The sequence below is a fragment of the Lysinibacillus sp. FJAT-14745 genome (assembly GCF_001275675.1).
Lineage (GTDB): Bacteria > Bacillota > Bacilli > Bacillales_A > Planococcaceae > Lysinibacillus.
The window spans coordinates 48,522-104,289 of the sequence record NZ_LITM01000013.1; the positions used below are offsets into that span (position 1 = coordinate 48,522).

Consider the following 55,768-nt stretch of genomic DNA (forward strand, 5'->3'; position numbering starts at 1 on the left):
TCGCTTTTCTTCTATAGTAAAATGTAAAATTATTGAATTGATAGAAAATCAACCACAAGTTATGGTGATGAGCCATTATTTTTCCTTTAAAGGTAACTAATCAGCAAACATCTTTATATTTTTTTCAAGTAATGTCTCAATTCCTTTTTTAAGCATGTTTCATTTATAATGAGTCACATAAAGTAATAATGAAGAACCTTTTTTGAGATAGTAATGAAAGGTTTATCGCGCTACTGCTAAACCGTTTAACTAAACGCTATTCTTAAAATGAAGATTTACAATAATAAAGAGGAAAGGACGTGTGAACTATGCAAGAACCAACTATTCTAGTGGTGGATGATGAGGCTGATTTAGCAAACCTTCTAAAAGTCAGCCTACAAAAAGAAGGTTATAAGCAAATTCATACAGCTGGCTCTGTTCAAGAAGCATGGACGAGCTTTCAACAGACACAACCTGATATTGTACTTCTTGATGTGATGCTTCCAGATGGCGAGGGCTATGATTTATGTCGTCGTATTCGAGAGGTGTCGCATGTGCCAGTGCTTTTCATGTCAGCGAAAAATGAGGAAATTGATAAAATTTTAGGACTTGCGATCGGAGGAGACGATTATATTACGAAACCTTTTAGTCCTAAAGAGGTTGCCTATCGTGTGAAGGCACAGCTTCGCAGAGCTGGCTACCAGACGCAGGAAGCAGCGTCAGTAGCTTCCGTGAAGTCGATTCAAGTTGGTCCATTCTTGCTTAATGGGGATGAAACGGAGGTACATAAGGACAGCGTTTTATTGGAGCTAACAGCGAAAGAGATCGGCTTGATGGCTTGCTTTTTGAATAATCCTAATCGAATTTTAAGTAAAGAAACTCTATTTGAGCGTGTATGGGGTGAGGACTTTTTCGGCTCAGACAATACCGTAATGGTGCATATTCGACGGCTGCGTGAAAAGGTTGAAAAAGATGCTTCAAAGCCTGTATATATTACAACTGTAAAAGGGCTTGGCTATAAATTTGTCGTTCCAAAAGAGGCGCAAGGATGAAATGGAAACTAACTGCCCGCTTTCTACTTTCTGTGCTTTCCATAGTTATCATTGTTATTTTTGTGAATACAGCCATTTTAATTGGTTTTTTTATTTTCCAGCAGAGAAATAATTACGACGATACAACTACGTATGCGGAACAAAATTTTGTGCGCGAGTTCCAACAGTATATTGATATAAGTAACGGAACACCTTCTATAAGTGAGGATGGGCTTCAACAATTGCACAAGCGAAATGCTTGGATTCAATTGCTCGATGCTAATGGACAAGTCATTGATGCCCATTTCGCTCCAGAGAAAGCTCCTGCACACTATGCGCCAATTGACTTAATTCAAGTTTATAAATATAAAGAATTCGATGGTGATACAACCGTTTATATGGGAAGTAAAGAAAGCATTAGTTATCTTATTGGCGTCAAGGGAAGTGGTATTTCTAGATATGTATTTCATATTTCTGGAACATCAGCATTACAATTTATCGGCAAGTTTGGGCTTCTCATTGTCATTGCTGATTTATTAGTAGCTGCACTCGTTGGCTGGCTTTTCGGCCGAACGTTGACTAAGCCTCTATATGCAATGATTGAACGTATTCGTCATTTAAAGAATCGTGAGCATATGCCTATTAAAATGCCAGGTGGCGTGTACAAACCAGTTTTTGAGAATTTAAATGAGGTATCAAGAGAGTTAGCTGCACATGAGCAGGAGCGTAAACGATTAGAGGTAATGCGCGAGGAATGGATCAGTAATGTCTCACACGATATGAAAACGCCTCTTGCCTCGATTCGTGGTTATGCGGAGCTACTGAATGATGGGAAATTAACTCCTCATGAACAAACAGAATACGCTCAAATTATCGAAAAACAATCATTGCATATGCAAGATTTACTAGATGATTTAAATTTAACTATGCGATTAAGACATCAACAGCTTCCGCTCAGTTTAACCGAGGTAAATATGGTGCAATTTATTCGCGAAATCGTTATCGATACACTCAATACACCACAATATGAGCTGGCCGATATTGAATTTAATGCAACTAAAGATGTTATCAAGCATCACATTGACGAGCACTTTATGCGACGAGCGGTAATGAATTTTTTACACAATGCATTGCTTCATAATCCTTCTGATGTTTCAGTTAATATTCTTGTTGATGATCATTCTATTACGATTTCTGATAACGGTAAAGGCATTGCTGCAGAAGATCTTGAACATATTTTTGAGCGCTATTACCGAGGTACAAATACTGAACGAACACATGGTACCGGGTTAGGTACTGCTATTGCTAGAGATATTATTGAAGCGCACGGTGGAACTGTAACGATTACCTCTGAAGAACAACAAGGTACAACTGTCAGCATTCAATTACAAGAAGAAAAAAAGGAGTAGCCCGATATGGGACTACTCCTTTTTCTTATTTCTTCATTAGCTCCTGTACTTTTTTAGGTAGCTCATGGAATTTTACTTCATCATATGATGTAACTTCCGTTTCGTTTTTTACATAAAGCTTCATGTATGCATCATGGCGTAAATTTTTCTGAGCTGAAAACTTTAATGTTTGCTCTTTACCGTTTTCGTCATAAGCAGGTAGCTCGTACCAATACATTTTCGTAATTTCTCCACTATCTAGCTTATATTCCTCTACTTCACCATCAGTAGTGATATGAACATAGTATGCTTCTTTATTTAAACGGTTAAAATCTACGGTCATCAGAACAACAAGGCCTGCTACGAACAATAAGAACAATGCTCCAATACCTAAGAAAACCTTTTTCATATTAATTCCCCTGTCTCACAATTTTATAGAATGAACGAACTGTAAAGATATAATATATGCCGTAAATTGCTGAATAAGCAATCATCCACAGTATTACTGGTTTAGTTATATCCATACCAAATAGCTGTGAAAAGGCTAGCAGCGCAAATGCACTATGGACGATTCCGACAACGAGCGGTGCACTAAAGATAACGGCAACCTGCCCTGCAACTGTTTTTAATATTTGTTTTTTATTAACACCGATTTTATTTAAAATTGCATATTTAGACTGATCTTCCTCTGCCTCTGTTAAAACTTTGAAGTAAATAATACTGCCTGTCGCTGCTAAAAATACTAGTCCTAAAAAGCTTCCTACAAACAATAGTGATCCTACAGTAGCTAAACTATCCTCATAACTTTGCGGAACACTTGAAAACCCTTCCTGCTGTTCAGTAGCTAGTTGATTGTAAATTTCCTTTGAAATAGCCTGTTGCTTCAAGTCATTATCCATACCAACTACTTGCATTTTAATACTTTCTGCATTTGTTGCAGCGAACACTTTATCATTAACAACGAGGACTGTACCAGCTGGATTAAAGTTTAATACACTCTCTGTATACATTTTATCAACATGGAATGATTCACCGTTCTCCAATTTAAACTCTTCACTCGTAAAATCATGTGAAAAACGTTCATCGAAGCTTGCATCAAGTAAAACTGTTGAACCATTTGCAATGTGCAGTTCTTCATCTTTCCCCTGCAATTTTGCTAGACGATTATAGTCGGATTCCTTTAATAATGTATATTCAAAAAACGAAAATTCATTATCCACGCGTAAATTTTTCACAGAAAGCGATTCGTTGTACAAGACATTTTCTTGGGAAAATTTCACCGCATCACCCTTCCACATAAATGTGTTAGGTAGCATATGACGTACACTGGCTTCAGCATTGTAATACATTCCGAAAACGCCGCCACCTGCTGTGATTGTTGTCGCACTTAAAATAGCAATGATCGAAAGAGATTTAGCATTTGCTCGAATACGGTACAATAATTGTGATACACCGATTAAATTCAAGCCTTTCCATGACCAAGAAGTTGCTTTTTTCAACGCCGTTAACACAAATACGCTCACACTATGGAATAACAGATATGTCCCTGCAATCGTTACACCTATAACCATTAGTGGAGTACCAAAAACTGTGAATAATTTCCAAATATTACTCGTAAAGATATCTGAAGACGCTGTATAATAACCAAATGCAAGTAGCGCTGCCCCAAGAATAGCTGCTAATAATGATGCACGCGGAATTTTCTCTCCTTGCTTCTCAGCGTGGAACAGGTCAATCAATTTAAATTGATAGATGACACGATAGCCCTGTAAAGATGTGAATAAAAATAGTAGCGCAAAAATTCCTGCTGTATTTACTAGAGCCTCCGCGGAAAATGTTAAACTCCCTACAACCTCATAGCCCATTAAACGTACTAAAATCATTAATAATCCTTGTGACATAAAGAATCCAAGAACAATTCCTAGTACTAGAGAAACAAAACCGATCACTAAATTCTCAAAAAAGAGCATTAAGCCGATTTTCTGCTTACGCACACCTAGTAGCGAGTAAAGTGCTACTTCCTTTTTTCGTTTTTTCATAAAAAACGAATTGGAATACGCCATAAAGATGACGATAAAGAATAATAACACAACGGATGATGCACTCATCAATCCTTTAATTTGCTGTGAAAATTGTTGTGAGGCTAAAAGATCATCATTATATTTTAATGTCACAAACGTAAAGTAGATGACGATACTAAAGACCATCGAAGCGATATATAAAAAGTAGTTCGACAAATTACGCTGAATATTTTTACGCGCTAAACTAAATAACGTCATTTACTCCACCTCCGATGCCAGCAAGCACCTGTAAAATCTCTTGGAAAAACTGCTTTCTTGTTTGAATACCACGATGAATTTCCTTGGAAAGCTGTCCATCCTGAATGAATAGAATACGCTGACAGAAGCTTGCTGCATATGCATCATGCGTAACCATCATAATTGTGGCTGCTTGAGAATTATTCAGATCACTTAAACTTTCAAGTAAGTCTGTTGCCGATTTTGAATCGAGAGCACCAGTCGGCTCATCCGCAAAAATTAATTTCGGCTCTGTCACTAATGCACGTGATGATGCGGTACGTTGTTTTTGCCCACCTGAAATTTGATATGGATATTTATCGAGTAACTCTTTTATCCCAAACAGTGTAGCTATGCGTTCTACCCTTGCGTTAATTGCCTTTGTTGGCACTTTTGCAATCGCAAGCGGCAGTACGATATTTTCACGAACTGTTAAAGAATCGAGTAAGTTATAGTCTTGGAAGATGAAGCCTAGATTGTCGCGACGAAAATCTGCTAACTCAGCATCCTTCATGTGCGCTAAGTTTGTATCTCCAATAATGATTTCACCAGTCGTTGGTGTGTCAATTGTCGCTAACACATTTAGTAGCGTCGATTTCCCGGCCCCTGAAGGCCCCATTACACCAACAAACTCTCCTTTTTCTACTTCAAATGATATATTCGATAGCGCTGTAAATGTATTTGCGCCTTTGCCGTAAGTTTTTTCTACGTTTTGTACCTTTAATAATGGCGTCATAAACGCTCACCTCTTCTTTCTGACTTCAGTATACGACCCCAAACTTACAGCAAATTTGACGCAAGCTTACAACAACCTTAAATCAACCTATCCACATGACATACGTTTTAACAAAATGCCATCCAACGTTTGAGTCTTATCGGAACACTTTTGGATTTATCACCCAACTTTTGAATTTTATCTACTAACTTTCACGTTTTATCGACCAACTTCTGAATTTTATCGACATCTACCTTTCAAAGCACACAAAAAAAGGATTCACACACGAAACTGTGCGTGAATCCCCCACTTTATTATGCTAATACTTTTTTAATATCATCCTCAAAGCTACTTGGCTTATCAGCTGATCCATAGCGTCCAACAACTTCACCATTACGATTCACAAGGAATTTTGTGAAATTCCATTTTACACTGTTGCCGAGAAAGCCTTTTGAATGTGATGTCACATACTCAAAAATAGAGTGTGCATCCTTCCCATTGACCTTCACAATTTCATGCATAGGGAACGTCACCCCATATGTCAAACGACATTGTGATGCCGCTTCCTCAGCAGTCGCTACCTCTTGCTTAAACTGATTTGATGGGAAGCCAAGAACGACAAGGCCTTCATCCTGATATTTTTTATAAAGACTTTCTAATTCTTCAAACTGCGGTGTAAAACCACATTTGGAAGCCGTATTAACAATTAACATTGCCTTGCCCTTATAACGATCTAAGCTATATTCAGTACCATCTTCTAAAGCAACCTGAATGTCGTATATGCTCATTTCTAATAACCCCCTATGTTATAAACGCGCATTGATTCTGGCAATCTGTTGTAAAGGATCCCAAACACCATTGAATGGAGGCGCGTAGGATAAATCTAAATCTAGTAAATCTGGTAACGTCATTTTATTGTATAAGGCTGTCGCAAACACATCGATCCGTTTATCAACACCCGCAGGTCCCACAATCTGTGCTCCTAATAGCTGCTGATCTCGTTTACGAACAACAATTTTCATATAAATCCGTTGTGCACCTGGATAATAACCTGCAATATGGCGAGCAGACAATTTGAATGCCTCATATTCAAAGCCTAGCTCTTTAGCCTTGAGCTCATTAATACCTGTCGTGGCGATCGTTAAATTGAAAAACTTTAAGATCGAAGTACCTACAATACCACGAAACGGCGCAAACTTGCCCGACATATTGAGTCCCGCTAAACGACCTTGCTTATTAGCTGTCGTGCCAAGAGGTATATAATCTAAGCGTTCTTTCACAATATTAAAATGCGTTGCACAATCTCCCGCAGCATAAATATTTTCAACAGAAGTCTCTAAATGTCTATTAACGATGATCGCACCATTTTTTGCTAATGCTATGCCTGTTCCCTCTAAAAACTGGGTATTCGGTTTAATCCCCACAGCCATAATGACTAAGTCTGTATCAAAGGCGCCATTGTCCGTCATAACACGCTCAACACGGTGATTGCCCTCAAACGCCTCTACTTTTGTGTTTAGCACAAGCTCAATGTCGTTCTTTTTTGCTTCCTCATGAACATGTTGCGCAAACTCTTCGTCTAGGATTTTTGCAACATAACTACCTCGTTGAATCAATCTTACTTTTTTGCCGCAAGCATGTATCGTCTCGGCCATCTCTAGCCCGATATAGCCTGCGCCTATAATTGTTACATTTTCTATATCTGGCGTTAAATCGGCTAGTAAATCCTCTAGCTGAGGTATTGTTTTCACCGTGTGTATACCCGTTAAATCCGAACCCTTCTCCACTGGCATAATAGGATCTGCGCCTGTTGCAATAAGCAGCTTATCGTAGGGAATTTCAAATGATTCCCCAGATGACTGTGTTCCAAAAACAAGTTTTTTGTCTACGTCAATTCCGTTCACCTCATGTCCAACACGGGCATCAATACGATACTTATCACGAAACGTTTCAACATCTCTTGCTATCAGACGCTTTGTCGATGAAATACGCCCATCTACAACATAGGGCAAGCCACACTGCCCATATGAATAAATAAAGCCACGTTCTACAGATGTAATCTCTGCTCCTGGTACATTTCGATAAATTTCCATTGCTGCGGACATGCCGGCAGCATCTCCTCCGACGATTACATATTTCATCCAACAATCCCCCTTATTTTTTTCTCGTTGCTAGTAAGCCTGCATAATAGTCCATATAAAAACGGCGTTTACCTCCACTTACAATGACTCGTATTACATGCATAGCAATAACCATCGTTAAAACAAAGTTCGCTATAAAGGCTAACAATGTAATGACAATTTGTAGTATATAAAATGGTGAATCCATATCTAATTTTATATGGCCTATAATCGTTATAATCTCCGAAGTACAGACTACTACGAGAATAGCAACACAACGGCGCCATGATTGACTTACAATACTTTTGCCGTTTTCACTTACCATTGTAAAGCGCATAAACTTCATCCCTAACGTTGCGCCATTTGAAAAGCTTGGAACAACACCAAATAGCAACATATACAAAGCAATTTTTACTAAAAATTCGAAAACGCCACTATAGCCTGTTACAGCACCAATGATGAACAAAATGAACTGTGCGATAATTAAATCCATTGCTAGTGCTAACAAAATAGATAATGGCTTGACGATATCTTTTTCGACCATCTCTGCTGCTTTAGCCGCCACCTCTTCATGAGAAGGAAACAGCGCCCACACAACAGGAGCTAAAAAGAACCCTAATAGTGCGCCAACACTGTTAAGCATTAAATCATCCATATCAAAAATTCGATACGCACAATTAAAGATGCCATAAATCCCCGTAAATTGGGTTACCTCATAAAACAATGTTAGCAAAAAGCTAAATAGAAATGCACGCTTCCAGTACTCTCTTTTTTTAAGAAAATAACGCAAGTATACGCCAAAAGGCATGAGCAGTAAGAAATTATAGAATGCCTGATAAAAAGCAGGCTGCTTTGGGATATAAATCCAAGTTGATGGATTCGTCAGAACAATCTCACTATCCTTTAAAATATCAGTGACAAATTGAAAAGGATGTAAATTATAATGGACTGTATCTGGGGCTTGCAGAGAGCAAGTATCACGTGTTTCCGGGAAAGGCAATAAAACTAAGCATAATGCCGATAAAAAGTAAAAAATAAATGAGAACGTAATAATGGTTTTAGATACAGATAAGTAGCCATATTTCCGATACGTATAAATTAGCCAAGGTACAAATAGTACAAAGGATGAAAAAATGGTTATTAAAAAAGCTACCATAATAGAATGTGTATAAACTGGCATAGAGCACCTCTTCGTTTAAAAATCCCCGTTTTTTTATATCTTAAACTTAGTTTAGCTCATAAACACAACACGAATATTTCACCAATCTTAAATAATCCTTAACTTAAAAATAAGGCAGTCAAAAGATATTTTTGGACATAAAGTTAAAATTCCGCATAGACTCCCAGGAGACAAACAAGAGTACGCCAATGTACCTCGTGCCTGTCCATGGAAAGAAAAGCGGAATTTTATCAAATAAGAATATTAATTTTTGTTTGGGGATTTTTACACGAGCGTACTATGCTTTGGCAATTTCCTCTTTGCAGAAAGCTAAAATTTCCTCTAGCTCTTCATCCTCTAATGCAAAATCTAAATACTCACCTTTAGCTTTTTCCATGATGAAGTAATTTAAAATAAATGGCTCTTCACCTTTTTCAGCAATTAGTACACGAAGCTCAATTCCTGCTTCGTGATAAAGCTCATCTTCTTCATCAATATCTACATCTAAAATAAATTCATAACGCTTACCTTCAATAATGTTTGTTGGATCTAAAATTTCTTCCATTGAGAATTGTGTAATTTCCATTGTATTATCTCCTTTAAGTTAACCTGTTCTTTTATATATTAAATCAAATTCAGCATGGGTCAACTAGAAAACTCGTATACACTTGAAAGTAATTATGCCAAAATAAAATGGAACTAATTGAGAGACCTACTTCTCTTAAGAATACTCTACATAAAGGAGGCTTTTTTCTTGAAAGAGCTACTATATTATCAAGATGTTATGCTACGTGAATTTAAAGCAACAGTTATCAACAGTGGAACAGATAAAGATGGCCGTAACTACGTGGTGCTATCTAATACTGCATTTTATCCAACAGGAGGCGGACAACCTCATGATACAGGTACTTTAAATGATATCGAGGTCATTGATGTTGAGAAAATTAATGATGAAATTCGTCATTATATTCAAGATGACTCTTCAAGTTTAGCTGGCGAAGTGCATGGTATATTGAATTGGCAACGACGATTTGATCATATGCAGCAGCATGCAGGTCAACATATTTTAACAGCGGCCTTTGTCGAGCTTTTTGATGCACCAACCGTTAGCTTCCATTTAGGTAGTGAGCAGGTCACAATTGATATTGCCGTGGATGCCCTAACGGAAGATCAACTTGTGACCGCGGAAGCCCGCGCCAATGAAATTATTTTAGAGAATCGTCCAATTGAAACGAAATGGATTACAGAAAAAGAACTTGAAAACTATAGCCTACGTAAAGAGGTAGCCGTCACTGGAGATATTCGACTTGTTATTATTCCTGATTTTGATTACAACGGCTGTGGTGGTACCCATCCGACATCCACAGGACAAGTAAGTGCTTTAAAAATCCTTGGCACAGAAAAAATGAAGGGCAATATTCGTGTCTCCTTTGTTTGTGGCCACCGCGTTTTAGCGGAACTTGCAATGCGAAAGAAAGTACTAGCTGACGTTGCAAGACAATTAAGCGTGCCTGAAATTGAAGCAGCTACAGCACTTACAAAAATCTTAACAACACAGAAACATACAGAAAAAGCACTTGTGGCAGCAAAAGAGGAGCTACTAAATTATGAAGCAAAAGCGCTAGTTTCCAGTAAAAAACGTATTATTACTGCTGCCTTTACTCAACGTACTATGCAAGAGCTTCAAAAATTAGCTCGGACTGTTGTCGCTGAGCAGGCAGACGCTATCGTATTACTTGTTTCAGAAAATGAAGACAAGCTTCAGTTTGTCGCAGCACGTGGCGCAAAAATTGAGAAAAGTATGAAGGACATTGCTGCAAAAGCACTGCCACTCGTAAATGGAAAAGGCGGCGGCAGTGATCAGATGGTACAAGGCGGTGGCGAGCGTATTATTTCTACCGAGCAACTATTTGAAGCTATGCAAGAAGTACTTAAATAACTAACCTTTTCAATGATAGGAGCTCCCCATTACTTGGGAAGCTCCTTTATTTATTCATTTATGTACATCATCATTTGCTGAACATTCTATTGCCACTGTCTCCCCCATCGACGATTATCCACAGACATTTGCTCTGTTGTAGTAATCGATCTCTTAGTAGCTTGCATTTACCCACACATTATACACAATTAATGCACAACTTATCCACAACCTATCTCGATTACATCAAACTAATTCACTGATTGGATGAAATTAAAATTTTTTCCATATATACCTGATTATAATTTACTTTTTTTGCTGATTATAAAAAATAGAATAGTTTCTATACATTTTGAGGGGAGGATTTCTATGAGTCCTGAAAAAGATATTTCACGTCGTGATTTTTTAAAAACAACAGGGATCGCAGCAGGTACATTAGTCGGCGGTGGATTAATAGGTGGTCTTGTAGGCTATAAAATGCATGGTAAAGGAACTGCCACGCTAGAGCATGATCAGCATGGAACTGTTACTGAAGAGACTGGTTCGCCAAAAGCTAAAATGTTTTTTATGAATCAACGAGATTTTAATATTTTAGCAAATGCTACTGAACGTATTTTCCCTGAGGATGATTTAGGTCCAGGAGCAAAGGGCTTAGATGTGCCTTACTTTATCGATCATCAGCTAGCAGGGCAATATGGCAGTAATTCTAAAGAATATATGCATGGACCATTTGGTGAGGGTGCCCCAACACAGGGTTATCAGAGTCGTTTAACGCGCGCGGAAATTTTTAAACAAGGTGTTCAAAAGTTAGAGTCAGAAGCACAGAATCGCTATAAAAAGAGCTTTAATGATATAGATGGTAAGCAAATGGATGAAATTTTAACTGCCTTCCAGAAAGGTGACGTGCAAATGAGTGGTGTCACATCCGCTTTCTTCTTTACTTTATTACGTGCAGCAACATTAGAAGGTGCTTACTCTGACCCCATATATGGCGGTAATCGTAATATGGATGGCTGGCGTATGAAAGGCTTCCCTGGTCATCAAATGGCGTATATTACTCAAATCGAAGATCCGAAATTCCAAAAAATTGAGCCTAATTCATTAGGCAGCCACTAATATAAGGGGGTTAGAAAATGGCAACAACTTTACCAGGTGTAGACGTTGTTACAGTCGGGGTAGGTTGGACCGGCGGCATTGTCGCTGCAGAGTGCTCGAAGGCTGGTCTAAAGGTCGTTGGTTTAGAGCGCGGACAGAAACGCGGCACAGAAGATTATATGACGATCCATGACGAGTATCGTTATGCAATTCGTTATGATTTAATGCAAAATCTTTCAAAGGAAACTATAAGCTTCCGTAATAATCGGAATATGAAAGCATTGCCTATGCGTCAGCTCGGTTCCTTTTTACTCAGTGAAGGGCTTGGTGGCTCTGGTACACACTGGAACGGTATGACGTATCGCTTCTTACCATATGATTTTCAAATTAAAACATTAACAGACAAACATTATGGTCCGAAAAAGCTTGGACCTGATTATTTATTACAGGACTGGGGATTAACATACGACGAACTTGAGCCCTATTTTGACAAGTTCGAAAAAACGGCAGGTATTTCCGGAGATGATAAAAATCCATTTAGCGGAAAACGTTCAAATCCTTATCCGACGGGGCCTATGAAAATGACACCGATGCTTACGCAATTTGAAACAGCTGCAAAAAAATTAAAATTATCGCCTTACATGGTACCTTCTGCAAACTTATCAGCAGTTTATAAGAACCCTGACGGTGAAACGATTAATGCTTGTCAATATTGTGGCTTCTGTGAACGCTTTGGTTGTGAATATGGCGCCAAATCATCTGCAGAGATTACTGTTGTTCCTACTGCATTAAAAACAGGTATTTTTGACTTACGCTATAATGCCAATGTTGTTGAAATCTTAAAGAAGGGCAATAAAGTAACTGGTGTCCGATACATCGACACGATATCTGGTGAAGAATTTATTCAACCAGCAAACGCTGTTGTACTCACTAGTTATGTCTTTAATAATGCCAAGCTATTGATGGTCTCTAACATTGGAGAACGCTACGATCCGGCTACTGGAAAAGGGACACTTGGAAGAAACTATTGCTACCAAATATTACCTGGAGCAGCAGGATTCTTTGATGAGCAATATAACACATTCATGGGTGCAGGTTCACTCGGTATGAGCTTAGATGACTATAATGGCGATAATTTCGATCATAGTGACTTAGATTTTATTCACGGTGGAAATATAGCTCTTACACAAACAGGTGCACGCCCTATCGGCTCGAACCCAACACCTCCTGATACACCAACATGGGGGTCAGAATTTAAAAAACAATCTATTCATTACTATACACGCTCATTCGGGATTGGTGCACAAGGTGCTTCGATGCCACATAAAGAAAATTATTTGTCTCTTGATTCTACGTATAAGGACGCTTACGGCTTACCTCTAATACAGTTAACGTACAACTTTACAGATCAGGATCGCGCACTCCATAAATATATTTCAGCACGTGCAGCTGACATTATGAAAGAAATGGGCGCCAAAACTGTTGTCCCAAATGCTGAAATCACTGATTACAATATTGTACCGTATCAAACAACCCATAATACAGGCGGAACAGTTATGAGCTTAAAGCCTGAGGATGGCGTTGTGAATAACTACCTGCAGCATTGGAATGTAGAAAATCTTTTTGCTGTGAGTGCCGGAAACTTTGCACACAATAGTGGCTATAATCCAACTGGTACTTTAGGGGCACTAGCCTATCGCTGCGCAGAGGGTGTTGTGAAATATAGCAAATCTGGTGGATCTTTAGTCTAAAAAGGAAACGATATAGCTAGATATTTTATTCAAAGGAGGCAAGACTATGGGAGGTCTTGGAGCAATTGGAGTACCTGGGTTAATCATTATTTTGGTAATTGTTTTGATCGTGTTTGGTCCTAAAAAACTGCCAGAAATCGGCGGTGCAATCGGTAAAACATTTGCAGAGTTTAAAAAGTCCACGAAAGGGCTTATCGATGATGAGGATGATCCAGCGAAAAAAGAAGAAAAAAAACCTGACGTTTCGTAGGGGGTTGTCCTATGGATCCATATGAAGAAGGAAAAAGAAAATATTTAAGTCCACTTGATAAAGAAGCTGAGCCTCTCACACCTGTAGAGGCTTTTGTTGAAGTTCCAGTAGTCACAATTGAAGAGGATACGGAAGCTGATGAACCACTTTTTCCATTGGCATCACTGCTTGAACATCTTACTGAACTGCGAAAACAAATTATTAAAGGGCTTATCGTATTTATTCTATTTTTTATTATCGTATTCTCTACCATTAATATTTGGTTTCCTTATGTAACTCGAGGACATTCACTAATTATTTTAGGGCCGTTAGAGGTTGTCAAATTTTATATGACGATTTCCACAACACTAGCATTCGGGCTATCTATGCCATTTTTAGTTCATTTTCTGTGGAGCTTCGTTAAGCCCGGTTTAAAAGAAGAAGAAAGCCGTTTCCTCGGTCTTTATGCACCTGTCATGCTTGTACTCTTTTTATTAGGCGTAGCTTTCGGTTACTTTATTGTGAATCCACTCAGCTACTCATTTTTAGTGACTATAGGAGCAACTAATTTTGATGTTATGGTATCCGCAAATGAGTACATGCATTTTTTAGTGATGACAACCGTACCACTCGGACTACTCTTTGAATTACCAATCGTAGCCCTCTTTTTATCGTCCATTGGTGTACTAACGGCTGACTCCATGAAAAAAATACGAGGCTGGTCTTATATCGGGATGGGCGTTGGTTCTGCTGTAATTACACCACCCGATTTTATTAGTCAGCTACTCGTCTTAATTCCAATGATTATTTTATATGAAATAGGCATCTATCTCGTTAAACGTATAGAGCGTAAACAAATTGAAAGCACTGCGTAGCAAAGACGCAGTGCTTATTTTTTCTTTAATTCCATGACAAGAATCTCTGGTAGATTAAAAATTCGCATAGGTACTGTACTATTACCTAATCCTCGACTAACGGCCATAGTTGTGGTTCCTTCTTTATAAAGACCAGCCGTATATTTTGGGAATATTCCCTGTCCTCGTGCGAAAAGACCGCCAATACCAGGAATTCGAACTTGTCCACCATGTGCATGTCCTGAAAATACTAAATCAATTCCAAACTCTACGTACGTATTAAACACTTCTGGTCGATGCGCTAGTAAAATCGTTAGTACATTGGGTGGAACATTTTTTGTTGCTATCTCCAGCATTTCTTTCGTTGTTCTACCCGTTAACGGATCTTCTATGCCAACAATCGCCAAGCGCTCCCCGTCGCGCTCAATAACGGTCGATTCATTGGACAACACATGTACACCTAACGATGATAGCTTCTCATAAATTACATTCACTTTATTCGTCGCTACTTCATGGTTTCCTAGTACATAATAGACATCCGCTAATTTAACTAATCCTCTAACAGCCTGCAAGCTTCGCTCCAAATTATAACGATTACTATCAACTAAATCACCTGTAATAAAAATCAGGTCAGGATTTGTTGTTTTCACCTTTGCTATGAGTTTCTCTTGCTGCTCGCCAAAGATTGCATCCTGTAAATCTGATATTTGTGTAATGCGTAGCCCATCAAAGCTGGCAGGCACTTTTTCTGACTCGAATTCATACTTACTTACAACCAGCCAATGATTGTTTACGTACAAAAAAATGACTATAAAAACAAGAAAACAAGCTACATATAATAATTTTTTCAATCGCAATCGCTCACCCTAGGCTCTTTTTCAGAAAAACTCTGACCTTATTATTATAAGCATAAAACAAAGTAATTGTAAGCCTATGCTCTGAAAAACCACAGATTGCATAAAAAGAATAACTCAAAATCATTCTCATTAAGTCACTCTTTTATTCACGATTTGATGTTTCTCCATATTAATGTAAGATATCTCTCCACTACGTTTCGATGACTGCCTCTCCTTTTATGACGTTCTATCCGTCGCCTCGGATTTTCTTTCCGCCGACTAATTCGTATAGCTACCACAACAAATGAACCTAAAATAAACAAAAAACGCATCTAGACACTCCTTTCAGAAAGTCTAAATGCGTTTTCTCGTTTATAATACTTTTTCTAAAAAATCTTTCGCACGCTGTGTAGATGGTGCTGCGAAGAACTGTTCTGGTGATGCATCCTCAATTAGCTTTCCACCATCAAGGAATAGTATACGGTCAGCCACTTCACGTGCAAAGCCCATCTCATGCGTTACGATTAACATCGTCATCCCCGTATTAGCAAGATTTTTCATAACAGCTAATACCTCTTTTACCATTTCAGGGTCAAGCGCTGAAGTAGGCTCGTCAAATAAAATGACTTTTGGATCCATTGCAAGTGCTCGGGCAATAGCAACACGTTGCTTCTGCCCTCCTGATAGACGGTTTGGATATTCATTGCGCTTTTCAAATAGGCCGACCTTCGTTAATAAATCTTCAGCCTTTTTGATAGCTGCTGTCTTATCCATTCCTTTCACATTAATCGGTGCGTATGTTAAATTTTCAAGTACCGTTTTATGAGGGAAAAGATGAAAATGCTGAAATACCATACCGACTTCTTCACGGATCTTCATAATGTTTGTCCCTTTGTCCGTTAGAACGTCGCCAGCAATTGTAATCTTTCCGCTCGTTGGCTCTTCTAATAAATTTAAGCAGCGCAGGAATGTTGATTTACCAGATCCTGATGGTCCAATAATAGCAATTACTTCTTTTTCTTTAATTTCTGTTGAAATACCCTTCAGTACTTCGTTTTGTCCATATGATTTGTGTAACTCTTCAATTTTAATCACTTTTTCTCATTCCTTTCTCGATTCGTTTACCAAGGAACGTTAATACAAGCGTCATAATGTAGTAGATTACACCTGCAAATAGTAAAGGTTCAAGATAGCGATACGTTGAACCACCTACAATGTAAGCACGGCGCATAATATCAAGTGCACTAATAACTGTGACAACAGCTGTTTCTTTATTTAATGTAATAAACTCATTTACTAAAGATGGTAAAATATTTTTTACGGCTTGTGGGATAATAATATCTTTCATCATTTTTGCATATGGAATGCCTAGCGCTTGTGCCGCTTCCATCTGTCCTTTATCTACCGCATTAATACCAGCGCGAATAATTTCAGAAATATAAGCACCTGAGTTTAAACCGAATGCAATAATAGCCGTTGGAACTGGATCAATTTGAATATCTAATAACTGAGGCACTGCATAGTAAATAATCATTAATTGTAGTACGAGCGGTGTGCCACGGAAAATCGATGTATAAAAATCTGCAAACCAGCGCAAAACATTCACTTTACCAATTTTGCATAATGCTAGTAATATACCAACTATAAAACCGATGATTGATGCACCGATTGCTATTTGAAGTGTGACACCTATCCCTTTTAATATATAAGGAATAGAGGGAATGATAGCTGTAAAATCTAAATTCACAGCGCCCCCTCCTTTCTTGTTCTCTTTTAAGGAAATGAAAAGTATAAGCGATAGCTCGAAATAGAGCTATCGCAATTCAGCTTGCTTATTTAACTTTTAACCATTTATCTTCCAGCTCTTTAATTTTACCTTCAGCAGCTAATTCTTTTAATGCTTTGTTAATTTTATCTTTAAGATCGCTACCTTTTGGAACAGCGATTGCTTTAAAATCTTCAGGTTGCTCTTTAACTGGGAACGCTTCTAGTTGATCGTTCGTATCAAGATAACCTTTTGCTACGCCACTTTCTACAATCCCAGCATCTAAACGTTTAGACATCATGTCTTGAACAATTTCAGGAATTCGAGTACGTCCTTCAACGCTAGCATCTACTTCTTTTGCAATTTTATTACCTAAAGTTTCTTGGATAGAAGCGTTTTGAACACCAATTTTTTTACCAGCTAAATCAGCCTCTTTTTTAATTCCACTATCCTTTTTCACGATAAACACTTGCTCTGTTTGATTATATTTATCAGAGAAATCTACTACTTTTTCACGTTCTTCATTAGGTGACATACCAGAAATAACAACATCCACTTTTCCTGCTTGTAGGGCTGGCACTAGACTATTGAAGTCGATATCTTGAACTTGCATTTCTGCACCAATCTTGTCACCAACTAATTTAATTAGATCAATATCAAAACCAATAATATCTTCACCTTTTGCAGCATCAACATACTCAAATGGTGCATAATCAGATGAAGTACCTACTTTTAAAACTTGCTTTTGTTCTGTGCCTTCGCCTGCATTTGCATTTTTATCGCTTGCTTTATTATCTTTTGCGCCACATGCTGCTAATACACCAATTACTAGAACAAGCATTAGCATAAAAATTTTGTTTTTCATATTCATGATCTCCTTTTATTTATGTTTTATTGTCTATAAGAATCTATTTCTTGAAAATTTTCAAATGGATATTTATTCACTTTAGAGAATAAAAAATCTATCTGCTAATAAGATATACCCTTTTGAAGTAATAATCAAGCAAAACTAAAAATTTTCCGATAAAACATTATACCCATAATTTTCTGATAAATCAATATACTTAGATTCCCCCTATAAAAAATAAGCTCATCACCATAACATAGGGTATTTCCGTTCCGGTCGAGCGCTTTCTTGGGTGTATCCGATGAGCCGCTTTGGTCAAAAGGATGTTGATCACGAAGGCGTTATCACAAAACGTGATGCATTTTAGCCTTCGCTCCAGTCAACTTATATACATGGCTAGATTTTAATGATGAGCATGATTAAGCCGTTTTATTCAACAAAAGACCTCCAAAAATGGAGGTCCACCCGTATTTTGAATAGCAAGCTGAACCAAAATAGTATAATAACTTTGATTAAAATACTAAAAAGATCCAACCTAAATTATTCTCCCAAGACAAGCCTCAGCTTGGAGGAAAACTCTGTTTCGATGCTCCTCTTAAAAAATCACCATGCGTAATTTGGAGTAGCGTTTTTATCTTTCACTCTTACCTGAGCTTTACACCGCTGAAGCTGGTTTGTCTTTAGGTAAGAAAAATGCTACTAGTAATAATAATGGTAGCAAAGATACGACCATCATCGTAAAATCAATACCCCTATAATCCATTAATACACCAATGACCATCGCACCGATTGCACCCATTCCGAAAGCAAAACCAGTTGTTAAACCAGCCATTGTCCCAATTTTTGTTGGGACAAGCTCCTGTGCGTAAACAACGGTTACCGAGAAGCTAATCATGATGAGTGTACCGATAATTACTAAAAATATCATTGCTGCCCATAACGGTACATACGGCAACGCTAAACAAAATGGCATCGGTACAACAACGGACAGCAAAATAACATTTTTTCTACCAATTCGATCTGATAATGAACCTCCGAAAAATGTACCAACGACGCCAAATGCCATAAAGGTGAAAATTAAAATTTGTCCAAGGCGAAGATTAACTCCATAATGATCCATTAAATAAAACACATAAAAACTTGTAATATTAGTTGTATAAAATGATCTCGCAAAAATAATAGTAAATAGTAACGTCAACGCAATGCCTACTTGTTTCTTTGTTAACGGAGGCAGGTTAGAAACTAATACTCGTTTTTTCTTTGCCAAACGTTCTTGCTCCAACTGCTTTCTATACCACACTGCTATTTTACTCAATATAACAATACCTATTGCTGCTACTACTAAGACAATCGCAGCACCACGTTGTCCAAAAATATCAAAAATATAAGCACTAATTAGTGGTGCGAGTGCTTGCCCAGAGTTACCCCCAACTTGATAAACCGATTGAGCAAGTCCTCTTTTTGAGCCTGCCGCCATAAATGAAACACGTGAACCTTCGGGATGGAAAATAGCTGAGCCAAACCCTAAAAATAATACTGCAATAATAATTATCCAATATTGTGATGTGAACGCTATTATGGCAATGCCTATGAATGAACTTATCATACCAATTGGTAAAGCATAGGGCATCGGCTTTTTATCGCTAACAAAGCCAACAACAGGTTGCAAAGCTGAAGCAAACATATTTAATGCGAACGAAATAAGACCTATTTGTGTGAAGGTTAACCCTAAATCACTCTTCAATATCGGGAACATCGCTGGAATAACAGCCTGCATCGTATCATTAATAAGATGGGCAACAGCTATTGCAATCATAATTGGATAGATCGGATTGTTAAAATTCTCTATTTTCCTATTCATGCCACCACCTACTTTCCAATTTTATTCAATTTCATTTATAAGAGATCGTCGCATACTATTGACCTTTTTGCACAAGCTATTCATTGAAAATAGCAGTTTTAAGGGAGTTGATTTATGTATGAATATAGACGAATTTTTTAAAGCTGATTTTTGGGAAATGATACTTAGGGCAACACTTTCCTTCTTTGCATTACTTATCGTAACCCGATTACTAGGGAAAAAACAGCTTGGACAACTTACATTTTTCCACTATACAACAGGTATCACGTTTGGTTCTATTGCATCAGAAATAGCAGCACAGGCTGAAACACCCTTTTTAGATGGACTTATCGCTCTCATTTGGTGGAGTATCTTAACATATATAATGACCATCATTACCATTAAATCTAAAAAAGCTCGTGTTATTGTTGATGACAAACCAACAATCCTTATTCAAAATGGAATTATTTTAGAATCTGCTTTACGGAAGAATCGTTTGCATATGGATGAATTAGCGATGATGCTACGGGAACAAGCTATATTTTCTGTACAAGATGTACAATATGCATTACTTGAAACTACGGGTAAACTAAGTGTGTTACCAAGACCCGCTGAGCAACCGGCTACAAAACAAGATGTAAAAGCCGATGTTACACCACCAACCTATATACCAACAGAAGTACTTTCTGACGGCCAGGTTATTTATGAAAATTTAGTTGAACTTGAATTGACTGAAGATTGGCTTATGAAAAAGCTGAAAAAGCAAAATGTCCAATCTGTTGAAGATGTTTATTTTGCTCAAGTTCAAACAAACGGCTCCCTCTATATAAGCATGAAGGATAAAGCAAGACGATCAAGCTCTTAACAGCTTGTCTCGTCTTGCTTAATATTTTTACAATAGCTAATGGTGTAACGATGCCGATTAGTTTTTGATGTGGCTATTAATAAAGCTTCAAAACGGCGTCCCCACTCCACTCCTTGTTTAAAAATATCCCCTGAGTTATAGCTACATTATATTCCTAAGTTATGGATATACCAAGAACCGTTCTTATTATTCTTAGTTCCCCTCTTCTATTAGACTGCTCATCTCATAAGTAACTAGTTTAGATAAAAAAGCATCAACTCGGTAGGAATCTACCAAGCTGATGCTCTTGAATATGAGTAAGCCGTTTAAAAACAAAGTTACTTATGTGTAAAGGAATAGTACCTCAATAGACATGGAGTTCTTACTTTAACTATGTGGCTAAGTACACTATAGTTTTCTATTGGCAGACATACTTCCTTTAAATTTTCGTCATCGATGCATTTTTCTTCATTGTCAAAATTCCTATACTCATACAAATTATCGAGACAACTAATGTAAGAGATAGACTCCACCAATAATCCGACATCTCCATCGTGCCCCGCATTAATTGAACGCCATATAACGGTAATTTCCACGGTGATATTGTCCAAAATGCCCCAACTAAAGAATCCAATATTTGCCCAATAAATATGACAGCGAATGCACATGTTGTTGCTACTACTGTTTTAAATGTCGCGCTCATCATTAACGTCACTGCTATCACAAAGAGTAACCAAGAAAAATACGTGAAAAAACTTGCCACAAGTGGCCCTATCTCTAATGTTCCATAAAGTACGACCGTATAGTATATACTCGCAGCAAAACCAGCTAAAATACTAACAAAGCCTACTGCACTCATGACGATAAATTTGCTCATAAAATAAGCGCCGAACGATATAGGACGGATATACAATAATGTAGCCATCCCACTTGCTCTTTCTTTACTAATCGCACCTACGAAAGTAGCCATCAATACGAGTAAGCCTATCGTTTGAAATTGCCCAATGGAAGCTTGTAATAGGTCAACTGGCATTAATTCTGGCATCAACATTTCAAAGCCTTCTGGTACGTTTCCAACCGCATTTAAAATATCCATCATATAATAGTTTGTCAGTGGATCAGTCATACCGAGCAAAGCAAATACAAGAGGTATCCATAAAAACTTCCAGCTTCGCCAGGCTTCTCTGAATTCCTTTTGCAGAAGTACATTAAATCCTCTCATATTTTTCTCGCCACCTTCATGAAAATCTCTTCAAGTGATGCTGTTTGTCGCTCCACTTTTCGTATTTTATAAGGACAACTACTCAAATGTTGAAGCAACTCCTGCATACTCGGTTTTTCATCAATAATTTCTATATATACATGACTACCCTTTGCTTCTCCTATAAGTCCAGATTGACTAGCAAAAAGTTTTGCTTCTTTTTCAGTGCTAAATTCTACAACATAATTTTGTTCATCGAAACGTTGTCGAACTTCACGTAATGTTCCCTGCTCTACTAGCTTTCCATCGCGTAAAAACAATAATTGATCTGTCATCTCTTCTGCATCATTTAAAATATGTGTCGAATATAAAATAGTCGTTTCTTGTTGTAAGCCCTTCAATAAATCAAGAACTTCCCTACGACCAACAGGATCCAAAGCAGATACAGGTTCATCTAATAAGAGCAATTTCGGCTTATGCACAATTGCTTGGGAAATACCTAGTCGTTGCCTCATGCCACCAGAAAAAGTGGAAATTTTCTTATTTAAATCATTACCTAGACCTACGAACTCAAGTGTTTTTTGTGCTTCTACCTTTGCTTTTTTTGCAGGTACTCCATTTAATTTTGCCGCCATTTCAGTAAACTCTAACGCACTTAACCAAGGATGGAATTGCGGATATTGTGGCAAGAAACCAATGTTGGCTCTTACATCACCATCCAGCATTTTTACACTTCCAGAGGTCGGTTTTAATAAACCTGTTAGCATCGATAATGTCGTTGTTTTACCAGCACCATTAGGCCCAATTAAAGCTGTCGATGTATTTTTTTCTAATGAGAACTCGATTCCATCCACAACTACTTTCTCTGCAAATTGCTTTGTAAGTCCTGTTACCTGAAGTAATATTGTCATGATTGTTTTCTCCCAACTATAAAGTACGCAATCGATCCAATAATATTTGTAAAAATAATAAGAAACGCCCATAAAATTTTAGGCCCATTTGTTGCATGAATCTTACGCAAGTCGACTAGAGCAACAATCATTAAAATAAATTGAACTACAATTAGTGGTGCTATGACTGCCCATGGAACTTTCGCTAACTCCTCCATCATACAGATCACCTCATCTTTGTTATATTATTACTATAACAAAATTTGTTCTAATATGTATAGAACAAATTTATGTATCTTACCGTATGGGGCAATAAATTAATTTGAATCCAAGCCATTATGACCATCGACTGCTAACGCCATAGCTAAAGCGTAGAATGTGCGACGTGCTCCGGCACAGTTTGGAGTTTCTTTATCAGTAGTCGTAAGGTCTGTAGCAGAGCTAACAGTCCCATCTGTATTTGAAGCATCAGCTAATATATCTAAGCGGGCTAAATCCCAAAGGCCTGAACGACCGTGCGATGGGAAGGAACTTTGACCATGTAATGCTTGACCCACTGCAAGTTGAAGTTTAATAGCTTCTCCGATTTTATTGTTACTACTTGCAAATCTTTGACCTGTAAATCCTGGATAAACATTGAACAATCCTACCATGGCTTGATTAATCCCCTCACCCTTATTAGGTATTTGCCACGGATTTTTAATCAACTCGGATGAACCTAACATAGCATTTTCCGGAATGTACATACCCCAATATTTAGCTTGGCTAAACAATTTATTAATTAAAGTATTTTTGATAGTTGAATAGTTTGTAAATATTGCTTGGTAGGTATTAATCATCTGAGTTACCATAACGCCAGAATCAGAAGCAACATTTGGCACAAGCTTGTACCATGATGAAGCTGTTGGATTTTCGATTAAACTTGCAAAGATTTGTAAAAATGTTATGGCAAATGTATTATATGCTGGAGAATCGAATCGAGATCGTAGCATACTATTCGCCAATGTTACTTCGGTAAATCCATGAACGGGAAGAACCCTTTTAGCAGTTAATGAATTGTTAAAGGGCTCTTGTTGGAAACACCCTTTAGAAGTATTAGCAACTGAAGTATTGGAACCCCAATGGGTATAGCTAAGAACATCTCTAATTGCATTTTTCATGTTATAGGCAGGGTTTAATGAGGCTCCAGTCTCATTAACTTTTACATCATAAACATGTGCTGCCATCCATAAAGCAATTGCATTGAGCGAGGCATTAAGAATAAATCGCTCGTTTTTAGTGTTGAAAAAGGAATGATGATCTATATAATCTCTTCCACTTGTTCCTGGTTGAATACCCGCGAAAGTAACTTGTCCTGAACTATCCAGAACTGTTGGCATCTCTAAGTAATTTTTTTGAGGATCAGTAGATAAATCGGCGGTAGTTATCCAGTATCCGATTTGCCCCGAATATGGTCCAGTAGCAAAACGGTACGCTTTTTCTGAGTCATTGTATGTCCAAGCAGACGGAGTACGATGATACATTAAAGCATGGTATTCTTTAGAACTTAATACTTCATTAGCAAAATAATCTCGGTATCGCACTAACAACTCATCTACATTAGAAAGAGATACATCACTTTGCGATTCATCTAAGTTCTTAAGCATTGCTACACCAAGATAAATAAAGCCAGCTAACGGATTAATTGTCGAAAAATTATATGTTCTTTCCAAAAGTTTAGGAATAACAGTTTTAACCAGCTCCTTGTAAACTGCATCACGCTCGTCCGCTAGTGCCTTTTGTTGGGCGAACTGGGCACAGAACATCATTAATTGCCCAACACCTTGTTGATATGTGGACGCATCACTTGTACCATTTAATAGATGGTTTTGGAGAAATTTTCGCACTCGTGGATATCGTCCTTTATCCTTCTTATAAGGATGGTTTAAAGACACCTGCTCTGTAGACAATAGAAAAGCTTCAGCAAAGGCTTGAGCCTCTTGTAAGGGTGTAAATGTAGTCATTTGATTCACTCCTAAATTTGTATTTTTAACTTACAAAAATTAAAAGTGAATTATATTTAAAAAAATAAACCAATTTATTATTTTTTGATCACCTATCCACGTGACTACGTTTTAACATAATGTCATCCAACTTTTTAGTTTTATCGGAACACTTTCAGGAATTATCGCCAACTTATCAATTATGCCTCGGCATAATTGATTTTTTATCGACATCCACCTTTCAAAAAGCAAAAAAAGGTTAATTCACTAACTAAAAAAGAAGATGTACCAAGGTTGAAAAAACCTTTTGGTACATCTTCTCATTTATTTGTATAGCTTTTGCAATGCATCTGCCATTTTTGGACGAATTGTTACTTGTGGACGGGCGTTCTTTACGGCCTCTTCCGCTTCCTCTAGAGAATTGACCATGCCAAGTTCCATTAATACAGCAGTGGCTGCCACTCCTGCGCGACCTCCCCCGCTTCCGCAATGGAAATACACTTTCTGCCCATTCTCATAGGCAGAAACAATTTCTTTCGCAACCTTTTGAATAGATGGTGCAACTTCTATGTCCTCATCAGCAATCGGCATATGCTTGTACACATATGAAGCCTCTTCCTGCTCTTCATTAGATAAGCCATTTACTCGAACATCAATCACGATATCAACCGTTTCTTGTTCAAAAGCTAAATCTGCATCTTTCGCACCGCCAAAGAATAATCGATCCTTTACTAATACATCGTAATTTTTCTCCATTGTATGCACGCTCCAAACGATTATTTCAGTAAATGCTTAATATCATCATAATATGGAAGAGCTGTTAATGCCCCTGCTTTAGTAGCCGCCATAGCACCTAGCTTATTGCCAAAGCTTACACAACGAACAAGTTCCTCCTCCGTTGTAGGTAAACCATTATAATGAACATCGCGTAATACACCAGCCATGAATGCATCTCCAGCACCTGTAGTATCTACTGGCACAACCTTTTCTGTTGGTACATGGATAACTTCACCATTTAGTACCGCATATGTGCCATTTTCCCCTACTGTTACTAAAATAATAGGCACTAAATAACTGTTTAATTGCTCAATTCCTTCTTCCAAGCTAGTTGTTTCTGTTAGGAAAAATAATTCTTCATCAGTAACCTTTAAAATATCTACTTGCTCAAAAAATGACGTGATAGTTTCACGGCAAAACTGCTCACTGCTCCAGCGTAGAGGGCGAATATTCGCATCCATTGCGATAATTGCCCCTTTTTCCTTTGCCATCTCTACAGCAGCACGTGTTGTATCAAGGGCTGTAGGATGGAACATCGTACCTGAACATACAGTTAAAGCGGATGCATGTTTAAAAGCCGCTTCATTTAATTGTGTTGCTTCAACTTGTAAATCTGGCGTCTCATCGACATAATCCTTAAAAATTCGCTCACATGCTTCTGTTAAATGTACATAAACACCGCTAACACGTTTCGTAGGGTTAAATACTGCATAATCCAGGCTTACCCCTTCTTGTGCAAGGCCATCTCGAACAAACTGAGAACCTTCGTCGTCTCCTGTGATCGTAATTAATGCAGATGGAGCACCGATACGGCTAATTCCCGCAGCAACATTTACCGTCGCTCCACCCATATATTTAGTAAATGATGTGTTTGTTACATCATCTGCGATATAGTCAATAAAAGCATCTCCATAAACTAAAATATAATCCTTATCTTCCTTTGTCATTGTTGTCCTCCTGAAACTCTAGTCCTTATAGATTAACACGAAAATTGATGTGGTATAAAGTTTTAAACTTTCGGAAAAATAATATCAGAATATCACCATTTACCCAAAAACTTGAGTCATCCTCTATCTTTGTTATACTTGCCTATAGAAAGGTAGGGATTTTGACAATGAGTATTACAATTCGACAAGCGCAACCACAGGATGCCCACGATGTTGTACCATTAATTATTGATGCAATTGGTGATATTGCCAACCGTTTAACAGGTGAACAAACAGCGAAAGCCGTTGAACAAGAACTTACTGTACTATTCAAGCGTGAGGACAATCGACATTCCTATTTAAATACTTTTGTTGCTGTAGAGAATGAACAAATATTAGGAATTCTCGTTTACTATAATGGTGTTGAAGCCATTCACATGGATGTAAATCTTGTAAAATGGCTTGAAGAAAAAAATGCGCCATCCATCATCATCGATAAAGAAGCTCATGAAGATGAATATTATATTGATACTATTTGTGTAGCACCAGAAGCTCGTGGTAAAGGAATAGGAACATTATTACTACGATTTGCCATAGAGGAAACACAAAAACGAGGTTTTACAAAATTATCATTAAATGTTGAAACACAAAAAGAGGACGCTCGTCGCCTTTATGAACGTATGGGCTTTGTCGTTACAGAGCCATGGTCCATAATTGATGAGCCATTTCATCATATGGTGAAGCAATTTTAGGAAGTGAAACAAAAAAACATGAAGAAAAATTTATTTTACCCTCTTTTAATTGTCATTGCCTCTAGTAGCTACGGAATACTATCGACAATTGTCAAAGTAGCTATGCAGCATGGCTTTACAACAGGAGAGGCCGTATCGAGTCAATATATTATTGGCTTTATGCTTATTGCAACTATTTTTATAGTGACACAAAGGCAATTACCGAAGCTTTCTAAAAAGGGACTGCTTATTTTAGTGTGCGCCGGGATATTTACCGGCTCTACAGGGATTATATACGGAGAATCATTAAAGTATCTACCAGCTTCTCTTGCAGTAGTAATGCTCTTCCAATTTACTTGGATAGGCTTATTACTAGATTGCGCACTACATAAACGCTTACCAAGTCGGACTGAAGTGATATCCATCATTGTATTATTTGCTGGTACTATTTTAGCTGCTGGTGTACTAAATGTAGATTTAAGCGGTATTCCTATTCAAGGCTGGCTACTAGGTTTTGCTGCTGCCTTTACTTTTGCTTGCTTTATACAATTTAACTCTCGTCATGTGGAAGGTATTACAACTACATCACGCGTGTTGATTGTATCCTTTGTGGCTCTTATAATGATTAGTATTTTCCTAAACCCTGAAGTTCTTTGGAACGGCAAATTATTCGCCGGAGGGTTATGGAAATTCGGACTAGCACTAGGACTCTTCGGTATTATTTTGCCAATTTATTTATTCTCTATAGCTGTTCCGAAAGTAGGAGGCGCTCTTGCCTCTATTTTAAGTGCTATGGAGTTGCCCGTTGCCGTAACCGTTTCAGTTATTGTTCTCCATGAGCCATTAACTTCTTTACAAATAGCGGGTATTATTTTGGTTATTGTCGGTATGATGCTACCGACAATACTTTCGCAACGACGACAAAAGGAAAAATCTTTAGAGCCTATCAGTAAGTAAATACTTTAATCTAAATTAGAAAGGGAGATGTATCATATTTTTTTGATACATCTCCCTTGTTTCTGTATAAACTTTTATAAACCAAGCGCTCGGTACATAAACGCCGTAAATTGTGCGCGTGTTAAGTTTTCATTTGGTCTAAAATTGCCGTTTTCATCGCCTAGTACAATGTTATGGTCTGCTAGAGTGGCAATATATCCACTCGCCCAGTGTGATGGATCGACATCCTTGAACGTACTATTGCCTTCTGGCGTTAAGCCAAATGCAAGCACCATCATTTTTGCCATTTGGGCACGTGTTATATAAGCGTTTGGTCGAAACGCCCCATCTGAACCATCCACGATACCCGCTCGTTGCAGTCGTGTGATTTGTTCATAATATACATGACTTTTAGGTACATCCGAAAATGATGCAGCCTCTCGAATTGGTGTTGGTTGTAATGCACGGTCAATCATAAGTACCACATGTTGACGTTGAGCCAAATCATTTGGTCGGAAAGTGCCGTCAGGATAACCTTTAATAATGCAGCGACTAGCAACTTCTTTAATCATATCTTGTGCCCAGTTATGATTAATATCCTTGAAAGTAATGTCACAGCGCTTACTATCCTTCATCCATCGAGCAAATAATGTTAAGTCTTCTGTGACGACATCTTTTGCAAAATCCCATGCTTTAGTGAAGTCTTTATTTTTATACCAGCCGATAAATGTGTAGCCATCCTTCTTTGGATTAGAAGGGGCTTTCACTAAAGCTTTATACGCTACTGTTTGCGACGGGATTTTACTGCCTTCGTTTGAATCAAAAGTAACGATATAGCTACCTTCTGACACATTATCCTTTGTCCATTTCGCATACAACGTTATGTCCGCCGTTACTTTGTCTTTCGTAAAGTCCCATGCATTTTTAAGCTCTGAATCCTTATACCAGCCAGCAAATTGATAGCCTTCTTTCACTGGGATAGACGGGGCTTTCACGAGGTCGTTATAGCCAACCGTCTGTGACGGCACTTTACTTCCTCCATTAGAGTCAAAGATGACTTTATAGTTTGGCGAACCTCCGCCCGATCCTCCACCGGAACCTCCTCCAGATCCCCCACCCGACGTATGGTCTTTTGTCCATTTCGCATACAACGTAACATTTTTTGTCACTACGTCTTTTGCAAAATCCCACGATACTGCCAATTCTTTGTCTTTATGCCAGCCGTCGAATGTATAGCCTTCCTTCTTTGGAGCGACTGGTGCTTTTACTAATTCACCAACCCCTACTGATTGGGATGGAACTTCACTTCCGCCATTGGCATCAAAAGTAACGATATAGCATATTTTCGACCACTTGGCGTATAGCGTTATATCCTCTGTTACTACATCTTGATTGAAATTCCATGCTTCCGTAAGCCCTTTATCTTTATACCAACCCGCAAATGTGTATCCTGCTTTTACTGGATTAGATGGGACTTTTATAAATTCACCATATTCTACAGATTGGGATGGAACTTCGCTTCCGCCATTGGCATCAAAAGTAACGATGTAGTTTTCTTTCGACCATTTAGCGTATAGAGTGATATCTTTTTTCACTACATCCTGATCGAAATTCCATGCTTCTATCAGTCCTTTTCCTTTATACCAGCCCTCAAATGTGTATCCCGCTTTTACTGAAGAGGATGGTACTTTCACTAATTCACCATATTCTACTGTTTGGGATGGAACTTCGTTTCCGCCATCAGTATCAAACATGACAGCAAAGGGACTCCACTTAGAATAAATAGTCATTGGTTTGGATACAGTGTTACTCCAATTTATCGTATAATCTTCATCTTCAAACCATCCCAAAAAAGATTTTCCACTCTTAAATTGAAATTTAAAAGGAGTTGTAGCCCATTGGAATTCATGTGCCCCATGAAAGGTTATAAAATCTAATTGATTATAACTAAATGCTTCCGATTCTATTGTGGTCACACTTGCGGGGATTTCTACACTTGTCAACTGATTATAAGCAAATGCATAGTTTTCTATCGTTGTTACGCTTGCGGGGATCTCAATACTTGTTAATTGATTACTAAAAAATGCTCGCTCTCCTATCGTTGTTACGCCTGAGGATAGTTCTATACTTGTTAATTGATTATAAGCAAATGCACTGTTTCCTATCGTCGTTACGCTTGGGGGTAGTTCTATACTTGTTAATTGATTTTCAGAAAATGCACCGATTTCTATCGTTGTCACGCTTGTGGGGATTTTTATACTTGTTAATTGATTATAAGCAAATGCATATGGTTCTATCTTTTTCACCCCTGAGGGGATTTCTATACTTGTTAATTGATTTTTATAAAATGCATTGCTTCTTATCGTTGTCACGCTTGATGGTATTTCTACACTTGTTAATTGATTATAAGCAAATGCACTAATTCCTATCGTTGTCACGTTTGATGATATTTCTACACTTGTTAATTGATTATCAGAAAATGCACTCTCTCCTATCGTTGTCACGCTTGAGGGGATTTCTACACTTGTTAATTGATTATAAGCAAATGCACGATCTCCTATCGTTATTACGCTTGAGGGGATTTCTACACTTGTTAATTGATTTTGAGCAAATGCACCCTCTCCTATCGTTGTCACGCTTGACGGTATTGATACACCTGTGAGTCGTTTATTAGCAAATGCTCTGTATCCTATTTCTATAACTGGTTTACCATTGAATTCACTAGGAATTACGATATCTGATTTATCGCCTTGATAACCTATAATGGCAACACCATTGACTACATCATTTGTTAAATATTCATCTTGATTATCTCCCTCATTATTTTTCTCAAAATTGGTACTATCCTCACTACTGTCCGCCTCATCATTATTCTGCGCAACAATATTCTCACTATCTGAAGTTGTGGTTTCGTCTTCGTTGTTTGATACTTCGCTCTTACTTTCATGTTCACTCGGCAATACAATATCATTTTCGTCATTACTTATCGCATACACAGATAGACTACTCAATGTCAATTGAGAGAACACTAAAAGCATGATAACTAGTAATATAAAGGCTTTTTTCATCTTAGTAATCTCCTTTCAACTTCAAAATAAAAATTACCCATTAAATGGATACCCTTTATTAAGCAGTTATAAACTTTATTAATATATTAAAATCAATATTTACTTGTTTTAGAGCATTTGTTGATAATCGGATTCACACAAATTCAACCAAGCTTGATAAAATAAAGATATTTCCTTTTTGGCACAAAAAAATATAACATTAATTTCAAAAAAATTCGCTTCTAATCTAACGTTAGATAGACAGATAAAAATCATTAATCCAAGAACGATTAAAAGGCTTAAACCACTGGATACAGGGCTTAAGCCTTAAAGCATTTTTTAGTCTTTCCATTTTCTACTTGGTAGGGCAGATCACAATTGAACTAAGCCGTTTGCCTAGAATCATGGATACCACCTCTTCTTAAAGATTTTTGTAAAAAAAGTGAAGCCCTTTACACATAAAATATGCGAGGCTTCACTCTAGCAATATTCTTCAGTAATTAAAGTTGGTATACTAACGACTCCTATTAAAGAAACACTTTTTCTCCTAATTTATTATTTTTTATCATGTTGATCTTCTTGTATGTTACTTTTTATATTATCAATAATCGTTAACAAAATCGGTATGAAAATCAAAATAATAATCCCAATAGCTTGTACGATTAAAACCCAAGTTTGTTGCGAAATTCTATCTAATAATAAAAACAAAATGACTATGATTAAATACAAAATAACACGTTTGTTTTTAATTACTTTAATAGTTACCCACCCTATCTCAATTAAAGTGAAATAAACAAAATAACTGCTTACGCCATGTTATTGCTCATTCCAAATGCTTTACAACCTTCCTAAACAGCATTCTCTATTGTTTCAGTAAAGTGTTTGATTGTTAGATTATTACCATTTCAATTTTGGATATAGTTCAGTAATTTTCATACCGTCTATCGTGGCCTTTTCAAAGAGTTCTTCATATCCATTAAATTCTTGGGCGTAATGGTCTCTGGTTCTTGACAGAAACGATTTATCACCATTATGACTAATCCAATACTCATCATTTTTATAATCGAAATTGAATTCTTCCCCTATTGCAATGAGGCTTTTAAACTCTTTGAATTCTTCTTTTGTCATTTTAGCCTCCTCTAATATTCTCTATAGATTTTAATAGTCTTTAACTCTTTGGCCGTTTACCCAATCATGTATGTGGCACTTTGGGATGAGCCGATCGCATCATTAATCTAAACCTGGAGCCTACCAAAACCCCATAAACCCCTTTACTTAAATTAAAATTTTATAGATGTCCTTATTTTAAAGCGTACCATGCATTTCAAAATCACCAAAATCAACTTTTGTTCACTTTTGAACAAAAGTTGATAATCTATTCCGAAAAGCTTTAATTCTCGCTACTTTAAAGAGTTTTCGACTTTAGTGAAAGGCCATTGCTATCTAGTATTTACTTAGTTATGATGAATCTAATTATAATTTTTTAATTATTCTAACATTAATGTTGGACTTTAGGATTATACTGATAGTATGTAAGTTTTTCACTATTAGGAAGGGGGAAGATTATGCGGAAAACACGTATCTTCGGTTTTTTACTGGTGCTGATGGTTATTGTCTTAGCTGCTTGTAGTAGTGACAAGGCTTCTACAAAAGATGCAAAAGATAGCGACAAAACATCCAATTCTGAAAAGACCGATGTAGCGGCTAAACCATCTGGAAAGCTTGTGATCTATACGGGGCGCGATGAAGCAATGGTGCAAAAGGTAATCGATCAGTTTAATGAAAAGTACCCGGACATTAAAGTGGAATTTTTAACGATGGGTGCACAGCAAATTTTAGAACGCCTACGTGGTGAAAAAGCAAATCCTCAGGCTGATTTTTGGTGGGGCGGTACGCAATCTGCACTAACTGTCGGCGCCAACGAAGGTTTGCTTCACGCTTGGAAGCCTAGCTTTAACGACTCCATTGATGCGGCTTATAAAGATGCAGATGGTCGTTGGTTTGGTGAAATGTTACTGCCAGAAGTCATCATGATTAACAAGGATGTATTAACGAAAGAAACGGGTCCACAAGATTGGGATGATTTATTAGATCCAAAGTGGAAGGATAAAATTTTAATTCGTGGTGTGTTAGCATCTGGGACGATGCGTACTATTTATTCATCTATGATTTTACGTCAAGGTGCAGATTCGCCTGAGAAGGGCTACGATTGGTTATTAAAATTAGATGCCAACACGAAGGAATATACACAAGATCCAAATGCACTTTATTTAAAGATGACACGACAAGAAGGCAGTGTTTCTTTATGGAATTTGCAAGATATTTTATTAAAGAAATATACGACTGATTATCCGTTTGATTATATTTATCCGAAAAGTGGTGCACCGATTTTAGTTGATGGTGTTGCAGTTGTCAACAATGCTAAAAACTTAGAAAATGCAAAGCTCTTCGTAGAGTTCTTATTTGAAAAAGGAATGGTGACTCAACTAGCAAACGATTACTATCAAATTCCTACTCGCTCAGATATCGATAAAGCTGCAATGCCTGAGTGGTATAAAGAATTAGACTTGAAAACTTTTGATATAGACTGGAAACTCATGTCTGAAAAAGAAGCAGAATGGATGGAGCATTGGGATAACAATATTAAAGGGCGAGGAAAAAAGTGACCGATTATTAAAGAGTTATGAACTCAAAAACATCTACGAATATTGTTCATGTTTGTAAGCCTCGAGTATCTTTTGCTCGAGGCTTCATGTAACTAATTTTCTAACGAGAAAGGAGCATTTCATTTGAAAAGTGTCAAAATAAAAGATGTCTCTAAGAACTTCGGTCAAATTCATGGCGTAAAAGATTTAGATCTTGATATTAAAGCTGGTGAATTTTTCACTTTCCTCGGTCCAAGTGGTTGTGGGAAAACGACAACACTAAGGATGATAGCCGGCTTTTATTTCCCAACGAAGGGGAAAATTCTTTTTGATGATCTTGATGTGACAAGGCTTCAACCTAATAAACGGAATATCGGTATGGTGTTTCAAAATTATGCCCTCTTTCCACATATGACGGTAGACGAAAATATCGCCTTTGGCTTACAAGTACGGAAATTTTCGAAGGCGGAGATCAAGCAAAAGGTTGACCGTATCAGGGGGCTTGTACATTTATCGCAATATGGTAATCGGAAAATTAATGAATTATCTGGTGGGCAGCAGCAACGGGTTGCATTGGCAAGAGCGCTTGTGATAGAGCCTGATATTTTATTGCTAGACGAGCCATTGTCGAATTTAGATGCTAAATTGCGCGAAGAAACGCGCGTTGAAATAAAACGTATTCAATCTGAGCTCGGTGTTACAACCATTTATGTTACGCATGATCAAATGGAAGCTATGTCCATGTCCGATCGGATAATGGTCATGGAAAATGGGAACGTCAGACAAATCGGTACTCCGCAAGAGATTTATAATCGACCTTCAAACCGCTTCGTAGCAGATTTTATTGGTGAGACAAACTTAATTGAGGCGACAATCGATGCTGTTAATGGTAACGATATACAAGTAAAAACAGCGAATGGACTTGTTCTCACTGGGCGAAAGCAACAAAGCTCCCCCACTTTAACGCATATGATTGGAGACAAAGTGTTTATTTCTATTCGTCCTGAATCTATCCATCAAGGTACTGGTGAAAACAACTTAACAGGTAAAATCACTTTTGTTGAATTTACAGGAATTAGTGTGAACTACATTGTGGAATGCCTAGATTTTTCACTAAAAGTAATGCTTATTAATATGAACGGTCAATTTAAAAAAATCGGTGAAGAAATCACCTTAAATATAGCCCAAGATTCACTGTATTTTTTAGGGGAATAGGAGGGTACCAACATGGAAAAAACACACCTCAAACCTTCTGAAGGAAATGCATGGACACGACTAACTAGCTCAAATTGGTTTGTCTATATTTTAGTTGCACCTTTATTTTTAGTGTTGTTTGCCTATGTAGTATACCCGTTCTATCAAACTTTTAAAGAAAGCTTTTCTGGTGCTGACGCACTATCTAATTATAAAAACTTTTTTAATATAGCTAGCCCAGCAAATTTAGAGGCATTGTGGACTAGTATATATATATCCGTTATCAGTGTTATTTGCTGTGCAATCGTCGGTGTAACTATGGCATTTCTACTGGAACGCTATGATTTCCCAGGCAGACGGATGCTCTCTGTTTTAGTATTGGTACCCATGGCTCTTCCGCCGTTAGTAGGTGTACTGTCCTTTACATTTTTGTATGGAGAGAGTGGTATTTTCCCACGTGCGTTTCAGCACCTATTCGGTTTAGAGCAAGTACCTTTTTCATTAAAAGGCATATGGGGGGTTATCGTAGTACATACATTCACTATGTACACTTACTTCTACTTAACCGCCTCAGCAGCTATAAAAGGTCTTGATCCAGCTTTAGAAGAAGCCGCAACTAGCTTAGGTGCCGGGCGTGTTCGAGTATGGACAAAGGTTATTTTGCCCATGTTGACACCCTCGATTGTTGCCTCATCCTTACTCGTATTTATGATATCTATGGCATCCTACACTGCACCTTTAATGTTCGGTGTCGAACGCACGATGACAATGCAAATCTATTTATCACGTACGAATGGAAATTTAGATATGGCAGCGACACAATCTATGATTTTATCCTTTGTGTCCATTACCTTCTTAATTATTATGCGCTGGTATCAGAACCGCCGAAACTATCAAAATCTCAGCAAAGGTATTAGTGTTCATCGATCTGAAGTATCTTCAAAAAGCATGAAAATTATAGCGACTATTGCGTCTTTCATAGGTACATTAATTTTAATATTGCCGATTTTAGTGCTTATATTAATTTCATTTTCCGTTGATGGTGCCTGGAAAACACAAATTCTACCAACAGACTATACATTGGATCATTATCAAGCACTTTTTACAGATGAACGGACGTGGCGACCGATTTGGAATTCCGTTCGAATGGGGATCGTTGCAACACTCGGCAATATCATTTTCGGTGTTGCGGCTGCCTATGCTATGGTTCGGTTAAATTTTAAAGGTAAAACATTACTCGATATTTTAATCATGGTTCCTTGGGCATTGCCGGGGACGGTTGTAGCTGTCAATTTAATAGCAGCCTTTAGTACGGAAAATATATTCTCCTTTAATCAGGTTCTTATCGGGACGTTCTGGATTTTGCCGTTAGCTTATTTTATTAGACATTTACCTCTTGTTTTCCGATCGACATCAGCATCACTTGTTCAATTAGATCAATCTATCGAAGAAGCATCACGAAGTTTAGGTGCAACATGGTGGTATTCATTTAGACGTATTGTCCTACCACTTACATTTACAGGCATTTTGGCAGGTACATTACTCGCACTTGTTCAAAGCTTTGGCGAATTCGTAGCGTCTATCCTTATATACAGTACGTCAACAATCCCATTATCAGTAGCAATATTCCAAAAATTGTATTCTTTTAAATTTGGAACTGCTTGTGCATATGGCGTCTTACAAATTTGTTTAATTTTAATTGTACTTATTATTTCCGAGAAGTTATCTAAAGGCAGTGCTGGTTCGGCCATATAACTGCCAATCTACTAGGAGGCAATTAATATGTTTGAAGATTTCCGCAACAAAACCCAGCAAGAAGATGGGATGAACTTCCCTTCTAATATTTATCGTAAAATCGTCTTACAGCCGGCTTATGATGAGGCCAAGAAAAACTTTTTAACAATTATGCTACAAATCAATATTGCACACTTAAAAATGTTAGAAGAACAGGGTCTAGTAAAAAAAGAAGACGCTAAAGAAATTGGTACTGCTTTGAAAAAACTAGACTTGAACTATTTTCGTATAGAAGATTACAGCCCGCGATATGAGGATTTGTTTTTCCGCATCGAAAATAAATTAATAGAGCTTGCTGGCGACGTTGCTGGGAATCTTCACATTGGTAGAAGTCGTAATGATATGGGTATTGCCATCTATCGCATGACTTTAAGAAAAAAATTGTTATTGCTTATGCGAGAATTACTGACATTACGGGATGATTTAATCGCAGCTGCTGAGGAGCACGTTGATACGATTATGATTGGCTATACACATACGCAACAGGCTCAGCCAACAACCTTTGCGCATTATTTAAAAGCTGTCATCGATCAACTTGAACGAGATTTTGAACGTTTACAGCACGTCTATAAAACGGTGAATCGCAGTAGTATGGGGGCTGCGGCATTAACGACAACAGGCTTCAATATTAATCGAGAACGCATGCGTGAGTTATTGGCCTTCGATGATATTATCGAAAATGCGTGGGATGCTGTTGCTGGTGCAGATTATATTGCAGAGGCAGCGAGTATTGTTCAGCTTGCGGCACTTAATCTCGGCCGCACATCCCAAGATTTTTTATTATGGGCTACACAGGAATTCAATGCATTTACACTAGCAAGCCCGTACGTGCAAGTTAGCTCTATCATGCCACAAAAGCGCAATCCTGTTTCGATCGAGCATACACGTTCATTGCTCTCAGCGGTTGTTGGTGATGCTAGTACTGTATTACAAATGGTACATAATACACCTTTTGGAGATATCGTAGACACAGAGGATGATATGCAACCATATTTATGGCGCGCCATTGACCGTTTAATAGGTATTTATAAACTATTTGGTTCACTTGTTGTCACGATGGATGTAAACAAGAAAAAACTAAGAAGTCGAGCAGAAAATAGTTTTGCCAATGTGACAGAGCTTGCCGATACACTAGTGCGCTCGGAAGGTATTTCATTCCGCCAAGCACATAGTATAGTTAGTAAATGTATTAAAGTATTGCTCGCTCATGGTGAGGAATCTCTAGCAAGTCTTACATGGGGGCTTACCAATACACAATCCAAATTAATTACTGGTAAACCATTAAAAATTTCCGAGGAAGATTTTTATCACACATTAAAACCAGAGACTTTCGTTGCTGTACGTACATTACTTGGTGGTCCGGCACCCGTAACGATGAAAGCATCTCTTGAACGCTCGAAGGAAAATACTCATAACCTTTATGAGTGGATTCGTTTGAAGGAGGCTATGATTATTGAAGCAGAAAAACAATTAACAGTATATATAGAGGAATGGAATCAATGATGGGATGGCTACTTATTATTGACGGTGGTGCTACAAAAACGGCATGTGCGCTCGTACATGCCGAGTCTGGTGAAATAAAATATACAACATCAACAAGTGGCTCGAATTATCAAGCAATCGGTGCTGCGTCTGCTACAGAAATATTGCAAGCGTTATTAGTAAACGTGCAGGACTTTTTGCAACAGCAAAATTACTCAAATATTGCTGTAGCTACTTTTGCAATGGCTGGGATTGATTCTCCCAAAGATCATGAAATCGTATCGGCAATCATTCATAGTGCTATATCGGCATTACAGTTAAAAATAGATACGCTTCTTATAGAAAATGATGCACAAGCCACTTTACTTGGTGTTACTGCTGGACAGGCAGGCGCATTGCTCATTGCTGGAACAGGAGCCATTGCGTACGCATTTGATGGTACACAAGTAGTACGTGCAGGTGGTTGGGGGCATCGTGCAGGAGATGAAGGCAGTGGCTATTGGTTAGGGCAAGAAGTCATACGTGCCATTTTCCGCATGGAAGACGGGCGTGGTGAGCAGACCATATTAAAAAATGCTGTCTATGATCACTTAAGGATCCAAGATGTTACAGAGCTAGCTACATGGCTGTTCCATCCATCCTACACGAATGCACAGCTAGCAAAAATGGGCGCATTTTTAGCAGATGCCGTGACCAAAAAGGATTCATGCGCCATTCAAATATCAACGCGTGCTGCCCATGAATTAGTGCTCCTTGCATGCGCGGTGTTGAAAAAAGTTGACTATCAAGGCGAAGCATTTAGCCTTTATTGTAATGGTGGTGCCATTAAGCATAATCCATTCATTTTTAAAATTTTTTCACAGGAAATGAAATCGATGCATCCGCAAATTGAAGTTTCTCTGTGTCAGCATCAACCAATCTATTATCTTATGGAGCAAACAAAAAGGGCCTATGACAGTTTGTAATGTCATAGGCTCTTCATATTATTAAAAACTATTATGTTGATGAAATCAAGGCGTCTATAATATATGGACATGCCCGATGATATACTCTATGTGAAGCGGTTGATTGGAGTGGAGACTGGGCGACTCCTTGGGGATTAGCGATATAGAGGAACGAAGGCTAAAAACATCACGTCCTGTGATAACGCCTTCGTGACCAACATCGTGTTGGCCCAAGCGGCTCATCGGACGCTCCCAGGAAGCTCTGCTCTGCGCGAAAGCAAAGCGTCAGCTACAAATGTTTTCTGTAGCGAAAGCAAAGCGTCAGCTACAAAGCGCCCAGTCGGAACGGAAATCAACCCCTCGTTTTGCAGAAGAGTCATTCTTTATTTAACTGTAATGTCAAAAGCTCTTTATTTTTAGCAAATATCATTAAAGCGCCATTTTTTTCAGTTCATTTGTCGTGAAATATAAATAACTGTTCTTCACAAATAAATCCTTCGTTTCTTCCCTATTTAACATTTGTTCTCCGCTTCCATCCGGACGAATCTTCGTTAAATACGCTCCGTGTGAATAATTGCTAAAATATAGCCAGCCATCTGCATAAACAACGTACTGTGCACGCGAATTGGAGATGCGTTTCGATTTACCTGTTTGTAAATCAAGCACGTACAATTTATTATCATCAGATACATTACTATAAAATATTTGTTGCCCTACCTGTGCAGCGAAATCTACATTGTGAAAGTAGTTATACATCGTACTCGTTGCTTTCGGGTAGTCTTTAGCAATCCACGAATGATCTTTTGCCATTGTTCGATCATCCACTAAAAAATATTGATAGCGTACCGCTCCTTTACGATCAGGTACCGGATCATTCCATGTAGTATCGAGGTGATACCAATGACCGTTCAGCTTTACTAAATTCCATGCATGTCCTTCCTGTCCGACATAGCCTACTATATATTTTGTTTCTATCCCTAGCTTTTGTAACATCGAATGAGCCAGCAATGCATAGCCCTGACAAACGCCACCATGTTCCGCAAGCACTGTATAAGCGCTATGTGGACTTGACTTCGTTTGATCCGTATAGGCGGTATTGGCAACGATATAATCATTGACAGCCCTAACCTTCTCTACATCACTTGATGCTTTTTTATTGATAGAGGCTACAATCTCTTGCACATTCATTTCAACAAATGCTGCCTGCTCTGGTGTCATTAAATAACTTTGCTCTCCAAAGATTGTGGCCGTTCTTCCTCCATATTCAAAACGAATTGAGTGTTTACTAATATGCCCATATACATAATCATCTCGTTTTATAGCATTTTCATAGGCTTCTTCCACTAGCTGTTCAATTCGTTGTGTATTGCCTTTATATTGAATCTCAAACTTAGGTGAAAAACTACTGTAGTACGCATACATCGCATCAGCCATTTCCTTTGCATTTGTTACAACTAACTTTGCTTCAGGTTTTTTGGCTGCTGGAGCTGTAACGGCTACTCCTTCTTCTGGCTTTTCTTCTATAGGTGTGGCCGTTTCAATGGAGGTATTCTCTGAAAGTTTAGCAGTAACGTCTATAATTTTTTCCTTTGTTGAGAGAAGCATCGTTTCTATTTCATCATTATTTGCCCAAGTTATCACTTGTTGTACAACTGCTTTACCAGCCGTATAAATGGGGTCAATAAAAATAATAATAATTACGATAATGGCTAATTTTTTCCACAAAATCCTCACCTCCAACCGTTTTCCTGTTTTCATTATATACAAAAAAAGCACAAAGGACTCACTCGGAAGTCCTTGTGCTTTCATTTTATAAAGATAGTTGAAGATTAGTTTATTTTAAGATTTTGTTCTTTTGCATTAACACTATAATTTAAGTGATTATCTCTAACGCTTAAGTTAGCAACTGATTGCTTCACAAGCACCTCAGTTTTTAATGTTTGAAGATTTAATTTTGTTAAGTAACCACTGTTACTGTAATCACTGAAATATAAATTGTTGTCCGCTCCTGTAATGTACAAGGCACGTTTATCAATTACTTTTGTTTTCTTACCGTTTGTTAAATCAAGCTTGTACAATTTATCGTTATCCGCTGTATTACTGAAGTACAATGTATTATTAACTTGATATGCGAAATGAACATTTTGCATATAGCTATATGTTGTACTTGTAGCAGCAGGATAATCTGAAGCTTCCCACTTATGGTCTTTCTTTAGCTGTGCATCATTTACTAAAAAATAATCATATGAAGAGGAGCCGACGCGATTTGGTAGTGGATCATTCCATGTTGTATCTAAATGATACCATTGACCATCAACCTTCACTAAATTCCATGCATGTGCTTGATTACCATTAACATAGCCTACAATATACTTGGATTCGATTCCTGCTTGCTCCAACATTTTATAAGTTGTTAACGCGTAGCCTTGACATACAGCTTGTCCTTCCATTAGTAATGCATATGCACCATGAGGACTAGCACTTGTTTTAGTACCATATGCAGTATTTGAAACAATATAATCATTGATCGCTTTTACTTTTTCAAATTCTGTCATTGAAGGCTTAATAATTGTTTTTAATACTTGATCAATCTTTTGTTGTACTACCGCTTCTTGTTTTTTGTCTGTGAAATATTTTATTTTATATGTAACATTGCCTGCTGAATCTGCAGAAATAGTAGTGCTTTCCATATGACCACCTGCATAGACCGCTTGCTCTTGTGCCTTTTCAAAGGCTTCCATAATTTTTTTATTGAAATCAGTCATTGGTCCGCTATATGTAATTTTAATCTCTGGTTCGAAATTATTTAATTGTTTTGCGATTTCTGTTGTGAATTGATCCCAAGTTGTTACTTTGGTATCTGCTACTACATTAATAACTGGTGAAGTATTTACTGGGTGAGCGTCTGCATTTTTAGCAAATGCTGCTGTTGGACTTAACATTAGTAATGCTACCCCGCTTATCAACCATTTCTTCATAATAAATCACCTTCCCGTTTGTTATATCCTGTAATTAGGATAGCAGAGAAAGTAACTACAAATCTATCGTACAAGTTCACTAACTATGACTTTTAACCATTAATTTTACTTTGTTGAACAGGTCTAAATTCCCAGAAATGAAATATAAGTATCGATTTAAACCATATTTTTGCAAAAAAATAAAAACCCACCTGTTTTTAGTGAGTTTTCTATAGCCTTTCCATCTAAGCAGGCTTCGCTCTATGTTAACGACTTTTTACTACTAAATTGACGGCCTCTTGAATAGCTTCATTCATTTTCTCGCCATCACCTTCAGCATTTTGTACACATTCTAAAAGATTTGTACTTACTATTACACCAACTGTACGATCTACTGCTGAACGTACTGCCGATAATTGAGTAATGACTGCCTTACAGTCCTTTTCTTCTTCCATCATTTTTAAAATTCCACGTAGCTGGCCTTCCATCCGTTTTACACGATTTTTCACTTGATCTGAATATTCCATCATCATTGCTCCTTCTTTCTATACTCGCTACGTTCTTGAGTAATTATTAATCTTTATCCTAGCACATTATTTTAAAATTAAACCTATAGTTATTTTTTCCTTGGGCTTAAATAATTCATAAGCATTTTAGTAATAATTGACCTTGCATTTGTTATTTCATCATACTGGATCACTGTATTTTTCTTTATTCGTAACTGACCTATCTCTACTTCAAAAATTGGGCACTTTCTTTCAAGTGCAGCGACTAGCATATTTGTGTCATAGTCATATCGTTCACCTTGCACTTTTATCAGCCATGGTAGCTCCTTTATAGAAATAAACCGTAAACCTGTTTGTGTATCCATTAGCTTTCTATGATAAAGGATCTCAAAAAACAAACTTGTTGTACGATTACCCCAATATGATAAAAACGTGCTGTCCGAAGAATGGAAGTTACGTACCCCTAACACAATTCCTTCAGAAAATACCTTTGTCATCGTTAAAACGAGCTTTACATCTTGTAAAGTATGTTGGCCATGAGCACCTACAGTAATGACACCTTGAAACACGCTTTTTTGAGACCTTACATAGGCAAAGGCTGTTTTTAGTGCGCCTCCCTTACCAATATTGTGGTCATGCTCTAGTACTAGACAGCAGTCAATCTTTTTCAACTCTTCAAATACACTTGCATATTTTTGATCGCTGCCATCATTGACAATGATAATTTGGCTAATGGTGGTAGCTAATAATTGATGGACATAGGTTATAAGTGACTGTTGTGGATTATAGGCTGGTATAATTGCTGCAATATTTTTCATCATTTCTATCCCCCGGATAACATGAAACTCTGGCAGATGCTCTTTTTATTAATTGCTACTTTGAATATCAACGAATCTCCTTATACCACATAGTATCATGTAACGATGACAATTCAACAATAACGGTATTTTCCCGATATATGAAAAAAGAGGATATCTTCGTAGCGTATGGTTGATTTCCGTTCCGACTGGGCACTTTCCTGGGGGCGTCCGATGAGCCGCTTGGGCCTACACGATGTAGGTCACGAAGGCGTTATCACAGGACGTGATGGTTTTAGCCTTCGTTCCTCTATCGCTAATCCCCAAGGAGTCGCCCAGTCTCCACTTCAATCAACTAATATACACGGTATACGTTTTAACAAATTAAACATCCAGATTTCGTGATGAGCAGAAAAAGAATAATGTTATGAAAGAGGTGAGTGCTATCGTCATACAATATGAGATTCTCCAAGATCAATGTAAGAAATTAAAAGCTTTATGCTTGGTTAAATTGGCTAAAAATTTACAGGATGCTAGCTCGATCGCCATTTCAAAGCCAGCTCTATCTCTTCAAAAATCACTCCTAGTACTAGAGGAAATTTTATCTGAGCTTTATAGGCTGGAAATGCATACCGAACCGAAGCTAAAAAATATTCGATCATTACTCAATAATCGTAGCTTTGTTGCAAAAATTCATCCACGTCGTATTTATTTATTAATGAATCTTGTAAGCAAAATGACTGCTAGTAATAGTAATGAAGTCGTAGAAGCAAAGGCAGCAAAAATTGTTCTTGATTATATAAGTGATATTGTAGAATGGTTTATCGAACGCTATGACCGTAGCTTAAAGGCAAAAATGATTCGCATAGCACCAGGCTTTGAAGATATAACTTCAGCTTTTGATGTAAATTTGCTGCTTCAAGATGACCAATCAATCGAGGCTTATAAAAGTGCTGCAAGCTGGTTTGAGCTTGCTGCCAAACAAGGGAATGCAAGTGCTCAATATAATTTAGGCGCTCTTTATAATCAAGGCCGTGGTGTTAAGAAAGATTATGCTGTTGCAAAAATGTGGTATGAACGCGCCGCTGCACAAAATGATGCAAACGCGCTTTATAGCTTAGGTGTGCTCTACCATTTAGGCCATGGTGTTGTACAAAATTATGAAGAAGCCGCTCAATATTATAAAGCTGCTGCAGATTTAGAAAACGCAGATGCACAGTACAATCTTGGGGTTCTATACAATCAAGGACTTGGGATGCCACTAAACTTTGCCGAGGCAGCAAAATGGTACATGCTAGCAGCCAATCAAGGCAATACAAGTGCTCAAAATAACCTTGGATTCCTTTATCACAATGGAAATGGTGTCGAGCAAAGCTATGAGGAAGCTATAGCCTATTTTGAAATGGCTGCATTAGCTGGTGATGCAAGCGCTCAGTATAATCTTGGCTATATGTACCTTAAAGGTCGTGGTATCTCGCAAAATCTTGAAGAAGCTGTGCAGTGGTTCCATTTAGCTGCACTTCAAGACCATACAAATGCGGAATTCCAATTGGCCATGCTATACAACACTGGTCAAGGTATTCCTCAAGATCACTTAGAGGCTATAAAATGGTTTAAACTCGCAGCACATAAAGGACACTTAAATGCTCAATACTGTCTCGGTGTGCTCTATGTCAAAGAAAACGATATAACTTTAGCAGAAAAATGGTTACAGTTAGCTGCTAACAAAGGACATATAAGTGCAGGATTTGAGCTTGGACGTATTTATGTATACCAACTTCAGCAACCAGAGAAAGCTCTACCTCACTTTAAAGCAGCTGCTGAAAAGGGTTATGCTGATGCTCAGTATGAGCTCGGATTATTATATGAAGCTGAATTGAATTATGTTGAAGCAGTAAAATGGTGGAGAGCCGCTACTGATCAGTCCCATATTCAGGCTGAATATCAATTAGGTTTATTATATGAGCACGGATTGGGGATCGAGCAGGACTTAGAAGAGGCACGACGCTGCTATCGACTAGCAGCCATCCAAGGACATTCAGGTGCTCAATATCAGCTCGGTAATTTATTTGATAAGGGAAAAGGTGTCGAACAGGATTATACAGAGGCCGCAAAATGGATTGAACAAGCTGCCGCTAAAGGACATGCCAAAGCACAATATCAATTGGCTCAAATGCACAGTCATGGACAAGGGGTACCGAAGGATTTTACGAAAGCAGCCCAACTGTATCGACTGGCTGCCAATCAAGGGCATCAAAAAGCACAATTCCAGCTTGGTATGCTTTATAAAAAAGGGCATGGTGTTGCACAGGATTATACCGAGGCAACAAAATGGCTTAAGAAGTCTCTTGAAAATATAAAATAAAGCTGTTTTCCTTAAAAACAAACCCGTGTCACAGTCATGACACGGGATTTTCTTTAATTCTTCATTTCCTCTTTTTGATTTACCATAAATGTTACAAAGATAAATAAAGCAAAGCTAATTAATAATGTTGTCCCACCTACGATAAAGAAGATCAATGTAAATGTTTGGTTAAAATTAAATGGATTTATATTGTAGAACCACATGCCGATTGTTAAGCCAAAAACACCGATAATTGCCGTCCAACCATGTGCAGCTACTAATTTTTGTGATTTCACTTTGAAGGCACGATAGAAAATGCCCCATGCAAACATACTTAACCAGCCAACTAATAATACGTGTGCATGTATCGGTCTATATTCATAACTACCTGAACCAGACATATGTGAGCCTAGATACGTACCAAATAAGGCGAAAATTGCAGCAAGACGAATAAGACGTAAACTCCATTTTTGTTCCATACGATAACTCCCCCTAAGCTTTTTCAACTTAGTTAGTAGTTTATCTCGTGAACATGAACTTTACATGAACTCCTCATTACAGTTTTTGTAAGTGGACTCGGACCTTTGTGCCGGAATTCATAACACTTTCCATATGAACCGTTCCTCCATGCAGCTCAGCAATTTGCTTTACGATGGCTAGTCCAAGCCCAGTACCTTGCTTTGTTCTAGAGGCATCCGCGCGATAAAAGCGATCATATACCTTTTGTAATTGATCAGCAGTCATCCCTATACCACTATCCTCGACGATTACTTCAACTGAAGTTGGGGATTCTTGCAAGTGAACATGAATTTCCCCGCCTTCGACATTATATTTAATGGCATTCGTCAATAAATTATCCCAAACATTTTGTAATAGCCCAGCATCCCCATCATATGTTACTGGTTCAAGCTGATACGATAATTGTACATTTGCCTCTTCAAGCTGCCAGCGATATTTTCTTACGGTTTCCTTTAATTGCTCATCTAAACGATAAGGTTCACGCTTTAATAACCTTGTAGATTGATCGAGTGACGTTAGTAAAAGTAATTGCTTAGTTAATGTCGACATACGCTTCGTTTCTAGCTCAATAATCGTTGTATATTCCTGTCTTTCCTTATCGGTCAGCAAAGGATTCTTTAGTAAATCTACATACCCTTGAATATTCAACAATGGCGACTGAAAATCATGGGATACATTACTAATAAACTCTTTACGTATTCGATCATTTTCCTGTAATTTTTCTGTCATGACATTAAAGCTAACTGCTAATTGTCCAATCTCATCTGCTCGATCTATATCCAGTAGCGTATCGAATTTTTCATGTGCAAGCTGATGTGTTGCCTCTGTTAACTGTGTAATAGGGCGAATTAGTGCTTTTGCAAATAGTAACATTGATAATAGACTAAGTACCGCCATCACAAGAATAAGCCCACCAAGTATCGTATGCACCTCAGAAAATAACAAGCGAATATCCGGTCTTATAAACAGTGCATAATGCTTATTTTCATATGTAAATGGCACACCTATCGTATTAATTAGCTCATTCGCAAAAAAACCTGTCACAAATGTCTCTTTTGGAAAATCACGCATACCATGATAAATTTCCCCGTCTAAAACATGCTCGACAGTATTGGATGACAGTGTTTTATCACGATATTTACCACCGTAAAATTGCCCTTCATCACCAGTCGTTACATAAATTTGATAACCTATTTCACCCAGAGTCGTTAAATAATTATCTAAATCATCAGGCTTTGATGACTCAATGTATTTCGCAATATCCTGCGCAATCTTCACATTTTTAGCATCATTTTTTTCCTTTATAACTTGGTGATAATAAGTATTTGTCACTAAAAAACCGATGCACAAGCTTCCTATCATAACGAGCAAAGTCGTGGCAACAAACTTACTATATAACGTTTTCATCATGCAATAACCTCAACCTTATAGCCTACACCACGTACCGTTGTAATCTCAACATCTGTTTCATAACGATGCAGACGCTCACGGATCCGCTTCACATGTGTATTTAAAGTCTGCTCATCTCCATCATAATCATAGCCCCACACCTGTTCCATAATGTAACTACGTGTAAACACCTGATTCGGGCGAGATGCTAGTAATGCCAATAGCTCAAATTCCTTCAAAGGCAGAACAAGTGTATCGTCCCCAATGATAACTTCAAAGCTTCGACGATCGATGACTAGTCTTCCCACCTGGATTGTTACTTGATTTTTCTTATCAAGTCTACGCAATATGGCAGCTATGCGAAACAGCAATTCTTTAGGCTCGAATGGTTTCACAACATAGTCGTCTGAGCCTGCCAAAAACCCTCGTTCCTTGTCCTCAATCTCGCCCTTTGCCGTTAATAACAAAACAGGAATATCGTAATCCTGGCTCAATGTTTCCGTTAATGTAAAACCATCCATTCCTGGCATCATGACATCTACAATAGCCAAATCAGGCAAATTTCCATCAAGTAATTTAAGGGCCTGATGTCCGTTTTCCGCCTGCAGCACCTGATAGCCCTCTCTTGTCAGATAAATATTCACTAGCTGCAAAATATGTACATCATCATCTACAATGAGAATTTTCATTCAAGCCTTACCTCCATCCAACTTGTTTCTGGTACACTATTTTAACAAAAAATTCACTCCCATCCACGGACAATACAAGCCTCCGTTGAGTCTTGCGTTACATGTTGTCCTACGAGGAATGACGGAATCTTTAATAACTACTTTCATCCATATTATAACGAAAAGAAAGAAATCAACAGCAATATAAGTAATGGCAGAACAATTACGATATAACCTCGCGGATTTGCAAAATTCATCGTCCAGCCGACCCCAAAGCGTTTCTCGACAAAAACAGAAGGATCTTGACGATTCACATAAATTAATCCGCCCTTCCAATAGCGATCCTCATCAACATCCATTACTTCTGAAACGACATTGTCCCCGTAGTTCACCCTCAGCTTACGTTTTTTCCATGCGTAAACAAGGACTGAGCCGAGAACTAGCAATAAGAACAAAATAAATACCGGTAGTAGACTATTCCCTGTAGTCATTGAAGGATAGATATTGCTTAACTGTAATACTGTAAATAATATTGTAAAGGCATAGCTTAATAACATTATGCTCCAGCTCATATACTTTCTACTTTTTAGCTGATCTTCCAATGATTCTTCCTTACGATTAACAGCTAACTTGATTGCTGAACGCTTTATAGAGTCTACAATTCCCCACATCATACATTGCATCATTAGCATAACAAGCGGCAGTGAAACCGCAGTAAAATATGTTTTGCTTCTCCAAGAATCTGCTTCACCGCTAGGTCCCCAGTGTACAGCAATATGAACTGGTATTTGGTCATAATGGCGGACTGTAAAGATAATTAGAAACACCGTAACACCAAAAGGGATTACATAAAATGGCCACGGAAGCATTTCATCACGGCTACGTGCCGTTAAGTCAACTGCACGAACTTGTTTTATATTTAAGCCCCATTGCTCTTCTTTTTTAAGTTTTAAAACTTTTTGATGGTTTATCCAATATAATGTCATACTGACTGCAAGCATGGCAAATAAGCAGCCAAGCAGTAAAATACTTTGCATGAACTCAGATTGTGCAAAGTAATAATAGCTAACAATCATCATCATTAATAACATGACACCAGATATTCCAACGATTTGAGCATAATGCTTTTTCATAGTTCGCAATGCGGGATGTTTTACATTCTGTTCAGGTACAGTCACGCCAAAGACAATCGTTTCCCGTACTATAAACGGAACAAACACTTGTAAAGCTAATGTTATGATGTAAATTGTTGAAAAAATAGCAAGTAGCATGTGCTACACCCCTTCTGCTGGTATTTGCAAATCAGCAAATACTTTTTTCATCATGTACTCGATTTGCTCTGCTGTTGCGCCGAGCACCATTCCTTCTGCCACAACAGGCTTTAAATTTTTTTCAATTTGTTGTAATTGTTCAGGAGTTAACGCTCGCTCCTCTGTTGAACGGATAATAGCACCTGATTTGGCCCTAATTGTAATGATTCCTTTTTCCTCTAGCTCATGATAGCTTTTATTAACCGTGTGCATATTTACACCCAGATCAGCCGCTAAATTACGTACAGATGGTAGGGTATCTCCGGGCTTCATTTCCCCTCTTGCAATTCCTTCAATAATTTGCCGTGTTACCTGTTCATAAATTGGTATATCAGATTGTGGCTCTATTTGAATAAACAATAATATCATCTCCATATTTGTTATATAAACAATATAACAAATAATTATCATTTGTACATAAGGAAAGTGATATTGAAATTATAGGGAGTTCTTAACAGTTTCTATAAACTTTTGCACAAGTAAGTTATGCCTTTCATTTTTCCTTGTACAAATTGCAATTTTATGATTAATATGAACATCCTTTACATAAACCCTCGCCAATTGCCTACTATCAACATACTCTCGAACAGCTAGTGACGAAATAAAATTTGCACCATAGCCCGCCATTACTGAACGAATCGTTTCATTGATTCCATTAAACTGTAGTGCAATTTTAGGTGGTTTGACTTGATACGTTTGACATAAAGAAAAAAGATGCTCTCTCATGGAACTTCCTTCCTCACGCATAATAAAAGGCTCTTTCATCATGTCAGCAAGTGAAATGGACTGATTTGCATAAGGATGATCAGGTGCGACTACAAACCATAATTCATCCTCAAAAAGCTCCTCCCACTCTACTTCTTCCGGCCTTTCTAAAATACCACCACCATAAATAGCAATATCAGCTTTATACTGTATTAATTGCTCAAAGGCATCTTTGGTGTTAGTAGTCGTAATGACTAAATTTACGTCTTCATTTGTCCCTTTAAAGGTAGCTGCCCACTTAGGAATTAGAAAGTTAGCTTGTAAGTATGTAGCAACTATATGTATTGTTCCTGCTTTAGCAAGTCGATAATCTTCAATGAATGATTCAATATGTTCTTCAAGCATAACAAGATTTTTTGCCTTTTCTGCTAAAGCTTCTCCAAATTCAGTTAATACTACGCCCCGTCCTTGTTGCTTAAATAATTGAATCCCAATCTCATGCTCAAATTTTTTTATTTGGCTTGAAACTGCTGGCTGACTAATACGAAGTAATTCTGCCGCTTTCGTGAAACTACCTGTAGTAGCAACTTGATAAAACAATTTTAATCCATGAATATTCACGATGTCACCTTTAGATGAAAGGGTACAAGGTGTGCGACAGTTTATGGATTTATTGCAAGAAGAATCTCGAATTGAATCCACAGCTATACAAACAGTTGGCAATAAAGGCTATGATGGTTTTGTGCTCGCCATAGTTAAATAATCAAAAAAGGAGATGTCTCATAATTAATTCGAGACATCTCCTTTCAACAATAGTTATTTCGTAACTATTGCTAATTTCCTTTCAAACATGTAACAGCTTGTTCTATATCAACTGTACATCCTATTTCATTTAATGTTTCCCCTATTAATCGGTCCAGGAACCTATAATATTTCGTTATTTCGCATGTTTGCTCCCCTTACAATGTTTTTGGAAAATAAAAAAATGCCTTACAAGCCCCCATCTAGCTCGTAAGACATCCTTCACCCTTTTAAATCTCTTTACTAATAGACCCCTTTTTTTGTAACCGTGTTCATTTTTCAGTAAGGAACGGGGGAACAGACCCCGCTCGTTACATTAGTGGAATAAGGTGGACTCCATTCGAGTTTAGTCCACAACATTTTAGGAAAGTTAGATATGTTCATTTAGTAGATTCGTATCTCAAATCAATGATGCCTCAGCAGCAAGTTAAGCTAATTTTTCGTAACCTGGAAGCGTCAAGAATTCCGCAAATTCATCTTGTTCAATTAAAGATTTAAACAGCTCAGCAGCTTCTTCATAGCGGCCACCGTTATAAGCTTGTTTCCCAACAGCCTCTTTAATTTTCACAAGCTCTTCCTCCAAGATTTCTAGAACAAAGGCCAATGTAATGCCACGACCATCATCCAAGACCCCTTTTGGATGACGAATCCATTGCCATACTTGTGTACGAGAGATTTCTGCAGTTGCAGCATCCTCCATTAAGTTGTTAATCGGTGCAGCTCCGTTGCCTCGTAGCCAAGAAGCAATGTACTGAACCCCTACACTACAGTTAGTACGAAGACCTTCAAGTGTAATTGTACCTTCCGGAACAGCTACTAAATCTTCTGCTGCAACATTTACATCCTCACGTTTTTTATGGATTTGGTTTGGTGTCGTCATTATCGCATCAAACTGTTCCATTGCCGTTGCAACCATACCCGGATGCGCTACCCAAGTTCCATCGTGGCCATCTGTTGCCTCACGACGTTTATCTTCTGCAACCTTTGCAAACGCTACAGCATTCGCGTCGTCATCCCCTTTAACAGGGATTTGTGCTGCCATACCGCCCATCGCAGGAGCATTACGTTTATGACATGTTTGAATACATAAAGACGTATATGCCTTCATGAAAGGTACAGTCATTGTTACTTGTCCACGGTCCGGTAAAATTACATCAGGTTGATTACGCAGACGTTTGATATAGCTGAAAATGTAATCCCAGCGTCCACAATTCAGACCAGCTGAATGTTCACGTAGTTCATATAAAATTTCATCCATTTCAAATGCTGCTAAAATTGTTTCGATTAATACAGTAGCCTTAATTGTCCCTTGTGGAATTCCGATATAGTCTTGTGCAAACACAAAGACATCATTCCATAAGCGTGCCTCCAAATGGCTTTCAAGCTTCGGTAGGTAGAAATAAGGCCCCGTACCTTTTGCCAATGCATTTTTAGCATTATGGAATAAATACAGACCGAAATCAAAGAAACTACCAGAGATCGGTTCGCCATCCACTAGTACATGCTTTTCAAGTAAATGTAGGCCACGTGGACGAACTAATAACACAGCTGTCTTTTCGTTTAACTTATACGTTTTACCATTAGATGCTTGTGTAAACTCAATCGTCTTATTAATAGCATCACGCATATTAATTTGGCCACCAATCATGTTTTCCCATGTCGGGGCAGATGCATCCTCAAAGCAAGCCATAAACATTTTCGCACCAGAGTTTAATGCATTAATAACCATTTTACGGTCAACAGGTCCTGTAATTTCTACACGACGGTCATGCAAATCTGCTGGAAGTGGTGCAATTGTCCAATCTCCCTCACGGATGTGCTTTGTTTCTGGTAAGAAGTCGAGTTTCTCACCTGCATCAAGACGCTTTTGGCGTTCTTGACGAGCCTCTAATAGCTCTTTTCGACGAGTATCAAATTTTTCGTGCAGGGCAAGAACAAACTCAAGGGCTTCTGGTGTTAAAATCTCTTTTGTTTGCTCGTTTTGTTCCCCAACAATTTTAAGCTTACCTGTTGTTGCTTGTTCCATCAGTTTTTTCCCCCACCTTTGTGATTTTAAGTAGTCATCCCCCGCTTTAGGAGGAGCGGAGGAGACTAATCTATGATTATGAATTTAGGAATACACGTACTTTATGAAACTTATACGAATTGTTCTGTTTCTGTAGAACCAGCCATTGCTGTTGTAGAAGAAGTACCACCAGAGATAACTTGAGATACATCATCAAAGTAACCAGTACCTACTTCACGTTGATGGCGTGTAGCTGTGTAGCCTTTTGATTCTGATGCAAACTCAGCTTGTTGTAGCTTAGAGTATGCAGCCATACCATTATCTTTATAATCATGTGCAAGCTCAAACATAGAATGGTTTAATGCGTGGAAACCAGCTAATGTTACGAATTGGAATTTATATCCTAATTTACCTAGCTCGCGTTGATATTCTGCGATTTCTTCTTCTGATAGATTTGCTTTCCAGTTGAAAGAAGGTGAGCAGTTGTATGCTAGCAATTTACCTGGGAATTTAGCATGAATAGCTGCCGCAAATTCACGAGCTTCCTCAAGAGATGGTTTAGAAGTTTCGCACCAGATCAAATCTGCATATGGCGCGTAAGCTAAACCACGAGCAATCGCTTGTTTGATACCTGGTTTTGTACGGAAGAAGCCTTCTGGAGTACGTTCACCAGTAATAAACTCAGCATCACGTGGATCGATATCAGATGTTACCATATCAGCAGCATCAGCATCTGTACGAGCGATTAAAATTGTATCAACACCCATTACGTCTGTTGCAAGACGAGCAGCAATTAAGTTACGAACAGCATTTTGTGTCGGAAGTAAAACTTTACCACCTAAGTGACCACACTTTTTCTCAGAAGCTAATTGGTCTTCTAAGTGAACACCAGCAGCTCCAGCTTCAATCATTCCTTTTACAAGCTCAAATACGTTTAGAGGACCACCGAAGCCAGCCTCAGCATCTGCTACGATTGGAGCGAACCAATCAAAATGATCTACACGTCCTTCAGCATGATCGATTTGGTCTGCACGTTGTAAAGCTTGGTTAATACGCTTAACTACTGCTGGTACAGAGTTTGCTGGATATAAAGATTGGTCAGGGTACATTTGACCAGAAAGGTTAGCATCTGCAGCAACTTGCCAGCCTGATAAGTAGATTGCTTTTAATCCCGCTTTCACTTGTTGTACAGCTTGATTACCAGTTAATGCACCTAATGCATTAATGAACGGTTCTTCGTGTAAAGATTTCCAAAGTCGATCTGCGCCTTTAGTTGCTAAAGTTTGTTCAAGTACAACAGAGCCCTGTAACTTAATAACCTCTTCAGCTGAATATGCGCGTTCAATACCTGCCCAACGAGGGTTCTCTGCCCATTGTTTTTCTAATGCTTGAATTTTTTCTTGACGTGTTGACATATTGAAATTCCACCTTCCCCTTTGTATACAATATACTCTGTTAAAAAACTTTTAATCAGCTGTTCCATAACAGGTTTATTTGTTGTAAATTAATATATAACAGAACATCTGAATTTTCATTATTTTTAGATAAAATACCAAATTTTAATGATGAAACTGCTTTTTTAGGCGACGAAATTTGGTAAACTGTTTACAAACAAGGGGGTATTCACAATGGACAATGAGTTTAATTCTTTGCCAAAAGATATTTCACAACAGTTTATTTCAATGCTAAAAGACTGGGTTCCAGCGAATTCATCCATTGCAATTGCTGCTGAAAATGCCTATATCTATTTTCATTCTGGGCATCAAAACATTAACTTGGAAGTAGGTCAACAAGTACAATCTGGCAGCATTGCAGAGCTAGTACTACGTACGAGGAAACGAACAGAGGCCATTTTAGATAATTCTTTATTCGGAACACCCTATTATGGGATAGGTTACCCTATAAACATTTTAGATGTGCCTGCAGCACTTGTTGTAGTATTACCGTCAACCTTTACCGAAAAGAAATTAGAGCCCTTTCAATTTTTAACTGGAAAGCAAGAAGAGGAATGGAATCCTGTTGCAATTGAAAAAATCTCTCATATTGAAAGTCTGCAGAAAAAAACGTGGTTTTATGTGGCGGGGGAACAATATAAAACAAGTATTACACTTAAAGAACTTCAGATGCGCCTACCTTCATCTTTTATTCGCATTCACAGATCTTATATTGTTAATATTCATTTCATAAAAAAAATGGCGCGTGATCTTACTTCCAATTTTATTGTCACTCTAAAGGATGGAAGTGAACTACCTGTTAGCCAATCTTATTTAAATAATCTAAGAAACGCTCTTGAATTTTAGATTTCGCCTTAGCGTAATTGATGTCATTTGTTGCTGTTGCTGTCGCTTCGCTTTCGCACAGAAAACATAAAAGGCTGTCCTATACATTGGTTGTATAAGACAGCCTGAAAAATAAAAAAGCCTGAGAAAAAATTCTCAGACTTTAGATTGCCTAGCGACGTCCTACTCTCACAGGGGAAGCCCCCAACTACCATCGGCGCTAAAGAGCTTAACTTCCGTGTTCGGTATGGGAACGGGTGTGACCTCTTTG

Annotated in this window: 49 protein-coding genes, 1 rRNA gene and 1 pseudogene; 18 read left to right on the top strand and 33 right to left on the bottom strand. The window is 37.9% G+C overall.

Going from position 1 to position 55,768, the window contains the following annotated elements; translation table 11 throughout:
- The first annotated feature begins 308 nt into the window (after window positions 1-308).
- A complete protein-coding gene (locus AMS59_RS19470; RefSeq protein WP_053485380.1) occupies window positions 309-1,031 on the top strand; it encodes a response regulator transcription factor in 723 nt (240 codons plus the stop codon).
- Window positions 1,028-2,419 carry a sensor histidine kinase KdpD gene (locus AMS59_RS19475; protein WP_053485381.1) on the top strand — a complete coding sequence of 464 codons (1,392 nt, stop codon included), beginning with the start codon at window positions 1,028-1,030 and terminating at the stop codon, window positions 2,417-2,419. Before AMS59_RS19470 ends, AMS59_RS19475 begins: the two co-directional genes overlap by 4 nt.
- A 25-nt stretch (window positions 2,420-2,444) precedes the next feature.
- Here AMS59_RS19475 and AMS59_RS19480 read toward each other — a convergent pair whose 3' ends face one another.
- The 7 genes from AMS59_RS19480 to AMS59_RS19510 all read right to left on the bottom strand — a co-directional run bounded on the left by AMS59_RS19480 (window position 2,445) and on the right by AMS59_RS19510 (window position 9,275).
- Window positions 2,445-2,807, bottom strand: a complete 363-nt coding sequence (locus tag AMS59_RS19480) for a YxeA family protein (RefSeq protein WP_053485382.1) — start codon at window positions 2,805-2,807, stop codon at window positions 2,445-2,447.
- Window position 2,808: 1 nt separating this feature from the next.
- The gene (locus AMS59_RS19485; protein WP_053485383.1) at window positions 2,809-4,677 is read right to left on the bottom strand and encodes an FtsX-like permease family protein; all 1,869 of its coding nucleotides are present in this window, start codon (window positions 4,675-4,677) and stop codon (window positions 2,809-2,811) included.
- A complete protein-coding gene (locus tag AMS59_RS19490; protein WP_053485384.1) occupies window positions 4,664-5,431 on the bottom strand; it encodes an ABC transporter ATP-binding protein in 768 nt (255 codons plus the stop codon). The genes AMS59_RS19485 and AMS59_RS19490 overlap by 14 nt, the downstream gene beginning before the upstream one ends.
- Window positions 5,432-5,724: 293 nt before the next feature.
- Window positions 5,725-6,198 (bottom strand): glutathione peroxidase, encoded by a 474-nt coding sequence (locus tag AMS59_RS19495; RefSeq protein WP_053485385.1) that lies wholly within the window; start codon window positions 6,196-6,198, stop codon window positions 5,725-5,727.
- A gap of 18 nt (window positions 6,199-6,216) precedes the next feature.
- The gene (locus tag AMS59_RS19500; RefSeq protein ID WP_053485386.1) at window positions 6,217-7,551 is read right to left on the bottom strand and encodes an FAD-dependent oxidoreductase; all 1,335 of its coding nucleotides are present in this window, start codon (window positions 7,549-7,551) and stop codon (window positions 6,217-6,219) included.
- Between the two features lie 13 nt (window positions 7,552-7,564).
- On the bottom strand, window positions 7,565-8,710 hold the full coding sequence (locus AMS59_RS19505) for a VanZ family protein (protein WP_053485387.1): 1,146 nt from the start codon (window positions 8,708-8,710) through the stop codon (window positions 7,565-7,567).
- 277 nt (window positions 8,711-8,987) lie between these two features.
- Window positions 8,988-9,275: a DUF6509 family protein gene (locus AMS59_RS19510; protein ID WP_053485388.1), complete on the bottom strand. Its 288-nt coding sequence runs from the start codon at window positions 9,273-9,275 to the stop codon at window positions 8,988-8,990.
- Window positions 9,276-9,443: 168 nt separating this feature from the next.
- Here AMS59_RS19510 and AMS59_RS19515 point away from each other — a divergent pair, with 168 nt between their 5' ends.
- The 5 genes from AMS59_RS19515 (at window position 9,444) to tatC (ending at window position 14,557) form a co-directional block, all read left to right on the top strand.
- Window positions 9,444-10,628 (top strand): serine-tRNA(Ala) deacylase AlaX, encoded by a 1,185-nt coding sequence (locus tag AMS59_RS19515; RefSeq protein WP_053485389.1) that lies wholly within the window; start codon window positions 9,444-9,446, stop codon window positions 10,626-10,628.
- Window positions 10,629-10,976: 348 nt separating this feature from the next.
- Window positions 10,977-11,723, top strand: a complete 747-nt coding sequence (locus tag AMS59_RS19520; protein ID WP_053485390.1) for a gluconate 2-dehydrogenase subunit 3 family protein — start codon at window positions 10,977-10,979, stop codon at window positions 11,721-11,723.
- 17 nt (window positions 11,724-11,740) lie between these two features.
- Window positions 11,741-13,453 carry a GMC family oxidoreductase gene (locus tag AMS59_RS19525; RefSeq protein ID WP_053485391.1) on the top strand — a complete coding sequence of 571 codons (1,713 nt, stop codon included), beginning with the start codon at window positions 11,741-11,743 and terminating at the stop codon, window positions 13,451-13,453.
- Window positions 13,454-13,499: 46 nt separating this feature from the next.
- Window positions 13,500-13,703 (top strand): twin-arginine translocase TatA/TatE family subunit, encoded by a 204-nt coding sequence (tatA, locus tag AMS59_RS19530; RefSeq protein WP_053485392.1) that lies wholly within the window; start codon window positions 13,500-13,502, stop codon window positions 13,701-13,703.
- 11 nt (window positions 13,704-13,714) lie between these two features.
- Complete coding sequence (tatC, locus tag AMS59_RS19535; RefSeq protein ID WP_053485393.1) at window positions 13,715-14,557, top strand: twin-arginine translocase subunit TatC; 843 nt, start codon at window positions 13,715-13,717, stop codon at window positions 14,555-14,557.
- A gap of 14 nt (window positions 14,558-14,571) precedes the next feature.
- On the opposite strand, the gene AMS59_RS19540 is transcribed toward tatC, so the two are convergent.
- From AMS59_RS19540 to AMS59_RS19560, 5 genes are all read right to left on the bottom strand, one after another.
- Window positions 14,572-15,387 (bottom strand): metallophosphoesterase, encoded by an 816-nt coding sequence (locus AMS59_RS19540; protein ID WP_053485394.1) that lies wholly within the window; start codon window positions 15,385-15,387, stop codon window positions 14,572-14,574.
- A 357-nt stretch (window positions 15,388-15,744) separates the two neighbouring features.
- A complete protein-coding gene (locus AMS59_RS19545) occupies window positions 15,745-16,467 on the bottom strand; it encodes an amino acid ABC transporter ATP-binding protein (RefSeq protein WP_053485395.1) in 723 nt (240 codons plus the stop codon).
- Window positions 16,460-17,119, bottom strand: a complete 660-nt coding sequence (locus AMS59_RS19550) for an amino acid ABC transporter permease (RefSeq protein ID WP_053485396.1) — start codon at window positions 17,117-17,119, stop codon at window positions 16,460-16,462. Before AMS59_RS19550 ends, AMS59_RS19545 begins: the two co-directional genes overlap by 8 nt.
- Window positions 17,120-17,204: 85 nt before the next feature.
- Window positions 17,205-18,002 carry a transporter substrate-binding domain-containing protein gene (locus AMS59_RS19555; RefSeq protein WP_053485397.1) on the bottom strand — a complete coding sequence of 266 codons (798 nt, stop codon included), beginning with the start codon at window positions 18,000-18,002 and terminating at the stop codon, window positions 17,205-17,207.
- Window positions 18,003-18,639: 637 nt separating this feature from the next.
- Window positions 18,640-19,845 carry an MFS transporter gene (locus AMS59_RS19560; RefSeq protein WP_053485398.1) on the bottom strand — a complete coding sequence of 402 codons (1,206 nt, stop codon included), beginning with the start codon at window positions 19,843-19,845 and terminating at the stop codon, window positions 18,640-18,642.
- Between the two features lie 118 nt (window positions 19,846-19,963).
- On the opposite strand from AMS59_RS19560, the gene AMS59_RS19565 reads away from it, so the two are divergent.
- The gene (locus tag AMS59_RS19565) at window positions 19,964-20,689 is read left to right on the top strand and encodes a DUF421 domain-containing protein (RefSeq protein ID WP_369814340.1); all 726 of its coding nucleotides are present in this window, start codon (window positions 19,964-19,966) and stop codon (window positions 20,687-20,689) included.
- Window positions 20,690-21,107: 418 nt separating this feature from the next.
- Here AMS59_RS19565 and AMS59_RS19570 read toward each other — a convergent pair whose 3' ends face one another.
- The 6 genes from AMS59_RS19570 to AMS59_RS19595 form a co-directional block, all read right to left on the bottom strand.
- Window positions 21,108-21,890 carry an ABC transporter permease gene (locus AMS59_RS19570; RefSeq protein WP_053485399.1) on the bottom strand — a complete coding sequence of 261 codons (783 nt, stop codon included), beginning with the start codon at window positions 21,888-21,890 and terminating at the stop codon, window positions 21,108-21,110.
- The gene (locus AMS59_RS19575; RefSeq protein WP_053485400.1) at window positions 21,887-22,780 is read right to left on the bottom strand and encodes an ABC transporter ATP-binding protein; all 894 of its coding nucleotides are present in this window, start codon (window positions 22,778-22,780) and stop codon (window positions 21,887-21,889) included. Before AMS59_RS19575 ends, AMS59_RS19570 begins: the two co-directional genes overlap by 4 nt.
- Window positions 22,777-22,980: a PLD nuclease N-terminal domain-containing protein gene (locus tag AMS59_RS19580; protein ID WP_053485401.1), complete on the bottom strand. Its 204-nt coding sequence runs from the start codon at window positions 22,978-22,980 to the stop codon at window positions 22,777-22,779. Before AMS59_RS19580 ends, AMS59_RS19575 begins: the two co-directional genes overlap by 4 nt.
- Window positions 22,981-23,076: 96 nt before the next feature.
- Window positions 23,077-24,762: a hypothetical protein gene (locus AMS59_RS19585; protein WP_053485402.1), complete on the bottom strand. Its 1,686-nt coding sequence runs from the start codon at window positions 24,760-24,762 to the stop codon at window positions 23,077-23,079.
- A 303-nt stretch (window positions 24,763-25,065) separates the two neighbouring features.
- A complete protein-coding gene (locus tag AMS59_RS19590; RefSeq protein ID WP_053485403.1) occupies window positions 25,066-25,497 on the bottom strand; it encodes a dual specificity protein phosphatase family protein in 432 nt (143 codons plus the stop codon).
- 20 nt (window positions 25,498-25,517) lie between these two features.
- A complete protein-coding gene (locus tag AMS59_RS19595) occupies window positions 25,518-26,465 on the bottom strand; it encodes a carbohydrate kinase (protein ID WP_053485404.1) in 948 nt (315 codons plus the stop codon).
- A gap of 167 nt (window positions 26,466-26,632) precedes the next feature.
- Here AMS59_RS19595 and AMS59_RS19600 point away from each other — a divergent pair, with 167 nt between their 5' ends.
- Window positions 26,633-27,196, top strand: coding sequence for a GNAT family N-acetyltransferase (locus AMS59_RS19600; protein ID WP_053485405.1), 564 nt, complete (start codon window positions 26,633-26,635; stop codon window positions 27,194-27,196).
- 18 nt (window positions 27,197-27,214) lie between these two features.
- Window positions 27,215-28,132 carry a DMT family transporter gene (locus AMS59_RS19605; RefSeq protein ID WP_053485406.1) on the top strand — a complete coding sequence of 306 codons (918 nt, stop codon included), beginning with the start codon at window positions 27,215-27,217 and terminating at the stop codon, window positions 28,130-28,132.
- Window positions 28,133-28,206: 74 nt separating this feature from the next.
- Here AMS59_RS19605 and AMS59_RS19610 read toward each other — a convergent pair whose 3' ends face one another.
- Window positions 28,207-31,179 (bottom strand): leucine-rich repeat protein, encoded by a 2,973-nt coding sequence (locus AMS59_RS19610; protein ID WP_053485407.1) that lies wholly within the window; start codon window positions 31,177-31,179, stop codon window positions 28,207-28,209.
- 876 nt (window positions 31,180-32,055) lie between these two features.
- Window positions 32,056-32,286 carry a hypothetical protein gene (locus tag AMS59_RS19615; RefSeq protein WP_053485408.1) on the bottom strand — a complete coding sequence of 77 codons (231 nt, stop codon included), beginning with the start codon at window positions 32,284-32,286 and terminating at the stop codon, window positions 32,056-32,058.
- Between the two features lie 437 nt (window positions 32,287-32,723).
- On the opposite strand from AMS59_RS19615, the gene AMS59_RS19620 reads away from it, so the two are divergent.
- From AMS59_RS19620 to AMS59_RS19640, 5 genes are all read left to right on the top strand, one after another.
- On the top strand, window positions 32,724-33,824 hold the full coding sequence (locus AMS59_RS19620; protein WP_053485409.1) for an extracellular solute-binding protein: 1,101 nt from the start codon (window positions 32,724-32,726) through the stop codon (window positions 33,822-33,824).
- A gap of 123 nt (window positions 33,825-33,947) precedes the next feature.
- Entirely contained in the window at window positions 33,948-35,018 is a 1,071-nt protein-coding gene (locus AMS59_RS19625; protein WP_053485410.1) for an ABC transporter ATP-binding protein, read from the top strand.
- 12 nt (window positions 35,019-35,030) lie between these two features.
- Complete coding sequence (locus AMS59_RS19630; protein WP_053485411.1) at window positions 35,031-36,752, top strand: iron ABC transporter permease; 1,722 nt, start codon at window positions 35,031-35,033, stop codon at window positions 36,750-36,752.
- Between the two features lie 27 nt (window positions 36,753-36,779).
- On the top strand, window positions 36,780-38,294 hold the full coding sequence (argH, locus tag AMS59_RS19635; protein WP_053485412.1) for an argininosuccinate lyase: 1,515 nt from the start codon (window positions 36,780-36,782) through the stop codon (window positions 38,292-38,294).
- Window positions 38,291-39,238, top strand: a complete 948-nt coding sequence (locus tag AMS59_RS19640) for an N-acetylglucosamine kinase (RefSeq protein WP_053485413.1) — start codon at window positions 38,291-38,293, stop codon at window positions 39,236-39,238. Before argH ends, AMS59_RS19640 begins: the two co-directional genes overlap by 4 nt.
- Window positions 39,239-39,646: 408 nt before the next feature.
- Here the strand turns inward: AMS59_RS19640 and AMS59_RS19645 are convergent, their stop codons facing one another.
- The 4 genes from AMS59_RS19645 to AMS59_RS19660 form a co-directional block, all read right to left on the bottom strand.
- Window positions 39,647-40,942, bottom strand: coding sequence for a transglutaminase domain-containing protein (locus AMS59_RS19645; RefSeq protein ID WP_053485414.1), 1,296 nt, complete (start codon window positions 40,940-40,942; stop codon window positions 39,647-39,649).
- 104 nt (window positions 40,943-41,046) lie between these two features.
- On the bottom strand, window positions 41,047-42,195 hold the full coding sequence (locus AMS59_RS19650) for a transglutaminase domain-containing protein (protein WP_053485415.1): 1,149 nt from the start codon (window positions 42,193-42,195) through the stop codon (window positions 41,047-41,049).
- Window positions 42,196-42,440: 245 nt separating this feature from the next.
- The gene (locus tag AMS59_RS19655) at window positions 42,441-42,701 is read right to left on the bottom strand and encodes a metal-sensitive transcriptional regulator (protein ID WP_004233098.1); all 261 of its coding nucleotides are present in this window, start codon (window positions 42,699-42,701) and stop codon (window positions 42,441-42,443) included.
- Between the two features lie 89 nt (window positions 42,702-42,790).
- Window positions 42,791-43,501: a glycosyltransferase family 2 protein gene (locus AMS59_RS19660; RefSeq protein ID WP_234007856.1), complete on the bottom strand. Its 711-nt coding sequence runs from the start codon at window positions 43,499-43,501 to the stop codon at window positions 42,791-42,793.
- Window positions 43,502-43,904: 403 nt separating this feature from the next.
- Between AMS59_RS19660 and AMS59_RS19665 the strand changes: the two genes are divergently transcribed.
- On the top strand, window positions 43,905-45,842 hold the full coding sequence (locus AMS59_RS19665) for an SEL1-like repeat protein (RefSeq protein ID WP_234007857.1): 1,938 nt from the start codon (window positions 43,905-43,907) through the stop codon (window positions 45,840-45,842).
- Window positions 45,843-45,895: 53 nt separating this feature from the next.
- On the opposite strand, the gene AMS59_RS19670 is transcribed toward AMS59_RS19665, so the two are convergent.
- The 6 genes from AMS59_RS19670 to AMS59_RS19695 form a co-directional block, all read right to left on the bottom strand.
- Entirely contained in the window at window positions 45,896-46,300 is a 405-nt protein-coding gene (locus AMS59_RS19670; RefSeq protein WP_053485416.1) for a hypothetical protein, read from the bottom strand.
- Window positions 46,301-46,376: 76 nt separating this feature from the next.
- Complete coding sequence (locus tag AMS59_RS19675) at window positions 46,377-47,747, bottom strand: HAMP domain-containing sensor histidine kinase (protein ID WP_053485428.1); 1,371 nt, start codon at window positions 47,745-47,747, stop codon at window positions 46,377-46,379.
- Window positions 47,747-48,418: a response regulator transcription factor gene (locus tag AMS59_RS19680; RefSeq protein WP_053485417.1), complete on the bottom strand. Its 672-nt coding sequence runs from the start codon at window positions 48,416-48,418 to the stop codon at window positions 47,747-47,749. The genes AMS59_RS19675 and AMS59_RS19680 overlap by 1 nt, the downstream gene beginning before the upstream one ends.
- A gap of 152 nt (window positions 48,419-48,570) precedes the next feature.
- A complete protein-coding gene (locus AMS59_RS19685; RefSeq protein ID WP_053485418.1) occupies window positions 48,571-49,668 on the bottom strand; it encodes a DUF1648 domain-containing protein in 1,098 nt (365 codons plus the stop codon).
- A 3-nt stretch (window positions 49,669-49,671) separates the two neighbouring features.
- Entirely contained in the window at window positions 49,672-50,067 is a 396-nt protein-coding gene (locus tag AMS59_RS19690) for a GntR family transcriptional regulator (RefSeq protein WP_053485419.1), read from the bottom strand.
- Window positions 50,068-50,145: 78 nt separating this feature from the next.
- Complete coding sequence (locus AMS59_RS19695; RefSeq protein ID WP_053485420.1) at window positions 50,146-51,033, bottom strand: LysR family transcriptional regulator; 888 nt, start codon at window positions 51,031-51,033, stop codon at window positions 50,146-50,148.
- Between the two features lie 13 nt (window positions 51,034-51,046).
- Here AMS59_RS19695 and AMS59_RS24485 point away from each other — a divergent pair.
- Window positions 51,047-51,175: pseudogene (locus tag AMS59_RS24485) on the top strand (methyltransferase); the annotation flags it as partial.
- Between the two features lie 465 nt (window positions 51,176-51,640).
- Here the strand turns inward: AMS59_RS24485 and aceB are convergent.
- Window positions 51,641-53,239: a malate synthase A gene (gene aceB, locus AMS59_RS19700; protein ID WP_053485421.1), complete on the bottom strand. Its 1,599-nt coding sequence runs from the start codon at window positions 53,237-53,239 to the stop codon at window positions 51,641-51,643.
- A 110-nt stretch (window positions 53,240-53,349) separates the two neighbouring features.
- Entirely contained in the window at window positions 53,350-54,633 is a 1,284-nt protein-coding gene (gene aceA, locus AMS59_RS19705; protein ID WP_053485422.1) for an isocitrate lyase, read from the bottom strand.
- 213 nt (window positions 54,634-54,846) lie between these two features.
- Here aceA and AMS59_RS19710 point away from each other — a divergent pair, with 213 nt between their 5' ends.
- Window positions 54,847-55,518: a LytTR family DNA-binding domain-containing protein gene (locus AMS59_RS19710; RefSeq protein ID WP_053485423.1), complete on the top strand. Its 672-nt coding sequence runs from the start codon at window positions 54,847-54,849 to the stop codon at window positions 55,516-55,518.
- Window positions 55,519-55,667: 149 nt separating this feature from the next.
- Here AMS59_RS19710 and rrf read toward each other — a convergent pair.
- Window positions 55,668-55,768 (bottom strand): 5S ribosomal RNA (rrf, locus tag AMS59_RS19715); the annotation flags it as partial.

Bases quoted from the DNA above. Each gene is read 5' to 3' on its own strand.
- aceA (WP_053485422.1), bottom strand. From the start codon at position 54,633: ATGTCAACACGTCAAGAAAAAATTCAAGCATTAGAAAAACAATGGGCA.
- AMS59_RS19570 (WP_053485399.1), bottom strand. From the start codon at position 21,890: ATGAGAGGATTTAATGTACTTCTGCAAAAGGAATTCAGAGAAGCCTGG.
- AMS59_RS19475 (WP_053485381.1), top strand. From the start codon at position 1,028: ATGAAATGGAAACTAACTGCCCGCTTTCTACTTTCTGTGCTTTCCATA.
- AMS59_RS19470 (WP_053485380.1), top strand. From the start codon at position 309: ATGCAAGAACCAACTATTCTAGTGGTGGATGATGAGGCTGATTTAGCA.
- AMS59_RS19685 (WP_053485418.1), bottom strand. From the start codon at position 49,668: ATGCTACTTGCTATTTTTTCAACAATTTACATCATAACATTAGCTTTA.
- AMS59_RS19555 (WP_053485397.1), bottom strand. From the start codon at position 18,002: ATGAAAAACAAAATTTTTATGCTAATGCTTGTTCTAGTAATTGGTGTA.
- tatC (WP_053485393.1), top strand. From the start codon at position 13,715: ATGGATCCATATGAAGAAGGAAAAAGAAAATATTTAAGTCCACTTGAT.
- AMS59_RS19620 (WP_053485409.1), top strand. From the start codon at position 32,724: ATGCGGAAAACACGTATCTTCGGTTTTTTACTGGTGCTGATGGTTATT.
- AMS59_RS19610 (WP_053485407.1), bottom strand. From the start codon at position 31,179: ATGAAAAAAGCCTTTATATTACTAGTTATCATGCTTTTAGTGTTCTCT.
- AMS59_RS19680 (WP_053485417.1), bottom strand. From the start codon at position 48,418: ATGAAAATTCTCATTGTAGATGATGATGTACATATTTTGCAGCTAGTG.
- AMS59_RS19615 (WP_053485408.1), bottom strand. From the start codon at position 32,286: ATGACAAAAGAAGAATTCAAAGAGTTTAAAAGCCTCATTGCAATAGGG.
- argH (WP_053485412.1), top strand. From the start codon at position 36,780: ATGTTTGAAGATTTCCGCAACAAAACCCAGCAAGAAGATGGGATGAAC.
- AMS59_RS19590 (WP_053485403.1), bottom strand. From the start codon at position 25,497: ATGGAGAAAAATTACGATGTATTAGTAAAGGATCGATTATTCTTTGGC.
- AMS59_RS19655 (WP_004233098.1), bottom strand. From the start codon at position 42,701: ATGGAATATTCAGATCAAGTGAAAAATCGTGTAAAACGGATGGAAGGC.
- AMS59_RS19660 (WP_234007856.1), bottom strand. From the start codon at position 43,501: ATGATGAAAAATATTGCAGCAATTATACCAGCCTATAATCCACAACAG.
- AMS59_RS19520 (WP_053485390.1), top strand. From the start codon at position 10,977: ATGAGTCCTGAAAAAGATATTTCACGTCGTGATTTTTTAAAAACAACA.
- AMS59_RS19600 (WP_053485405.1), top strand. From the start codon at position 26,633: ATGAGTATTACAATTCGACAAGCGCAACCACAGGATGCCCACGATGTT.
- AMS59_RS19665 (WP_234007857.1), top strand. From the start codon at position 43,905: ATGAAAGAGGTGAGTGCTATCGTCATACAATATGAGATTCTCCAAGAT.
- AMS59_RS19675 (WP_053485428.1), bottom strand. From the start codon at position 47,747: ATGAAAACGTTATATAGTAAGTTTGTTGCCACGACTTTGCTCGTTATG.
- AMS59_RS19495 (WP_053485385.1), bottom strand. From the start codon at position 6,198: ATGAGCATATACGACATTCAGGTTGCTTTAGAAGATGGTACTGAATAT.
- AMS59_RS19505 (WP_053485387.1), bottom strand. From the start codon at position 8,710: ATGCCAGTTTATACACATTCTATTATGGTAGCTTTTTTAATAACCATT.
- AMS59_RS19525 (WP_053485391.1), top strand. From the start codon at position 11,741: ATGGCAACAACTTTACCAGGTGTAGACGTTGTTACAGTCGGGGTAGGT.
- AMS59_RS19605 (WP_053485406.1), top strand. From the start codon at position 27,215: ATGAAGAAAAATTTATTTTACCCTCTTTTAATTGTCATTGCCTCTAGT.
- AMS59_RS19575 (WP_053485400.1), bottom strand. From the start codon at position 22,780: ATGACAATATTACTTCAGGTAACAGGACTTACAAAGCAATTTGCAGAG.
- AMS59_RS19485 (WP_053485383.1), bottom strand. From the start codon at position 4,677: ATGACGTTATTTAGTTTAGCGCGTAAAAATATTCAGCGTAATTTGTCG.
- AMS59_RS19500 (WP_053485386.1), bottom strand. From the start codon at position 7,551: ATGAAATATGTAATCGTCGGAGGAGATGCTGCCGGCATGTCCGCAGCA.
- AMS59_RS19670 (WP_053485416.1), bottom strand. From the start codon at position 46,300: ATGGAACAAAAATGGAGTTTACGTCTTATTCGTCTTGCTGCAATTTTC.
- AMS59_RS19490 (WP_053485384.1), bottom strand. From the start codon at position 5,431: ATGACGCCATTATTAAAGGTACAAAACGTAGAAAAAACTTACGGCAAA.
- AMS59_RS19585 (WP_053485402.1), bottom strand. From the start codon at position 24,762: ATGACTACATTTACACCCTTACAAGAGGCTCAAGCCTTTGCTGAAGCT.
- aceB (WP_053485421.1), bottom strand. From the start codon at position 53,239: ATGGAACAAGCAACAACAGGTAAGCTTAAAATTGTTGGGGAACAAAAC.
- tatA (WP_053485392.1), top strand. From the start codon at position 13,500: ATGGGAGGTCTTGGAGCAATTGGAGTACCTGGGTTAATCATTATTTTG.
- AMS59_RS19510 (WP_053485388.1), bottom strand. From the start codon at position 9,275: ATGGAAATTACACAATTCTCAATGGAAGAAATTTTAGATCCAACAAAC.
- AMS59_RS19565 (WP_369814340.1), top strand. From the start codon at position 19,964: ATGAATATAGACGAATTTTTTAAAGCTGATTTTTGGGAAATGATACTT.
- AMS59_RS19595 (WP_053485404.1), bottom strand. From the start codon at position 26,465: ATGACAAAGGAAGATAAGGATTATATTTTAGTTTATGGAGATGCTTTT.
- AMS59_RS19580 (WP_053485401.1), bottom strand. From the start codon at position 22,980: ATGATGGAGGAGTTAGCGAAAGTTCCATGGGCAGTCATAGCACCACTA.
- AMS59_RS19640 (WP_053485413.1), top strand. From the start codon at position 38,291: ATGATGGGATGGCTACTTATTATTGACGGTGGTGCTACAAAAACGGCA.
- AMS59_RS19710 (WP_053485423.1), top strand. From the start codon at position 54,847: ATGGACAATGAGTTTAATTCTTTGCCAAAAGATATTTCACAACAGTTT.
- AMS59_RS19560 (WP_053485398.1), bottom strand. From the start codon at position 19,845: ATGAATAGGAAAATAGAGAATTTTAACAATCCGATCTATCCAATTATG.
- AMS59_RS19650 (WP_053485415.1), bottom strand. From the start codon at position 42,195: ATGAAGAAATGGTTGATAAGCGGGGTAGCATTACTAATGTTAAGTCCA.
- AMS59_RS19630 (WP_053485411.1), top strand. From the start codon at position 35,031: ATGGAAAAAACACACCTCAAACCTTCTGAAGGAAATGCATGGACACGA.
- AMS59_RS19480 (WP_053485382.1), bottom strand. From the start codon at position 2,807: ATGAAAAAGGTTTTCTTAGGTATTGGAGCATTGTTCTTATTGTTCGTA.